The following is a 57,671-nucleotide window of genomic DNA, read 5'->3' as shown; positions in this document are numbered from 1 at the left end:
AGCGGTGTGCAGGGCGCGCTCGGCCTGCTCGAGCGTGAGCCGGCCGAGCGGGTCGACGGCCGAGCGCAGGGTGCCCGCGAAGACCTGGGGCGACGTGTCGCTCACGAGGATGTGGCGGCGTACGTCGTCGAGGGGCACCTGCGAGAGGTCGACCCCGTCGACGGTGACGCCCCAGGGTTGCCGGGCGCGCTCCTCGTCACGGCGGGCCTGCTCCTCGCGGGCGACGGCGCGGGCAGAACGCTCGCGTCGGGCGGCACGGCCCTTGAGCTCCTCGGGGATCTCGTCGCTGACGAGCGCTCCCTCGTCGCTCGGCAGGTAGCGGCCGAGCCGGTCGGCGAGCGCCGCGGAGTCGTCGGGCACGGCCGACACGACCATCGTCAGGATGCCCGGCCGGATCACCGCGCCGGACGCCTCGTCGACGATGTCGCCGCCAGTGCGCAGGGCTTCCGGCTCGTCGGGGTGCACCCACGGGGGCCGCTGGCCCAGCACGGCGATCGCCTTGCGCGCCGAGACCACCGAGCGCGTCCACTTCTGGGCGAACTCGACGAAGGTGCGCATCGGCTGGATGAGGAAGAGGCCGTAGCCGAGGAAGCTGACGAGCTCGCCGACGGTGAGCCGGCCCTGGGCGACCTCGCGGGTGCCGAGCCACATGAGCGCGACCACGAACCCACCCGAGAGCAGCACTCCGACGGACTCGACCGCGGCCAGCCAGCGGCCGGCGGAGACCCCCGACTGACGCACGCGCTGGGACTGGCCGGCGTAGTTGCCGCCGAAGGTGTCCTCGCCGCCGATGCCACGCAGGATGCGCAGGCCGCCCACGATGTCGGTCGACATCGAGGTCAGCTCGGAGTTGCGCGAGCGCTCGACGCCCTGCCAGCGCTGCATCGGACGCAGCAGCGGCATGCCGAGGAGGACGAGCAGCGGCGCGGAGACGAGCACGAGGACGCCCATGCGTACGGACGTGGTGAGCACGATGCCGGCGACGACGAGATAGGCGACGAGCTGCGAGATGGCTCGCGTCGTGATCTCCATGAGCGCGCCGAACTGGTCGCCGTCGCTGCCGCTCACCGACAGCACCTCACCCGTCGGGGTGCGCCGCGTCAGCACGTGACCGAGCTGGAGAGCCTTGCGAGTGACGAGCTTCGTCGTGCCGTAGAGGGCGATGAGCCACTCGCGCACGATGACGGTGTGGAACGCGATGCCGCTGCACGCGCCGAAGAGGGTGACGGCCGCGAGCGCGAGCACCCAGCGCGTCGTCACCGCGGTGTCGCCGGCGACGATGCCGGTGTCGATGGCCCGACCCACCATCCACGGCCCGACCGTCTGCGGCACCATCCAGATGAGCGCGACGACGAGACCGGCGACGAAGAGCCCGCCGTTCTGGCGGACCAGCCACCACAGGAAGGCCCGCGGCGTGCGGGTGTCGGGCGCCTCGGCGCCGCGGTCGGTGTAGGCCCGGGTCTGGGGCGGGAAGTCTCGCATGGCCCGTCCACCCTAGGCCGGGCCACCGACACCGACCCACCGGTTTTTCGGCCGGCGGGTCGGCGTCGGTCGTGAGCACTCAGGCGTCGGTCACGTATGCCGTGGCGTATGCCGTGGCGTATGCCGTGATGGATGCCGTGGCGTGCGCTGTCACGGGGTGGGGTCGGCCAGGGCCGCCGAACGGATGTCGCTGTTGCCGAAGCGGGCCGACGTGCCGGTGCACTGCGTCGCGACGGCGGGCCGGGTGGCGGCCGGGTTCGTGTAGAGCGCTGCCCGGTACGCGTCGACCGCCGGGCAGTGGTCGGCGTCCCGGACGTCGTTCCAGACGGCCACGACACCGGTGCGGGAGGCGGCGGCATACACGTAGTCGCCGAGGAACTCGTCGGTCAGGGCGTTCGCGGATGAACCGCGTGGGTCCCCGACCTGCCCACGGGACAGCTCCCCGAAGCCGGTCAGCGCACCGCCGTCCACGTCACTGTGCAGCACCGAGCCAACGAGGCCGCGTGGCGTGGTGGTGTCGTTGCGGTACTGCGTCGTGAAGGCGTTGTACACGATGTACGCATCGGTGCCGTTCGGTGAGATGGCCGGTGCCGCGAAGACGGGACGGTCGCCCTCGGCGAGAGGCACGCTGTGCGGACCGTCGCGGAGGGTGCCACCGTTGCGCAGGGTCTCGACCATGAGCTGCTCGTTGTTCAGCCCCGCTGCCCCGTCCACCCAGGTCATGACGATCTCGTCCGTCGCATCGACGCCCGTCGGGGCACCGTTGGCGATGTCGACGCTCGGTGCCGACGCGAGGTCCACCCGGGCGCCGCCGAGACCGTCCATGACCGGCCGCCCCTGGACCGGGTCGAACACGCCGGGCCTCGTGACCTTCGCGATGAGCGTCGGGCCGGTGAAGTGCGTGCCGGCGTCGGTCGAGCGGTACATCGCCTCGTAGCTGGTCCCGTTCCTCGTGGCGATGCCGAACACGTACACGTTGCCGTGGCTGTCGGTGCGGACGGTGCAGCCGTCGGGCTGGGAGTTGACGCCGTTGTTCGTCGCCGGGCTCACCTGCCGGCTCGTCCACGTGGCGCCGCCGTCGCGCGAGACCGACACGATGAGCGGGGTCGGGAGGGCGTTGCCGCGGCTGTTGCTGCGGAAGGTCGCCCAGCACACGTAGGTCGTGCCGAAGAAGGGGCTGCTCGACGCGTTGTCCGACCAGATCTGCTCCTTGTCGGAGAAGGTCGTCGACGACTGCTTGGAGATGACCACGGGTGCCGACCACGTCGGGTTGTGCGTCGCCGACGCGCTGGCGGCGTCGTCGGTGTGCGACACGGCGATGGCCTCGAAGCCCTTGAAGGCTCCGGACCGGGGGAAGTTCGCCGCGAGGTTCGCGTAGTAGAGGCGCGAGCCGTTGTCCCAGGAGAAGTGTCCGGAGGCGTCGGGTCGCGGGCCGAAGGCCAGGGCCGGGTCGCCGTCGGAGGCGAGGCCGGCCTCGAAGTAGCCGGGGAGCGTGCCGATGGGGCCGACCACCGGCTGGCAGGCCGCAGGGCCGAGGCAGCCGCGCGCGCTCCAGCCGGTGTAGGTGGGCTGGACCCACGAAGCTCCACTGGTCGTGGAGAAGTAGATGCCGGAGACGCCGACGCCGTCGGTGAAGGGACAGGTCGTCGGATCACCGGCGGCGCATCCCTCCTCGTCGATCTCGTCGTTCGACCCGGCGGCCACGACCGTCGGCGCGTGCGCGTCGATCGCGACGGCGGGTTCGTTCTGCTTGTTCTGGGAGAAGGGCGTCACCGGGCTTCCGTTGCCGACAAGGGCGTCGGATGGCGCGGCGACTGCGACTGCGGCACCTGTGAGGGCGGTGGCCAGGGATGCCAGCGCAGCGGTGATGATTCGAGGTCGACGCATGGTGTGGTCCGATCATCGGGGGTGGTTGATGTCGGTCGTCGGCGTCGGCGCCCGCGGCGGCCACCTCCCAGAGTGCTCCCGCCCGGACGTCGACGACAAGACGTCCCCGCCCCTCCCGTCGAGTGCTCACTTCCCGACACACCCCCTCCGCTCGAGTGCCCACTTCCTGAGAGCGGCCATCCCCACCCCCAAGGCACTGGGCGCGGTTCTCCACAGACCGCGTTGCCAGCGTGGGCGCCCGGCGGCGGAGCGGGTCAGCCTCGGCGCCATGACCGTTTACCTGCCGTCCACGCCGTTCTCAGTCGTCCACGGGCGGGCGCTCGGTTTCACCGATCGTGAGCTCGCCGCCGACCACCTGGACCGTCCATTCCGAGGAGTTCGCTCCGTTGATCCGCCGACGACCCTCATCGAGCGGGCCATGGCACTTCGCTGCGTCCTGCCCGACATGACGGCGTTCTCTCACGTGACGTCAGCGCAGCTTCACGGCCTTCCGTTGTCCTACGCCCTCGAGGCCGATGACCGGCTGCACGTGTGTCGCCCCATTGACACGGCACACGTGCGCCGCAGCGGGGTGGTCGGCCACCGGGCTCTCCACCCCCGATCCGTCACCCGGGCGCACGGGCTGCCGGTCATCGCGCTGGACGACACCTGGGTCGATCTCGGTGAGCTGGTCGGGCGGGGCAAGCCGATGGGGTTGGACGATGCCATCGTTGTCGGTGACGCGTGCGCCACGGCCCTGAAGAGCGTCAGCCCGCTGAGGAAGGCGTTGGCGAGACGGGTCAGGCCTCGGGGCAAGAAGCTGCTGACGGAGGCGCTGGAGCTCATCCGCGTGAACTCCTGGTCGCCACGAGAGACACAGGCCCGGATCATGTTGGTGCGCGGGGGCCTTCCAGAGCCGACCCCCAACCAACCCGTCTACGCGTCCTGGAATCCGAAGGTGCTCCTCGGCTTCGGCGATCTGGTCTGGCAGTTCGACCTCCCAGACGGCCGCAAGGTTCGTGTCATCGGCGAGTACCAGGGCGCGGAGTTCCATTCCGCACCTGAACAACGGGCGCGCGACAAGACACGACGCCGTCGATTCACGCGCGACGGATGGACCGTCATCGAGATCTGGGCGGCCGACATGGCGGGAGCGAGCGCACGATGGGCGCTTGTTCGGCGGTTTGCCCACGAGCTGGGCGTGCCGGAGTCGGCCTTGACACTTCAGGACACCGATCCACACTTCTTCTCGCGCCATGCCATCGACGCTGCCATCGCGCGGGACGACAGGCGGCGGGCGCGCTGGGCTTGAGCGCGGACGGCGTGAGTGAGCACTCGACGGCGCACGGGCGTCGGGAAGTGAGCACTCGACGGCGCACGGGCGTCGGGAAGTGAGCACTCGAGGGGGTCGTCAGGCCCGGGCGGCCTTCGCGAGCGCCGACATCGCCTGTGTGAAGCACTGCTCGGGTGGGGTGACGAGCCCGGCCCCGACCTGTCCCGTGCCCGCGACGCGCCCGGCCATGCCGGTGTTGATCTGCGGGAGGATGCCGGTGCGCGCCACCGAGGTGACGTCGATGCCGGTCGGCGTGCCGCGGAACTCGAGGATCGGCACCTGGTAGGCCGTGTGCTCCCCCGTCGTGATCTCGTACATCGTCTGCGTGGCCCGCAGCGCGAACGGCACGTCGCCACCGACGAACTTCACGATGGCCGGGGCCGCCGCCATGGCGAACCCGCCGATGCCCGCCGTCTCGGTGATGGCCGAGTCACCGATGTCGGGGTTGGCGTCGTCGGGGCCGTAGGACCCGAGGAACAGCCCCTCCGGGGTGTTGGCCGGACCGGTGAACCACTCGTCGCCCGTGCCGGACACGCGGATGCCGAAGTCGGTGCCGTTGCGCGCCATGGTCGTCACCACGGACGAACCCGGGATGCCATGAGCGGCAAGGGTGCTCAGCTTGCAGGCGGGCATGCCGAGGTTGAGGAAGAAGTGCTCGTTGGCCCCGGAGAAGCGCACCGCCTCGGCGATGTCGCTCGACGGCGCGTCGGCGGTGATCATCGTCGGCAGCAGCTCGCGCAGCAGCATGAGCGAGCCGGCGCGGTTGCGGTTGTGGCCCTCGTCGCCCATCTGGAGCATCTGGGCGATGATCGCCTTGATGTCGATGGCGCCCTCGAGCCCGACTCGGGTGCGCACGGAATGCTGGAGGATCGGGCCGAGCACGGTGTTCATCCACCGCAGCCGGTCGATGACCTCGGGCCCGTAGGCGCCGTAGCGCAGCACCTTGCCGAGCCCCTCGTTGAGCGAGCACCACGACGTGTTGTCGTGCACCTCGTCGCGCAGCTCGTAGACCCACATCGACGGACTGATGACCCCCGCCATCGGCCCGACCGCGTCGCGGTGGTGGCACGGCTCGAGCGTGATGCCGTCGCCCTTCTCGAGCTTCGCCTCGGCCTCCTCAGCCGTGTCGGCGAGGCCCTCGAAGAGCATCGCGCCGATGAGCGCACCCTTGAGCGGCCCCGAGGCGCGGGCGAACTCGATCGGCGGACCCGCATGCAGGAAGGTGCCGCGTTCGAGTCCGAGCGCCTCCGACGCCGGTCGCACGTCGACGAGGTCGGCTCCGGCCGCGACCATCCGGCGCAGGGCCTCGGCGTTGGCCTCGTCGCGCCTCGGGTCGGCAAGCACGCGGGCGAGGTCACCGGACGTGCCGGCGATCGGCGGCTGCCACGCCGCCTCGGTGACCGCGACCGCCTGTGCCCGAAGCGCATCCGCGAAGAGGGACACGCCGACGGTCGCGACGGAGACATCCTGGGTGAGCAGTCCACCCAAGGGCTCGGGGCCTGCCGCTGCGGCCGGTTCCCCGGTTGCGTATGCCGTCTCGCCGGGTGTCGTCGGCACCGGCGCGGTCTGGTGCCCGAGCAGGTGGATGGCGTGCCGGGTCGCCAGCGCGTTGGACAGCAGCACGGTGGCGCCCGCGGCGGCAAGCGTCTCGGCGCACCGCTCCAGCCCCTGCGGGTCGCCCGTCGTGCCCGTGAGCGACACCACGACGGGCAGGTTCCGCGAGTCGGCGGCCGCCGTCTCGCGGGCGGCGTGGATGGCGTCGGCCAGCTCCGGGGCCGGGTCGGGGTGCGCGCCGTGCCCGAGCACGAGGTCGAGCAGCAGCACGCCGCAGGTGGGGTCGGCCGCCTCCGCGGCGATGCGCTCGAGGCGCAGCGACGGGTCGATCATCGGGTGGGCGCGCCCTTGGGTCATCGAGTCGTCGCCGAAGTCGATCACGACATGGCCGCTGTCGCGCAGGTCGGCACCGAGGGCGAGCTCGGGGCGCAGCGGGATGTTGGAGCGCACGTCGCCGAGGGACTCCGCGGCGATGAGCATCGCCTCGTCGGCGAGGGTGCCGCCGCAGAAGAGGCCGCGCAGCGACCCGGAGCCCACCTCGTCACTCGACGCCCCGGCCCACTCCGGCCAGTCGCGCTCGGTCGTGCCGCCCGGCCGACCGAGGGCCGACTCGACCGCAGCGGTGAGGTCGGGACGCCCGGCCCCCAGCGTCGCCCAGTGGACCGGCTTGCCCAGCCCGGCGGCATACGCCTCCAGGTCGGCGAGGACCTCGGGGGCCGGCGGCTTGGACACGATGAGGATCGACTCGGTGGCGGGGTCGGCGGCGAGCGCGGCGAGCGCCTGCCTCGTCGAGCGTGCAGCGACCGCGGACGAGAGGTCGCGACCGCCCACGCCGAGGCAGTGACTGATGCCGACTCCGGCCGCGTCGAGCAGGCACATCACCTGCTGCGCCCCGGTGCCCGACGCCGCCACCACGCCGACGGAGCCCTGCCGCACGACGTTGGCGAAGCCGAGTGCGACCCCGCCGACGACAGCGGTGCCGCAGTCGGGGCCCATGACGAGCACACCCGCGCGCGCTGCGGCGTCCTTGAGTGCCACCTCGTCCTCGGCGGGCACGTTGTCGGAGAAGACGAGCACGGAGATGCCCGCGCGGACTGCATCGAGGGCCTCGGTGACCGCGTGCTCACCCGGCACCGAGACGAGCGCGAGGTCCGCACCGGACAGCCTGATCGCACCACCGAGCGTGCGCGGCTGCGGCGCCTCCCCCAAGCCCGAACCGCCTGCGGCAGAGCGTTTCTGGGTCAACGCGCCCTCGAGAGCCGACAGCCCGGCAGCCACACCGTCCTCGTCGCCGCGGATCGCCACGACGAGGTCGTTCGGTGCCGAGCCCGGCACGTCGAAGCCCATGCCGCGGATCACCTCGAGGTTGAGCTCGGTCGCCATGGCGACCTGCGCCGCCTCGACCCCGGGCGCCGAGGCGACCGTGCGGGAGACCTGCATCAGGGTCACCGAGTCGAAGTAGGCACCGCTTCTCAGCTCGACGTGGTCAGCCACGGCAGGCTCCTTCCTGGGGGGTGGTCTCGAGGGAGGCGTCTAGGGCACGCAGGGTGCCGGTGACGCCGGACAGCAGGTCACGGCCGGACGAGTGCCCGATCGCGAGCACCCGGTCGACGAGCTCGGGTGCAGCGACGCCGGACACGAGGCCGGTGACGAGGCGCACGACGTCGGGGACGGCATACCCGGCGCCGGCCGCCACGAGGAGGGCGGCGGACAGGCTCGTCGTCGCGGTGAGTCGGGCGCGCACCTCGGCGAGGACGGCCGCGTGCGCCCGGCGCGCGCGGGGAGCGTCGACGGCGCCCAGGGCGAGCAGAAGTCCGCAGATCGCGTCGTCACCGCTGGGTGTCAGCCCGCGACCGGCGCCGAGGAGGCCGCGCACCCCGGCGTCGACGGAGCGCCCGGCGAGCGCCGCGGTGGCGAGCTCGTGGGCCAGGTCGCCGAGCACGCCCGGCTCGCGCAGGCCGGTCGGGGGCCCGGGGCGGCGCTGCGCAGGCCGCACGCGCGGTGGGTGCTGCAACCGCGCGGCGACGACGTCAGCCCGCGGAAGGCGTACGCGGCCCTGCCCGACGACGACGTGCGCGCCGGCCTCGAGACCCCAGTCGACCTCGGCCGCCGGCAGCGCGAGGCGCAGCCCGATCGGCAGCGCCAGAGCGTCGGAGGCGAGCAGCGCGAGCACCCGCTCGTGGGCGCCGAGCTCGACGTAGAGGCAGGTCGGGAACGCGGCCACGACGCGGCGCCGGCGCGGGGCACCGGCGACCTCGGCCGCCAGGAGGGGCGACATCGAGGCCGGCAGCAACGTCACGTCGAGCCCGTCGTCCATGGGGGCGTGCACCTCCCGCCGTTCCCGCGCGTATGCCGCACGAGTGCCCACGTACGGCACGGTCCGCCCGGCGCGGTCCGCTGACGTGACGCTATCCACGCGGCGTAGGGTGCGCTCATGGTGAAAGTTGCCAACGATCGGGCCCGTGCAGATGGGGACTTGCCAGAGGCAGGTCCCGGAGACGACGTGGTCGGGGGCGACAATGCGTTCGGCGACGGGGCGCCCGCCGCCGCGGGCCTCGACACACACGCGGTCGGCGGCGACGCGGAGGCCGAGGTGTCGGGCATCTCCCTGCGGCTGATCGCGGGGCTCGCGGCGACGGCCCACGGGTCGGTGCGCTCCGAGCCGAGCCGGCTCGACGTCACGGTCGACAGCACGGCGCCGCTGCGCACCGCCCTGCGCGACGCCTCGGCCGGAACCCGGCTGACCCACCGGCTGGTCCTGGCCGACGCCGCAGCCCTCGCCGAGCACGGCCGCGGCCTCCACGACGTCCTCACCGAGCTCGAGGGCGCCTCGGCCGCGGGGATCGTCGTCTCGGGGCTCACCGGCCGCACCGCGGCAGCCGTGGCCAAGGCCGCCGAGGCGACGGGCCTCCCGCTCATCGACGTGCCGCTCGACCACATGGCGACGTTCACCACCGAGGTGCTCACCGCGATCCTCGAGCACCAGACCGCCGTGCTGCGCCGTCTGGAGGACGCCGACCGGGCGCTCGTGCAGATCGTGCTCGCGGGCGGCTCGCTCGACGACCTCTGCGAGCAGGTCGTCGGCTTCCTCGACGGGGCCGTCATGGTGACCACCACCGACGGCCGGGTCATCGCCCGAGCCGGCTCGGCCCGCGAGCTCGAGCACGCCACGGGCCTCGAGTGCTTCGACCGGACCGGCCGCCTGCTCACCGAGAACGAGCCGATGGGGCCGCGACCCGACGGCCCGACCGCGAACCGGGCCGCCGTGCGCATCGTCGCCGGCCACCTCGACCACGGCGTGCTCATCGCCTTCTGCGCCCACCGGCGCCTGACCGTCGACGACGTGCGCCTCCTCGAGCGCGCCGCCACCGTGGCCGCGCTCGCCATCACCAAGGACCAGGCCGTCTCGGCGGTCGAGAGCAAGTACCGCGCCGAGTTCCTGCGCGACGCGCTCGCCGGCCGCGCGGGGTCTCCCGCCGAGGCCGTCGCGCACGCCAGCTCGCTCGGCTGGGACATCAACCGGCCGATGGTCGTCGTCGTCGCCGAGACCGACGAGGACGACGACCGCTCGACCCGCGACGCCGACGAGGTGCGCTTCCTCCAGCAGCGGTTCGCCCGCGCTTGGACGCACGCCGTCACGGTGCGCGACGCCCGCTCCCCCGTCATGGGCTTCAGCCGCGAGGTCGTCGCGCTCATCGGCGTGCCCCCGCGGGCCGACACCGACCAGGTCATGCGCGTCGTCGGCGAGTACGTCCGGGTCGTCCGCGGCGACGGTGGCGGCGGCCGGCGCAGCTTCTCGGCCGGCGTCTCGCGGCCGTTCGTGTCCGTCGCGTCCCTGCCCCAGGCGTACGACGAGGCGCTCTCGGCCGTCACGGTCGGGCGCCAGATGCACGGCGACGGCGCCCTCACCCACGTCGACGGCCTCGGCATCTACCGGCTGCTCGCGCTCATCCCCGACGGCGCCGACCTACGGCGGTTCGTCGCCGAGTCGCTGCGAGAGCTGGCCACCGACGAGTCGCCGGAGTACGCCGGGCTGCGCGAGACCCTCGGCGTGCTGCTCGACACCAACCTCAACGTCGCCGAGACGGCGCGGCTGCTCTTCTTCCACTACAACACGCTGCGCTACCGCATCGGCAAGCTCGAGAAGATCCTCGGCCCCTTCACGACCGACCCCGACCTGCGCCTGACCCTCGCCCTCGCGCTCAAGATCCACCAGATGCGCGGCATCTGAGAATCGAAAGAGCGCGCCACACCCCCACATCGAAAAAGCAATCCGTCCCGGTTCACGCGGTGAGCCGCCTCCCAGCGCTGAGGGGCGGATTGCTTTCTCGATGTCAGCCGGGCGGCAGGACGCCTCCGTGCGACATCGGACCCCGGTGAGGGGGTGCGAACCTCCACGGACCGCACGCGACCCCGACAAGTCGGGCAGACGGCATACGTCAGGTAGTGCCAGAGGCACTCCGTCGGCGTGTATCAACGTTTGACGAACGCAATCCCCTGATGTGGGAGTAGTTTTCGCCCATCCCGGAGTGGGACGTGACCCGCATCACCCGATGCGGCAACCATAGGAGTCGGAATGGCTTTGGGCTGGAAACTTCACGGGGACGGCAGGACCATGGGCCCCGACGACGTCGTCGCCCCTGACGAGCGGCTGTCGTGGGGCAAGACCGTGGGCCTCGGCGCCCAGCACGTCGTAGCGATGTTCGGTGCGACGTTCGTCTTCCCCCTCGTCATGGGGCTCAACCCGCAGCTCGCGATCATGATGAGCGGCATCGCGACGATCTGCTTCCTGCTGATCGTCAACGGCAAGGTGCCGAGCTACCTCGGCACGTCGGCGAGCTTCGTCGGCGGCGTCGCGGCCATCCGCGCGCAGGGCGGCACCTCGCAGGAGGTCACCGGCGCGATCCTCGTGGCAGGCCTCGTGCTCGCGCTCGTGGGCATCGCGATCCACTTCCTCGGGTCCTCGATCCTGCACAAGGTGCTGCCGCCGGTCGTCACCGGCGCGGTCGTCATGCTGATCGGCTTCAACCTCGCGCCCGTCGTGGCCAACATCTACTGGCCCCAGGACCAGTGGGTGGCGCTGCTCGTCATGGCGTTCACGATCATCTGCGCCGTCGCCTTCAAGGGCTTCATCTCGCGCATCGCGGTCTTCCTCGCCCTCATCTTCGGCTACATCATCTCGTGGATCTTCGACAAGGCCTTCGGCCAGATCACGAGCTTCGACGCCGGTGCCGGCAAGATCACGACGCACTTCCGCACCAACTTCGACAACCTCGCGAGCCAGCCGTGGTTCGGCCTGCCGCCGAGCACCGGCACGCTGGGCGCCGACGGAAAGCCGCTCGTCGGCATCCACGCCCCGTCGTTCTCGGTCGCGGCGATCCTCCTCGTGCTGCCGGCGGTCATCGCGCTCATCGCCGAGAACACGGGCCACGTCAAGGCCGTCGCCGAGATGACGAAGGCCGACCTCGACCCGTACATGGGTCGCGCCATCGCCGCAGACGGCGTGGGCACGGTGATCGCGTCGTCCGTGGGCGGCTCGCCGACGACGACGTACGCGGAGAACATCGGCGTCATGGCCGCGACCCGCGTCTACTCGACCGCGGCGTACTACGTCGCCGCGATCGTGGCCATCGTCTTCGGCCTCTCGCCGAAGTTCGGAGCGCTCGTGTCGTCGGTTCCCGGTGGTGTGCTCGGCGGCATCACCGTCGTGCTCTACGGCATGATCGGCCTGCTCGGCGCGAAGATCTGGAAGGAGAACGGGGTCGACTTCGGCAACCCGATCAACCTCGTCCCGGTCGCGGCCGGCATCGTCATCGGCATCGGTGACGTGAAGCTCGTCTTCACCGACAGCTTCACGCTGAGCGGCATCGCGCTCGGCACCATCATCGCCGTCGGGGCGTTCCACGTCGCCCGCGCCGTGGCACCGGCCGACCTGCGAGAACGCGCCGACGCGGCCGGAGGGACGATGATCTCGCTCGGCCAGCGCGAGGGTGACTACGGCGACGCCGACGGCATCGACGACCTCTACCAGGACGCGCCCGGCGGCCCGGACCGGCGCCGCTGACGCCGTCCGGACGCGACGCATCGCACGTCGCCGTGGGCCCTCGACGTCGAGTCGGGGGCCCACGGCCGTTCAGGGCAAGAGTTGCCAAAAGCGCACGGTCAGCGATGCACAACCATCACTAGTACGAAGCCGGATCGGAAGGCAGGATCAGTTCGGTGAAGCCCGCCCCCTTCGAGCACCACGCTCCCCTCAGCGTCGAGGAAGCCGTCGCCGTCCTCACCGAGGTCGGCCACGACGGCAAGGTCCTCGCGGGCGGGCAGAGCCTGATCCCGATCCTCAACATGCGCCTGGCCTCACCGGCCCACCTCGTCGACATCAACCGCGTCGCGGGTCTCGACGCCGTCGAGGTCACCCCCGGGGCCGTACGCGTCGGCGCCCTCGTGCGCCACGCCGGCCTCGAGCGGTCCGAGGAGGCGTATGCCGCCCTCCCGCTCCTGCGCCAGGCGCTCGTCAACGTCGCGCACCCGGCGATCCGCAACCGCGGCACCACGGTCGGCTCCATCGCGCACGCCGACGCCGCCGGCGAGATGCCGGCGATCCTCGCCCTCACCGAAGGCGTCGTCGAGGCCGCAGGGCCCTCCGGCCCGCGTGAGATCCCTTGGCGCGACTTCTTCCTCGGCGCGCTCGAGACCTCGCTCGAGGCCGAGGAGCTCGCCGTGGCGGTGCGCTTCCGCCGGTTCGCCGCCGGCACCGGCACCGCGTTCGTCGAGGCCGCCCGCCGGCACGGCGACTACGCGATGGCCGGGGTGGGCGTGGCCGTGACGGTCACCGACGGCGTCGTGTCCGGGGCCCGGGCCTCGTTCGTGTCGGTCACCGACGTGCCCTCGGTGCTCGACCTCGGGCCGGCGCTCGTCGGCGTCGAGCCCGGTGGCGACGCGTGGGCGGCCGCCGTGGACGCAGCTGCCGAGGCCGTGCACGAGCACGTCGACCCCGAGGGCGACATCCACGCCACGGCCGAGTACCGCCGCATGCTCGTCACCGAGCTGACCCGCCGGGTCCTCCCCCGCGCCGTGCACGAAAGTGAGCACTCGACGGGAGAGAGCCCCACCCCTTCGTCGAGTGCCCAGTTCCCGACGCACGAAAGTGAGCACCCGACGGATTCAGGAGTCCAGTCATGACCGACACCACGCAGATGGCCGGCGAGACGATCCACGACGTGACAGTCAGGGTCAACGGCATACGCCGGTCGGCCCGGGTGCCGGCGCGCCGCCTCCTGTCCGACTTCCTCCGCCACGACCTCGAGCTCACCGGCACGCACGTCGGGTGCGAGCACGGCGTCTGCGGCGCGTGCACCGTGCTCGTCGACGGCGCCCCGATGCGCTCGTGCCTGATGTTCGCGGTCACGGCCCAGGACCACGCGATCACGACGGTGGAGGGCCTCTGCTCGGCGCCCGACGCGCGCGTCGCCCCGACCGGCGAGTCGATGAACCCCGTCCAGCAGGCGTTCGCCGAGTGCCACGGCCTGCAGTGCGGCTTCTGCACGCCGGGCTTCCTCACGACCGTCACCGCCTACCTGGACGAGAATCCGTCGCCGACGAGCGAGCAGGCGCGAGAGGCGATCTCGGGCAACCTGTGCCGCTGCACCGGCTACCAGAACATCGTCAAGAGCGTGCTGCGCGCCGCCGAGATCAAGGCGGAGCGGGCCGACGAGCGGGCCGATGAGCAGGCCGGTGAGGAGAGCTCATGACGACGCAGATGTTCGGCGCGCCGATCAGGCGCAAGGAGGACCCTCGGCTCGTCACCGGCGGCGGCCGCTACCTCGACGACCTCGGCCACGACGCCCTGGCCGCCGCCTTCGTGCGCAGCCCGCACGCCCACGCCCGCATCGTCGACATCGACGCGTCCGACGCGATCGACGTCGAGGGTGTCGTCGGCATCTACGTGCACGAGGACCTCCCCGGCCGTGTCGGCGAGCCCCTCCCGCTGCTCATCCCGCACCCGACCCTGACCCACGGCCGCACCGGCTACGCCCTCGCCCGTGACGAGGTCAACCACGTCGGCGAGCCCGTGGCGATGGTCGTGGCGACCGACCGCTACGTCGCCGAGGACGCCTGCCAGCGCATCCGCGTCACCTACGAGCAGCTGCCCGTCGTCGTCGGCATCGAGTCGGCGCGCGACGGCGAGCGCCTCGTCCACGACGACGTGCCCGGCAACGTCGCTGCGCACATGCTGCAGGAGGTCGGCGACGTCGACACGGCGCTAACGACGGCGCCGCACACCCTCACGCTCGAGCTCGACATCGAGCGCAGCGCCTGCATGCCCATGGAGGGCAAGGGCGTCTACGCCCGCTGGGACCGCGAGCGCGGCGAGCTGCGGATGTACTCCTCCACCCAGACGTCGACGGGGGTGCGCGCCGCCGTCGCCGCGAAGCTCGACCTGCCGCTGGCAAAGGTCGAGTGCATCGCGCCCGACGTCGGCGGCGGCTTCGGCGTCAAGATCATGCACCCGTGGCCCGAGGAGGTGCTCGTCCCTTGGGCCGCAAGGCTGCTCGACCGCCCGGTCAAGTGGGCCGAGGACCGCCGCGAGCACTTCATCAGCTCGGCGCACGAGCGCGGCCAGCTCCAGCAGGTCACCGTCGGCTTCGACGACGAGGGCCGCGTGCTCGGCCTCGACGTGAAGTTCTGGCACGACAACGGCGCCTACACCCCCTACGGCATCATCGTCCCGATCATCACCTCGACCCAGCTGCTGGGGCCTTACAAGCCCGGCGCCTACCGCTGCGAGTTCTGGTCGCTCTACACGAACACCGTTCTCGTGACGCCCTACCGGGGCGCCGGCCGACCGCAGGGCTGCTTCGCGATGGAGCGCACGATGGACGCCATCGCCGACGCCCTCGGCCTCGACCGGGCGGAGGTGCGCTCGCGCAACTTCATCCTGCCGAGCGAGATGCCCTACGACCACGGCCTGCTCTTCCAGGACGGCCGCCCGCTCAGGTACGACTCGGGCGACTTCCCGGCCAGCCTGGCCAAGCTCAAGCAGCTCGTGGGCTGGGACGACTTCGCCGACTACCGGCGTTCGGCCGAGGCGGAGGGACGCAAGGTCGGGCTCGGGATCGGTTGCTACGTCGAGGGAACCGGTGTCGGGCCCTACGAGGGCGGCCACATCCAGGTCGAGACGAGCGGCCGCGTCAACGTGTCCACCGGCCTGACGTCGCAGGGCCAGGGCCACGAGACCGTCTTCGCCCAGATCGTCGCCGAGGAGCTCGGCGTACGCCTCGAGGACGTCCACGTGACCACCGGCGACACCCGCAAGATGCCGTATGCCGTGGGCACGTTCGCGTCGCGCGCCGCCGTCATGAGCGGGAGCGCCATCGCGATCGCGACCCGCAAGGTGCGCGAGAAGGCCCTGCGCATCGCGGCCGACGCCCTCGAGGTGTCTCCCGACGACCTCGAGATCGTCGAGGGAACCGTGCGCGTCAAGGGCGCCCCGGCGACGTCGATGAGCCTCGGCACCGTCTCGGTGCTGTCCAACCCGCTTAGGTACGCGTTCGACGAGGCCGCCCGCGCCGCAACGCAGTTCGCCGGAACCTTCGACCCCGACAAGCCGCCGGTCGCCGAGGGCGAGGAGCCCGGGCTCGAGGGCAAGGGCTTCTACTCCCCCACGCAGGCCACCTTCGCCAACGGCATGCACGCCGCGATCGTCGAGACCGACCCGGTCACGGCCGAGATCAAGATCCTGCGCTACTGCGTCATCCACGACTGCGGCACGATGATCAACCCGATGATCGTCGAGGGTCAGGTGCACGGCGGCGTCGCGCAGGGGGTCGGCGGCGCGCTCTACGAGCGGATGGCCTACGACGAGTCGGGGCAGCTGCTCAACGCGAGCTTCATGGACTTCCTCATGCCCTACGCCTCCGAGGTGCCGACGGTGGAGGCCGACCACCTCGAGACACCGTCACCGCTGAACCCGTTGGGCATCAAGGGTGCCGGCGAGGCCGGGTGCATCCCTGTGTCGGCCGTCATCGCCTCCGCCATCGAGGACGCCGAGGGCTTCCCCATCGCCCGCATGCCGATCTCGCCCAACGACCTGTGGGAGCTGCGCCGCCGGCACGCCGCCGGCGAGGTCCCCTCCCTGCACCGTCAGGCCAGCACTCCACGCTCGTCCAGCTCGTCCAGCACGTCACCGAAGGAGCCGACGTCATGAAGATCTCCGGATCCGCGACCCTCGCGTCCGATCCCCAGCAGGTCTGGGACGCCTTCCACGACCCGGGCGTGCTCGCCCGCTGCCTCCCCGGCTGCGAGCGCCTCACCGAGCTCGGCCCCGACCACTACGCGATGACCGTCACGGCGGGCGTGGCCGCGATCAGGGGCACCTACGACGGCGAGGTCTCGCTGCGCGACCCGCAGCACCCCGACTCCTTCACGATGAAGGCCTCCGGCGCAGGCGCTCCCGGCACCGTCGACGCCGACGTCGTCGTGCGGCTCGCGCCCAGCGCGGCCGGCGGCACCGACCTCACCTACGACGCCGATGCAGCGGTCGGTGGCGTCATCGGCGGCGTCGGGCAGCGCATGCTCGCCGGCGTGACGAAGAAGATGGCCGGACAGTTCTTCTCGGCGGTCGACGCCGACATCGCCGGCGTCCGCCCGGGCGCAGCAGCCCCGAGCGGGATCGCGCCCGCGGCACCCGCGGCAGCAGGCGGCATACCTGCTGGGTCTGCCGTCACGCAGCCGAGCGGCACGGGCACCGTGTATGCCGGCCGGCCCGCCCCCGCTGAGGGGTCCAGAGTTCGCGACTACGCCCTCGGGGTCGTCACCGGGGGCGTGGTCGCGATCGTCGGCGTCGTCGTCGGCTGGGCGATCGGGAGGGGCTGACGATGCGCGCCTTCACCGCTGCCGCCGTGCAGGTGGCCCCCGTCCCCGAGAAGCTGTCGCCCGACACGATCCGCGCCAACATCGACGCGTGCATCGACATGACGCGCACGTGTGTCGAGGCCACCGGGGCCGAGCTCGTCGTGCTCCCCGAGACCGCGACGACCGGCTTCACGCCCGGCTGCTCCAAGGAGGAGCTCTGGGACCTCGTCACCGAGCTGCCCGGCGCGATGACCGAGCCGTTCCAGGCGGCGGCGCGCGAGCTCGGCGTGCACCTGTGCGTCGGCACCTACGAGCGCGGCCCCGAGCGCGGCGTCGTCTACAACTCGTCGGTGCTCATCGACCCCGCCGGCGAGGTGCTCGGCGTCTACCGCAAGACGCACCCGTTCTGCTCCGAGATCGTCACCGGCGGCGGCTGGGTCACGCCCGGCGACACCGTGACCGTGTGCGACACCGACCTCGGCCGCATCGGCATGATCATCTGCTTCGACGGCGACTACCCCGAGCTCTCGCGCATCCAGGCCGTGCAGGGCGCCGAGGTCATCTGCCGGCCGTCGGCGCTGCTGCGCTCGGCCGACATCTGGGACCTCACCTCTCGGGCCCGCGCCTACGACAACCACGTCTACGTCATCGGCGCGAACGCGGTCGGGCAGGACCCCGCCGGCGTGCTCTACTTCGGCAACTCGCACATCGTCACCCCGGTGGGGCACATCGTGGCCAAGGCTGCGACGCACCCGGGCTGGGTCACCGCCCGCCTCGACCCGGCGGAGGCGCTGGCCTCGCTGACGCCGGGCTCGAACGTCGGCCAGGCGTTCGACCACCTGCGCGACCGCAACCTCGACCTCATCCGCAACCACCGGGCCGAGCTCGAGGGCGCCGCCGAGACGCCGTTCCCGCACGCCCCCATCCACCGCGGTGAGGCCGGCTGACCCCCGCTTCGTCGCGTGGGAAGGTGAGCACTCGACGGGTGAGGGCGTGCGTCAGGGAGTGGGCGGTTCGCTGCTCTCGAACCGGCGGAGCAGCTCGCGGATCGCGGCCATCTCCTCGGCGAGGGCGTGCCGGCCGGCGCGGGTGATGGTGACCCACGTGCGGGGGCGCCTGCCGGCATACCCCTTCTCGACGTGCACGAGCCCGCTGCCGGCGAGCACCTCGATGTGCCGGCCGAGGTTGCCGTCGGTGAGGTCGAGCATCGACTTGAGGTAGGTGAAGTCGGCCCGCTCGGTCTCGGCGAGCACGGCGAGGATGCCGAGCCGCGCCTTCTGGTGCACGACGTCGTTGAGCCCGCTGGTCGGGTGCGGCGCCTCGTCCAGCGGGCCGTCGGCGAACGTTGCACCAGGCACGGTCTCCCGAGGAGTCACGGCTGCACCGGCCATGGGACTGGTTGCCGAGCACGTGTGGAACGCCGGCTGCGCATCGCGACCACCATCAGCACCAGCCCGAGTGCAGCCATGACCACGACGTCGGCCTGGACGATCGCGTGCACCGACACCGCATCGGACAGCCCGACCAGACCGAGCAGGTCGCCGAACCGGTTGGTGAAGAACCCGAGGTGCGCCAGCGTCACGACGACGCCGAAGACGACGACCCAGAGCGCGAGCCGGTGATCGTGTCGCCGTGCGGCGATGAGCAGCAGGGCGATGCCGATGAAGGCTGTGGGTGCCATGAACCCGACGATGCCGACCACGCTGACGAAGGCAAGAGGCGAGAACGGAAGCCCGAACGTCGCCAGGACGAAGAGGCCGAAACCTGCCGCGATCCACGCACCGGACCCGGCGCCGGCGCCGACGCGACGACGGCTCCAGGCGAAGAGGACACCGATGAGCATCAGCCCTGCTGCCCCGACGGTGCCCCAGTAGCGGTCGACGAGGTCGCCGAATGCCATCTCCTCGGGAGTCGCCGCGCGGGACTCTCCGGGGCCGAGGTCGGAGGCGATGACGTTCAGCTGGACGTACGAGAGGGCGGCGTAGCCGAGAGTCAGGACGCCGAGGACGAGGAGCGGGATCGCGAGGCCCCTGGCGTCCGCGCGGGCCGCCCGGCGCACGCCCTCGGTGCGCTCCAGGAGGCGGCGTGCCTCATCGGGGTCGAGTTCGGCGGACGAGGCTGGTGATGCGGCGTTGCCCGAGGTGTCCATGCGCGCCTCCTGAGGTGGGGCGTCCCTGTGCGCCCGGTGCGCTTACTCTGCATCGCAGAGTAGTCACCCGTCAAGAGCACTCTCCGACGACGATCAACGGACGGATTGCTTTCTCGATGGGGTGGGGCGGGCGTTCTCGCGCGCGAAAAGGCTGATCGTCGGCGTGGGGACCCGGGCGCTGGGAGACTGGGTGGTGTGCTCTCCGGAGCCCCGGGGGGCCGCCCGTGCACCGGGGGTTCACCATGCAAGGTCGGACACGTCGCGCTTCCCTGCTGGTCTGCGGTCTCGCCCTCGCGGCCGCCGCCCTGACCGCCTGCTCATCCGCTTCGGGCCAGCCACCGCCGACGACGGCGACCGCCTCCACGCCGACGGCCCTGCCGACGCTCGAGCCCGAGAAGCAGGTCGTCGTCAAGGGCAAGACCCTCGTCACGCGGTGTGCGGGCCGCGGCCCGTCGGTCATCCTCGTGAGCGGCTACGCCTCACCCATGGAGTCGTGGGACCCGGTCCAGGCCCGCATCGCCGCAGGTGCACGGACCTGCACCTACGACCGACTCGGCATCGGCCTCAGTGACCCGCCACCGGACATCCAGGACTTCGACGACCTGGCCGTCCAGCTCGACGGCGTCATCACGGGGCTGAAACTGCCCCGCCCCGTCGTCGTGGTCGCCCACTCCATGGGCGGACCCCTCGCCTACACGTGGGCGGCCGCCCACCCCCAGGACGCTCATGCCATGGTCCTGCTCGACCCGTCCACCCCCACGTACGACGCCTGGTTCGTCACCCACCTGCCCAAGCCCGATGTCGGCAACCCGGACATCAGCAACCTGCTCCGCGCCGTCGCCTTCGACCGGGACCCGAAGACGAACCGCGAGAGCCTCGACCCGAAGGCGCTGGATCGCGTCGCACGCCTGCCCGTCGTGAACGTGCCGATGCGCATCATCGAGGCCGGGCGCGACGACGGTGGACCCCTTCCGGGCATGGACTCCACGGCCCTGCGCGAGGCCTGGCGGGCGGGCCACCGATGGCTCGCAGGACGGTCGTCGGACGGCAGCGTCATCGTGTCGCAGCGATCAACGCACTACGTGCAGGGCGATGACCCCGACCTCGTCGTGAAGACGGTGAACGAGATGCTGCGGTGACGTCGACCGCGTCATCGGCCCGCGCAGGTCCGGGACGGTTCCTCATGGTCGCCATCGACGCCGGCGGCACCCTGCCACCCATGATGGGCGTGGCCGCAGAGCTCGTGAGGCGTGGGCACGAGGTGCTGGTCCTCGCGGACCCCACGGCGGCGGACGTGGTGCGGGCGGCCGGCTGCCGCTACCTGAGCTGGCAGACCGCACCACAGATCGGTTCCGTCGCCGAGCAGACCGCGATGATCACCGAGTTCGAGACCGGCAGCCCCCTCAGGAGGCTCCGTCGCGTCCGGGAACGGGTGCTCGTCGGACCGGCGGGCTTCTTCGCCCGCGACGTCATCGACGCCGCGACCCGTCATGCGGCGGACGCGGTGCTCGTCGAGGGAACGGTGCCCGGCATGGTCATCGGCGCGGAAGCGACAGGGCGTCCGTTCGCGGCCCTCATGGCCAACATCTACGCCCGCCCGACGCGCGGCCTCCCACCCTTCGGCACCGGCTGGCCGCAGGCGCGCGGGCCCGTGGGCCGTGCCCGAGACGCCGCCGCGCTCTTCGCCGTTCAGGGCGCATCGAGCGGAATGACCAAGCAGCTAAACGCTGTTCGCGCGGCATACGGCCTCGGCCCCGTGGGCGAGCTGCTCGGCATGCTCGACCACGCGAACGCGGTGCTGGTGCTCACCAGCCCGTCCTTCGACTTCGCGACGCGGCACCTGCCCGGCAACGTCCGCTACGTCGGGCCACAGCTCGACGACCCCGGCTGGGCCGGGCGCTGGGAGGACGACACGGACGACCCCCGCCCCCTCGTGCTCGTCGGGCTGAGCTCGGTCCACCAGGCCCAGACCGAGACGCTCGACCGCATCTGTGCGGCGCTCGGCCGGCTCCCGGTACGCGGTCTCGTCACCACCGGCCGTGCCGTCGCCCCGGAGGCCGTGTCAGCGCCGGACAACGTCGAGGTGCTCAGGGCCGCACCCCACAGCCAGGTGCTGCGTCGGGCGACCGCCGTGGTGACCCACGCCGGACACGGCACGGTGATGCGCTCGCTCGCCGCCGGTGTCCCGCTCGTCTGCCTGCCGATGGGTCGCGACCAGAAGGACGACACCGTACGCGTGCTGCGACTGGGCGCTGGCGTGCGGGTGCGCTCCTCCGCCCCGCCGGAGCAGATCGCGGCCGCCGTGAGTCGCGTGCTCGAGGACGAGCGGTATGCCGTCGCCGCCCGGACGTTCGCGACCGTGCTCGCCGAGGAGGCCCGGACCCGCCCGTCCGCCGCCGACGAGGCCGAAGCCCTGCTCCGAGTCCGCACGACCCGGTGACGGAGCGTTCTCTCGAACGCGATGCCGGCCATCCAGACAGCGATGCCCGCCATCCAGAAGGCGATGCCGACCATCGAGAAAGCGATGCGGACCATCGAGCAAGCGAGCCGTCGGCTCAGGACCTCGTCGACCGGCGGAGGGCAGCCGCGCGAGTGGCGAGGTGGCGCCGCTCAGCCTCGTTCGTCGCCGTCGCGGCAGCGCGCTCGAGGTCGGCCGCCGCGCGCACCCGCTCGCCGGCCATCTCGAGCAGCTGGCCGCGGACGGCCAGCCAGCGGTGCGTGCCGCCGAGCCGGCCCTCGACCTCGTCGACGACTTCGAGACCAGCCCGCGGCCCGTCGGCCATGGCCACCGCCACGGCCCGGTTCAGCGTCACCACGGGGTTGCCGGTGACCTGCTCGAGCAGCCCGTAGAGCGTGCAGATCTCGACCCAGTCGGTGTCGGCGGCGGTGGGCGCCCGGTCGTGGACCGCCGCGATCGCCGCCTGCAGCTGGTACTGCCCCACCGCCTCGAGCGTCATGGCCCGGCCGAGCAGAGCGAGCCCCTCGGCCACCAGCGCGCGGTCCCACCGCGACCGGTCCTGCTCGGGCAGCGGGACGATGGCCCCGGCCTCGTCCGTGCGGGCCGGACTGCGTGCCTCGAGGAGCAGCATGAGCGCGAGCAGGCCCATGGCTTCCGCGTGGTCGGGCAGGCCGTCGACCAGCAGGCGCGTCAAGCGGATCGCCTCGCGCGACAGGTCTATCCGCTGCACCGTCGTGCCGTGCGTGCTGGCGTAACCCTCGTTGTAGACGAGGTAGAGGACGTGGAGCACCGACCGCACGCGATCCGCGCGGTCCTCGCCGGACGGCATACGGAAGCGGGCGCCGGAGGCGCGCACCGTCGCCTTGGCGCGACTGATGCGCTGCGCCATCGTCGGCTCGGGGACGAGGAAGGCCCTCGCGATCTCGGCCGTCGTCAGGCCACCGACCGCGCGGAGCGTCAGCGCGATCGCGGACGCGGGCGTCAGGGACGGGTGGCAGCAGAGCAGGAGCAGCGTCAGGCTGTCGTCGTGGTCGACCGGGTCGTATGCCGGCACCTCCCACGCGATGACGCGCGCCTCGCGCTCGCGCCGGGCGGCGTCGCTGCGCCACACGTCGACGAGCCGCCGGGAGGCCGTCGTGACGAGCCAGGCACGCGGCTCGTCGGGCACCCCGTCGACCGGCCAGCGTCGAGCCGCGGCGAGGAGCGCCTCCTGCACCGCGTCCTCGGCCGAGTCGAAGTCGCCGAAGCGGCGGCTGACGATGCCGACGACCCGCGGCGCCAGGGTGCGCAGCAGGTCGTCGACGCCGGGTCCGGTGGTCAGCGCGTGCCGCCGGCCGTGCGCAGGAAGTCGTCCATCTCGTCGGTGTTCGACGGCGCATGCTCCATGACCTGGCGCACGTGGATCGGCTGTCGCGTGGGCGCGCCACCACGGCCGGGCACCGCCGACATCAGGGACGCGATCTCGAGCGCCCGCTCCTCGGTGTTGACCTCGACGACCTGGAAGCCTGCGAGCCACTCCTTGAACTCCTGGAATGGTCCGTCCGTCACGACGGGTGCCACGCCGTCGGACCGCACGATCTTGGCGAGGTCGGGACCGGTGAGGATCGTCGACGAGACGAGCTCGCCGTTCGCCTCCAGCTCGCCGACGAGACGCTCGTAGTAGTCGAGGTGGGCCTGGACCTCTTCCGGCGTCCAGTCGGACATCGGGGCCTCGTCGTCGCCGGCCTGGAAGTCCACGCCGATCAGGTACTGCGCCATGGTGCTCTCTCCTTCGTCACGTCGTGCCAGCGTGGCACGCTCACCCCCTGGACGGAGCGGAGGGCGCGCGCTCGACATCACCCGCGTGTGCCACGCCAGGACTGTCGAGGATTGGGCCGAACGAGGGTCGGTGTTGGCACGATGTGCCAACGCCCCGACGGGCGCGCCACCGGTTGAATCCTGACCATGACAGCAGGCACCTCCGCAGCACGCCGGATCCGGATCGGCATCGACACCGGCGGCACGTTCACCGACGTCGTCGCGCTCGACGAGGACTCCGGCGAGCTCGTCACCACGAAGACGCCGTCGACGCCGAGCAACCCGGCCGACGGCTTCCTCGCCGGGGTGCGCAAGGTGCTCGACCTCATGGGCGCCACGGGCGACGACATCTCGGCCGTGTCGCACGGCACGACGGTCGCGACGAACAAGCTGCTCGAGGGCAAGGTCGAGGCGCTCGGCTTCATCACGACCGAGGGCTACGAGTTCATCCTCGAGATCGCGCGGCAGGCCGTGCCCGACGGCTACGGCAACTCCTACTTCTGGGTCAAGCCGCCGCGCATCGTCCCGGCCGACTACGTCAAGACCGTCGGCGGCCGGATGGACTTCGAGGGCAACGAGATCCGACCGTTCGACGAGGAGGGCGCCGTCGCGGTCGCCCGGTGGTTCAAGGACCGTGGCATCACCACCATCGGCGTGTGCCTGCTCCACTCGTACGCCGACGACAGCCACGAGCTCGCGATGCGCGACGTGCTGCGGCGCGAGCACCCCGACGCGGTCGTGTCGATCAGCTCCGAGGTGCTCCGCGAGTACCGCGAGTACGAGCGCTCCATGACGACCCTCGTCGACGCCGCGGTCAAGCCCAACGTCAGCCGCTACGTCGCGAACATCCACCAGCGGCTCGACGACTTCGTCAGCAGCAGCGAGAAGCTGCCGTTCTACATCATGAAGTCCAACGGTGGCGTGCTCTCGGCCGACGAGGTCGTGCACCAGCCGATCACGACGGTCCTCTCGGGCCCCGCCGCCGGTGCGCTCGGCGCCGGTCTCATCGCCGGCCGCGCGGGCTTCGACAAGGTGCTCACGTGCGACGGCGGCGGCACCTCGACCGACGTCTCCGTGGTCCTCGCCGGCGAGCCGACCCTGACGACCGAGGGCAGCGTCGGCGCCTACCCGAGCAAGATCCCGATGATCGACGTCGTCACGGTCGGGGCAGGCGGCGGCTCCATCGCCTGGGTCTCCCCGGAGGGCTCCCTCAAGGTCGGCCCGCAGTCCGCGGGCGCCGACCCCGGCCCGCTCTGCTACGGCAAGGGCGGCGCCGAGCCGACGATCACCGACGCGCACGTGACGCTCGGCCGCATCCCCCCGCACCTGCTCGGCGGCGAGATCCCGCTCGACGTCGACGCCGCCCGTGCCGGCATCGAGGCCCTCGCCGACCGTCTCGGCCTCGACTTCGAGCGCTGCGCGACAGGCATCCTCGAGATCTCGGCGTGGAACCAGGCGAACGCGCTGCGCCAGGTCAGCGTCAAGCGTGGCCTCGACGTGCGTGACTTCATGCTCGCGACGTTCGGCGGCTCCGGTTCACTGCTCGCCTGCCGCCTCGTCGACATCCTCGGCCTCGCCGGGGTCGTCGTACCGCAGAACCCCGGGAACGTCTCTGCCTTCGGCCTGCTTACCGTCGACGTCAAGAACGACTACGTGCAGACGGCCGTCTCGCGCCACTCGTCGCTCGACCACGCCGCAGTCCAGAAGACCTTCGACGACCTCACGGCCAAGGCCGCCGCGGCCCTCGACGCGGAGGGCTTCCCGACCGAGCAGCACCGCTACTCACGCACCGTCGACCTGCGCTACTTCGGCCAGGCCTACGAGGTGCGGGTCGCCGCACCCGAGGGCGACGTCGACGAGGCGTATGCCGCCGACGTCGCCTCGCGCTTCCACGACGAGCACCGCGCGCTCTACGGCTACGACTTCCGCAGCGACCCGACCCAGCAGGTCGAGTGGGTCAACCTCCGGGTCACCGGTGTCGGCCCCATCACGCGCCCCGAGCTGCGCGACCTCGCGAGCGCCGAAACGGCAGGCGCCGGTGTGCACGAGCGCGCCCACCGCAGCGTGCGGCCCGTGTGCTTCGACGCCGACTCCGGCTACGTCGACACCGACGTCTGGTGGCGCCCCGACCTGCTCGCCGGCGACACGGTCCACGGGCCCGCCATCGTCGAGGAGTTCGGCTCGACCGTCCCCGTCCACCCCGGCTTCGTCGTCCGCGTCGACACGCTCGGCAACCTCGTCATCACCAAGGAGGCCTGAGATGTGCTTCTCCTGCCAGACCGCAGCCACCCGGCTCGCGCCGGTCGACGCCGCCATCGGCTCGCACGCGTCGACCGACCCGCACCACGACGGCGCCCCGGTGAACCCGGCAGGGCTCCCCACGGCATACGAGCACGGCAACCGCCTGACGCCCGAGGGCACGACCGTCGACCCGATCCTCGTCGAGATCGTCGAGGGCACGCTCGCGAGCGTCGAGATGGAGGTCGAGACGGCCATCGCCCGCACCAGCCGCTCGCCCATGATCCGCGACGCACACGACTTCCGCGCCGGCATCCACGACCGGCAGCTGCGCAAGCTCACCGGCCGCTCCTACAGCGCGCTCGTGCACCCCATCGCCCGCGACTTCCCGCTCGCCGAGATGAGCGAGGGCGACGTCTTCTTCCACAACGACGTCTACGAGTCCGAGGGCGGCATCGGCCACCTGCCCGACCTCTGCGTCACGGTGCCCGTCTTCTCCGGCGGCGAGGTCGTCGCGTTCGTCCAGGCGTTCGGTCACCACGACGACATCGGTGGCGCCGTGCCCGGCTCGATGCCGAGCAACGCGCAGACGGTCTTCGAGGAGGGACTGTCTGTCCCGCCGATCAAGCTGTGGGACAGGGGAGTTCCCAACCAGGCGGCGCTGCGCATCATGACGCGCAACAGCCGCATGCCCGACAGCCTCGCCGCCGACCTCGACGCCGAGTGCTCGGCCTGCCTCATGGGCGCCCGCCGCCTCGGTGAGCTCTTCGAGCGCTACGGCCGCGACACCATCGAGGCCGCCTTCGACGCGATCCTCGACAAGACGACCGAGACCTACCGCCGAGAGATCCTCAGCAAGATCCCCGACGGCACGTACGTCTGGGAGGACTACGCCGAGCACGACGGCGTCGACGAGCCGAAGCTGCACACCCAGCGCATCACGCTGACGAAGCAGTCGACCGGCGGGCCCGGCCGCTCGGACCAGTACCCGGACGGCGGTCCCAAGCTCGTCATCGACTTCACCGGCACCGCGCCGCAGGCGAAGGGACCGATCAACCACTGCGGCGACTACGTCGGCGGCAACTTCCTCAAGAAGTGGCTCGCGCCGATCCTGCGCAACCTCGCCGACACCCCCGAGCGGATGGCCGAGCTCGACGTCAACGAGGGCATCGTGCCGCTCATCGAGATGAAGTTCCCCGAGAAGGGCACGCTGCTGACGCCGATCTACCCGGCGCCGACGAACGCGCGCACCTTCGTCATCCTGCGCCTGCTCGGCGTGCTCGCCGGCGTCGTCGCCAAGGCCGTCGACGGCAAGATGCCGGCCGACCAGGAGACGATCCGCTACACCGGCGTCTACGGCAAGGACCGCGACGGCAACGACTACCTCATGCGCGAGGTGCTCGGCGGCGGCTCGGGCGGGCGCTACTACGCGGACGGCGAGGACACCATCCACGTCGTGCCCGACAGCCGCAACCTGCCGACCGAGTTCACCGAGAGCCGCTTCCCCTTCATCGTCGAGCGGCTCGGCCTCGCCGTCGACTCCGGCGGTGCCGGCCGGCACCGCGGCGGTCTCGGCTACGAGAAGCACATCCGCATGCTCAAGGACGCGCACTTCATGTCGATCGCCGACCGGTCGATCCTCGCCTGCTGGGGCGTCAAGGGAGGCAAGGCCGGCCGGCCGTTCGAGGTGACGGTCGACGTGGGTGGTCCCGACGAGCGCAGCGTCGACGCCCTCGCCGACGCCGAGGTGGTCAAGGCCGGCCAGGTCATCCGCATCCGCACCACCGGCGGCGGCGGCTGGGGCGACCCGCTCGAGCGTCCCTACGACGAGGTCGAGCGCGACCTGCGCTGGGGCAAGGTGTCGTTCGAGGGGGCGCGCCGCGACTACGGCGTCGTCGCGTCCGGCACCCAGGACGAGCCGGTCGTCGACACCGCGTCGTCCGACGCGCTGCGCGACGGGCTGCGGGCCGAGCGCGCGGCCGAGCAGCCCTTCTTCGACCGCGGCCCGGGCTACGCCACGCTCGCCGCCGGTCAGCACGCGGCGGACGTCGACTGGGTGTGAGCGATGAGAGTCCTCGTGATCGGCGCGACCGGCAAGACCGGCCGCGCCGTCACGCGTGCGCTGGCCTCGCGCGGCATCGCCGTCCGCGCTGCCGTGCGATCCGTCGACCGACAGAACATGGCGTATGCCGCTGGGGCCCGGTCGATCTCGGTCGTTGACCTCGTGAGCGGGGCTGGGTTGGCCGCGGCCGTCGCGGGGGTCGACGCCGTCTACCACCTCGCACCCAACGTCCACCCGGACGAGGTCAGGATGGCCGAACGGGTCGCTGCCGCGGCGGCCGCTGAGGGCGGGCCCCGCTTCGTCTTCCACTCCGTGCTGCACCCCGACGACGCGTCGATGCCGCACCACCTGCGCAAGGCCGAGGCCGAGCACGTGGTGCGGGGCACGGTGCCCGGCGCGACGGTGCTGCGCCCCGCGGCCTACCACCAGAACCTCCTCGAGGCCGCCCGCTCGGGCCGTCTCGCCGTGCCCTACTCGCTCGACTCCCCCTTCAGCAACGTCGACCTCGACGACGTCGCCGAGGCTGCTGCGGTGGTGCTCACCCGGCACGGCCACGAGGGCCTCACCTACGAGCTCGCCGGCCCCGAGGTGCTCAGCGTGCGCGAGCAGGCCGCGGTGGCGTCCGAGGTGCTCGGACACCACGTGGGCGCCGAGCACGTCTCGCCCGACGCCTGGTCCGCGGGCCCGGGCGCCGGCCTGCCCGAGCAGGCCCGCGCCGACCTGCTCGCGATGTTCACGGCATACGACCGGGAGGGGCTGGTCGGCGAGGCCGACACGCTGCGCCGGCTCCTCGGCCGCGAGCCACGCACCTGGGCCGACGTGCTGCGGGCCGCCGGGCCCGTCGACGGGGCGGCCACGAACCGGTGAGCGACGGCTGGACGTTCGTCGACCCCGGCCTGCGCACCACGAGGACACAGGCCGGCCCCACGTACCGCTGGAAGCCACCAGCCCACCCCGGGCGCTGCGCCGCGCTCGCGGCGTCAGTCGATGTCGCGTTCCTCGATGGTCTGGCGCACCGTGTTCGTCACGCCGTTGGGACCCTCCTCGCGCGTGATGATGCGCTTGCGGCGGTGGCCCTTGCTGCCGTGCCAGATGAGCAGACCTCCGGCGATCATGAGGATGACCCCCGCGATGGGCAGGTTGATGACCGTGGTGTTGGCCCGGACCGCGAAGGTCAGGATCGCACCCACGACCGCGAGCAGCACTCCGACACCCAACGTCCCACCCCCTCCTGGCTGGACCTGCGACGCGACGACCTCGTCCTTCTTCATTATCGTCCCCTACCCGCCCACAGCCCCCGAAGGACGCGACACTCGCCGACCGGACGGCATACATCTGCCAATCCGGCTGACGTGGTTGGGCAGGAGGTGACAACGCGGCCGCTCGCACACGCTCCCTAGGCTCACGCCATGACGACCGCCTCGACGAGCAAGGACGCACCGTGAGGGTGCTCGTGGCGCTGGGTGGCAATGCCATGACCGGGCCCGACGGGAGCGCGACGCCCCAGGCCCAGCGCGCGGCCATCACCGTCGCCAGCGAGCACCTCGCCGACCTCGTCGCGGCCGGCCACGAGGTGGTCGTGACGCACGGCAACGGCCCGCAGGTGGGCAACCTCCTCGTCAAGAACGAGCTCGCCGCGCACGTCGTGCCGCCGGTCCCGCTCGACTGGTGCGGCGCGCAGACGCAGGGCACCATCGGCTTCACCCTGCTCGACACCCTCGAGGCGTCCCTCGCCGCGCGCGGTGCCGTGCGTCCCGTCGCAGCGCTCGTCACGCGTACGCTCGTGGCCGCCGACGACCCCGGCTTCGCCCGCCCCACCAAGCCGATCGGGCGCTTCCTCCCGCGCGAGCAGGCCCAGGCGCTCATCGACCACGGCGAGCGGTGGGAGGACCGCGGCGAGAAGGGCTGGCGACGAGTGGTCGCCTCGCCCGAGCCCATCGAGGTCCTCGAGACGCACGCGTTGCTCACCCTGCTCGACGCCGGCTACGTCGTCGTCGCGGCCGGCGGAGGCGGCATCCCCGTCGTGCGCAGCGAGAGCGGTGCGGTGCACGGTGTCGAGGCCGTCATCGACAAGGACCTCACCGCAGCGCTGCTCGCCAGGGCGGTCGCCGCCGACGTGCTCGTCATCGCCACCGACGTCGCCCACGCCGTCGCCGGCTGGGGCACGCCCGACGCGCACGACATCGGCCGCGTCACCCTCGCCGAGATGGAGGCGTACGCCGCCGCCGGCCACTTCGCGTCGGGATCCATGGGCCCCAAGGTCGACGCCGCGATGCGCTTCGTCCGCGCCGGGGGCCGACGCTCCATCGTGACCGCGCTCGACCAGCTCGCCACCGCCATCGACGGCCACATCGGGACCGTCATCGAAAACCCCGAAAGAGAAAGGTGATTCACGTGCCCGAAGCCATTGAGGTGCGCAAGGTCCCCATCCACTCGGTCGCCGACGCGTCCGAGCTCGCGAAGCTCATCGACGACGGCGTGATGGAGGCCGGCCGGGTCGTCGCCATCATCGGGAAGACCGAGGGCAACGGCGGCGTCAACGACTACACGCGCATCATCGCCGACCGCGCCTTCCGTGAGGTGCTCGTCGAGAAGGGCGCACCGGCCGAGCAGGTCAAGCAGGTCCCGATCGTGTGGTCCGGCGGCACCGACGGCGTCATCAGCCCGCACGCCACGATCTTCGCGACGGTCCCGGCCGACAAGGCCGAGCCGTCCGACGACCTGCGGCTGACGGTGGGCTTCGCGATGAGCGAGCCGATCAAGCCCGAGGAGATCGGCTACGTCGCCATGGTGGAGAAGGTCGCCGACGCCGTGAAGGTCGCCATGGAGCGGGCCGGCATCACCGACCCGGCCGACGTGCACTACGTCCAGACCAAGACGCCGCTGCTGACGATCCACACGATCCGCGACGCCAAGTCCCGCGGCCACGAGGTCTGGACCGAGCACACGCACGAGTCGATGGACCTCTCCAACGGCACCACGGGCCTCGGCATCGCAGTCGCGCTCGGCGAGATCGAGATGCCGACCGACGCCGACATCATGCACAACCGCTCGCTCTTCTCCTCGGTCGCCTCGTGCAGCTCGGGTGTCGAGCTCGACCAGGCGCAGGTCGTCGTGGTCGGCAACGCCCGCGGCGTCGGTGGTCGCTACCGCATCGGCCACTCGGTCATGAACGACGCCCTCGACGCCGACGGCATCTGGGAGGCGATCAAGGACGCCGGCCTCGACCTGCCCGAGCGCGCCCACCCGAGCGACATCGCCGGCCGCCTCGTCAACGTCTTCCTCAAGTGCGAGGTGAGCCAGGACGGCCAGGTGCACGGTCGCCGCAACGCGATGCTCGACGACTCCGACGTGCACTGGCACCGCCAGATCAAGTCGTGCGTCGGTGGCGTCACGGCGTCGGTGACGGGTGACCCGGCGGTGTTCGTGTCGGTGTCGGCCGCCCACCAGGGCCCCGACGGCGGTGGTCCGGTCGCGGCCATCGTCGACCTCGGCGAGGGTGAGCCCACCGGCTACCGCTGGACCCGCTGAACGGCATACCCCCACCTGCCGCGCAACACACCCGGTAACAGTCAGCTCCTCACGGCTGCAACCGTGAGGAGCTGACCGTTACCGGGTGTGTTGCTGGGACCTGACGGTCAGTGGGCGAAGTGGCGGGTCCCGGTGAAGTACATCGTGACGCCCGCCGCCCTGGCGGCCTCGATGACCTCGTCGTCACGGATCGAGCCGCCGGGTGCCACGACCGCGCGCACGCCGGCGTCGAGCAGGATCTGCAGCCCGTCGGCGAACGGGAAGAACGCGTCGGACGCCGCGACCGAGCCCCGCGCGCGCTCCTCGCCGGCGCGACGCACGGCCAGGTAGCAGGAGTCGACGCGGTTGACCTGGCCCATGCCGACACCGACCGCGGCCCCGTCGCGAGCCAGCAGGATCGCGTTGGACTTCACGGCGCGGATCGCGCGCCACGCGAACTGGAGGTCGGCGAGCGTCGCGTCGTCGGCGGCCTCACCGGCGACGAGCCGCCAGTTCGCGGCGTCGTCGCCACCGGTCACCGCGTCGCCGTCACCGTGCACGACGGCGTCGACGCGGTCGACGGACTGCACGAGCAGCCCACCGCTGATCGGGCGCGTCTCGATGGGGTCGGCCGCCTCGGCCGTGCCGGCTGGCAGGCGCAGCACCCGGAGGTTCTTCTTCGCGGTGAGGATCTCGAGCGCCTCGGGCTCGAAGTCGGGCGCGATGATGACCTCGGTGAAGACCGGCTTCGCGGCCGTCGCCATCGCCGCCGTGACGGTGCGGTTGGCGGCGATGATGCCGCCGTAGGCGCTCACCGGGTCGGTCGCGTGGGCGCGCTCGTACGCCTCTTCGATCGTCGCTCCGACGGCGATGCCGCACGGGTTGGCGTGCTTGATGATCGCGACGGTCGGCTGGTCACCGTGGTCGTGCGCCGCACGCACCGCGGCGTCGGTGTCGACGTAGTTGTTGTACGACATCTCCTTGCCGTGCAGCTGCTCGGCGGAGGCGACGCCCGGGCGCCAGTGGCGGTAGAGCGCCGCCTGCTGGTGCGGGTTCTCGCCGTAGCGCAGCGCGGCCGCGCGGTCGAAGGTCGCGCCGGTCCAGGCGGGGAAGCCCGTGCCGTCACGCTGGCTGTCCGGGTCGGCGTCCGGCTGCGCGAAGCGCTGCATCCAGCTCGCGACCGCGACGTCGTAGGAGGCGGTGTGCACGAACGCCTCCGCGGCCAGGCGCTGGCGCTGGGCCAGCGTGAAGCCGCCCTCACCCAGGGCCGTGACGACCTCGCCGTATGCCGCCGGGCTCGTCACGATGGCGACGCTCGGGTGGTTCTTGGCCGCGGCCCGCACCATCGAGGGGCCGCCGATGTCGATCTGCTCGATGCACTCGTCGGGCGTCGCGCCCGAGGCGACGGTCTCGCGGAAGGGGTAGAGGTTGACCACGACGAGCTCGAACGGCTCGACCTCGAGGTCGGCCAGCTGCTGCACGTGGTCGGGCTTGCGGGTGTCGGCGAGGATGCCCGCGTGGACCTTCGGGTGGAGCGTCTTGACGCGGCCCTCGAGGCACTCGGGGAAGCCGGTCAGCTGCTCGACGGGCGTCACGTCGATGCCGAGCGCCGCGATCGTCTTCGCGGTCGAGCCGGTCGAGACGATGCCGACGCCCGCGGCGTCCAGCGCCCGGGCGAGGTCCTCGAGGCCGGTCTTGTCGTAGACGGAGATGAGGGCGCGCTTGATCGGACGGCGTCCGTCGGACATCAGAACTCCTGGCGTGGGTAGACGGTGTCGATGACTCCGGAACACCCAGGCGGGCGATGCTCCGACCGTTTCACTCCCTGGTGGTTCCCCACCTGCGCCAGTCGTGTGCGGCCAGACTACCGGTCACGGCCGTGCCCGACGAAACGCTCTCTCGATCGAGGAGCGTCGCGACGGAGCGTTCTCTCGATCGCGTGGGGTCAGCCGAGGCGGACACGGCGCCCGTCCACCGAGAAGCCCTCGCGCGCCATGCGGCCGACGATCTCGACGAGCAGGTCGCGCTCCTGCACCTTGATCCGCTCGTGGAGGCTCTCCTCGGTGTCGTCCTCCTGGACGGCCACGACCCGCTGCTCGATGATCGGGCCGGTGTCGACGCCGGCGTCGACGAGGTGGCACGTCGTGCCGGTCACCTTGACCCCGTAGGCCAGCGCATCGCGTACGCCGTGGGCACCGGGGAAGCTCGGCAGCAGCGCCGGGTGCGTGTTGACGACCGGCTGCGCACCGAGCGTGGCCGGCCCGAGGATGCGCATGAACCCGGCGGTGACGACGAAGCGCGGCGCCGCCGCGGCGACCCGCTCAGCGAGGGCGACGTCCCACGCCGCCCGATCGGCGAAGTCGGCCACCGTGCACACGAACGTCGGGATGCCGGCCTGCTCGGCCCGCTCGAGACCCGTGCACGCGCGGTCGGCTCCGACCGCAGCGACGCGCACGCCGTATGCCGGGTCGGCAGCCGCGTCGATGAGCGACTGCAGGAGCGTGCCGGAGCCCGAGACGAGCACGACGACCGGGACGGGTCCCTCGGTCACTCCGGCAGGGCTGGCGGCGGCGTCGGTCGTCACGCGCCGGAGTGTAGCGTCGGCGGCCCGGCGCGGCCCGCGTCGATCCACGTCCGCCGCATGGGTAAGGATGGGCGCATGACCGAGCCGCAGCTGGAGCAGGAGATCGCGTTCGCGCGCGAGAAGGCCAAGCGCACCCTGCCCCTCGCCCTGCTGGTGCTGCTCGGGCTCATCGCCATGTACCTGCCGCTGCCCAAGCGGTTCATCGCGTTCGCGCCGCTGCTCATCGCCGTGGTGCTGACGATCCGCCTGCTGCGCTTCCTCTCGACGCGCGGCGGGCGCGAGAAGATCTGGCCGGCCTTCACCCTCGTCATCGTCGGCATGCTGCTGTCGACCCTCGCCCTGCAGCTCGCCTTCTACGACTCGTGGAGCGCCTACGAGGACTGCATCGCCGGCGCCCAGACCCAGCAGGCCACCGCCGACTGCGTGCAGCTCAAGGACACCGGGATGCTGGGCCTCGTCGTGCGCTGACTGGCCGTGGTTCTCCCGTCGGGCCGGCGGACCTGACCTCTCGTCAGACCGCGGTCGACGCCTCGGCGTCGTCATGGGCCCCGTCACCGGCCACGGACGCCGCACCACCACGCCCGCGGCGAGCCGCCAGGCGCTCACGCAGCAGCAGCACGCCGAGCCAGAGCAGTGCACCACCGACGACCTCGCCCAGCAGGGCCGCGGCGAAGGTCCACAGGGGCGGTCCCACGGCGGCGAGGCGGTCGACACCGACGGCGCCGTTGCCGAGCGCCGTCAGGGCGACGACCACCAGCACCGCGAGGACGGCAGCCGTCACCGTGGCCGCGAGCCGCGAGCGCGTGTTGCCGAAGAACTCGAGGGCCGAGTCGACCCGACCACCCAGCCAGGCGCCCAGCGCCACGGGAGCCAGCAGGACGGCATACATGGTCGGGGGGAAGTCGGTGGCGCCGGGCAGCGCGCCGAAGAGCGGCACGAGCGGCAGCAGCCCGGGCTGCGCAGCAGCCGGCGAGACCGTCGAGCCGAGCGCGATCTGGAAGCCCGGACCGGCGAAAAACGAGAGCGCCCACGTGGCCGCGTTGCCGAGCAGCGCGACCTGCGCGAGCACGATGACGGCGAGCGCGCCCACGTTCGCGGCGTACTGGTCCTGGATGTCGGCCACCTCGGACCACGACAGCACCACCCGCACCACCACGAGCGCGAGACCGAGCCCGAGCAGCAGACCCGCGCCGCGCCAGCCGATGCGCCACACCGACGGCAGCCACGTCGGGCCGCGCCGGAACCACGCGCGCACGAACGCCGGCGACGAGTCCTCGTCGGGTCGCACCATGACGAAGCCGAGCGCCATGAGCGGCACGAGCAGCGACCCGAGCACCGCTGCCACGCCGGGTGTGGCCGGACCACCGAGCGTGAAGAGCGCGAAGACGGCCGCCACGACGCCGTAGCCGACGAGGAAGCCGGGGACGACGCCCCACCGGGCGACGCGGCTCCAGTCCTCGGCACCGACCCGCAGTCGCTCCGTCTCGGACAGGCGCCGCGCCCACCGGAACGTGATGTAGGCGAAGACGGCGAGCAGCAGCAGCGGCGTCATCGAGATCGCCACTCCCCCGGCACCGACCGACTGACCGTGGCCCACGAACCAGACGGCGCTGGCCAGCGACACCGCCGAGAACCAGCCCACCGTGCTCTCGGGCGCGGCGACCCAGCCGACCAGCGCGGGCAGCACCACGACCGTCCACGTGCCGACCGCCGCCAGCGCACCTGCGCGCAGGGCCGGCGGGAAGGCGCTCGAGGGGCTCGTGGCTGCTGTCTCGCGGGCCAGTGGTCTCACTCCTGCTGCTGTCGGTGCTCGTGGTGCCGGCCCCGGGATGTGTGCCGTGACCTCCTCGCCCATGGTCGCCCGGACCCGGCGCAGGGGCGAGCACCCACGCCGAGGCGGGCTGTTCTTCGCACCACAAACGGCGTCCGGCGCCACGCCGGCGACCCAGACTGGAAGTGGGAGAGGTCCCGGACCGTCCCGGGACCCCGGGGACCGAGGGGGTCCCGACATGAAGAAGATCCGCCACCAGGTACTGACCGCTCTGACCGTGCTGCTCACCATCGTGACGGCTGGACTCCTGGGGGTGGGACCGCCCGGCACGGACGGCCGTGCAGCCCCGCCGACGGCGACGCCGGCCGACCTCGCGCTGACCCAACCGGTGGCCTACGCCGGCACCGTCTACCTCACGTTCGACGACGGGCCCAGCCTCACGTGGACGCCGAGGGTGCTGTCCGTGCTGCGCAAGTACGGGGTGAAGGCCGTGTTCTTCGAAGTCGGCCAGAACGTGTCGTGGTACCCGAGCATCACCCGCAGTCTGCGCACCTACGGCAACAAGATCGGCAACCACACGTGGAGCCACCCGAACCTGACGCTGCTCTCGACCGCGTCGGTGACGTGGCAGCTGAACCGCATGGAGTCGTCACTCGGCTACCGGCCACGCTGCGTCCGCCCGCCCGGCGGCGCGACGAACGCGCGCATCCAGGCCATCATCGCGGCCCGCGGACAGCGGCACATCCTCTGGACCGTGGACCCTCGTGACTGGTCACGCCCCGGGACGTGGACCATCGTCAACCGGGTGCTGGCCGGCGTCCGGGACGGCTCGCGGATCCTGCTGCACGACGGCGGGGGTGACCGGTCCCAGACCGTCGCCGCGCTCGACCTGCTGATCCCGCGGCTGCGCGCCCGCGGCTTCGTCATCGGCCTCATGGCCTGCTGACGCGGGGCCGCCCAGACGACGTATGCCGCCGAGCCGGGCTGGGTGCCCGCGTGGGCACCCAGCCGACTCAGCGGCATACGGAATCGATTGCGGCAGAGGCTACTTCGCGAGGCCCTGCATGATCTCGCGCATGAGCTCGGCAGTCTCGGACGGCGTCTTGCCGACCTTGACACCGGCGGCCTCGAGGGCCTCCTTCTTGGCCTGGGCGGTGCCCGACGACCCCGACACGATGGCGCCGGCGTGGCCCATCGTCTTGCCCTCGGGAGCCGTGAAGCCCGCGACGTAGCCGACGACCGGCTTCGTGACGTTCTCCTTGATGTACGCCGCGGCCCGCTCCTCGGCGTCGCCGCCGATCTCGCCGATCATGACGATCGCGTCGGTGTCGGGGTCGTTCTGGAACGCCTCGAGGCAGTCGATGTGCGTCGTGCCGATGATCGGGTCGCCGCCGATGCCGACAGCCGAGCTGAAGCCGAAGTCACGCAGCTCGTACATCATCTGGTAGGTCAGCGTGCCCGACTTCGAGACCAGGCCGATGCGGCCGGAGCCGGAGATGTCGGCCGGGATGATGCCCGCGTTGGAGACGCCGGGCGTGATGAGGCCGGGGCAGTTCGGGCCGACGATGCGCGTCGTGCCCTTGTCCTTGGCGTAGTTGTAGAACTCGGCGGTGTCCTTGACCGCGACGCCCTCGGTGATGACGACGGCGAGCGGGATCTCGGCGTCGATCGCCTCGACGGCGGCGGCCTTGGTGAACTGGGCCGGCACGAAGATGACCGACACGTTGGCGCCGGTGGCGTCGATGGCCTCCTTGACCGAGCCGAAGACGGGCACGGAGACGCCACCCTCGAAGTCGACGGTCGTGCCGGCCTTGCGCGGGTTGACGCCGCCGACGATCTCGGTGCCGGACTTGAGCATGCGCTGCGTGTGCTTCATGCCCTCGGAGCCGGTCATGCCCTGGACGATGACCTTGGAGTCAGCGTTGAGGAAGATTGCCATGGTTGATCGTTCTCTCTCTCGGACTCTCGGGTTCAGGCCTGCGAAGCCAGCTCGGCGGCGCGGCGCGCGGCGCCGTCCATCGTCGGCTCGACCGTCACGAGCGGGTGGTTGCGCTCCTGCAGGATGCGGCGGCCCTCCTCGACGTTGTTGCCGTCGAGGCGCACGACCAGCGGACGGTTCTCCTCGTCACCGAGCGCGTCGAGCGCGCCGACGATGCCGTTGGCGACCGCGTCGCAGGCGGTGATGCCGCCGAAGACGTTGACGAAGACGCTCTTGACCTGCGGGTCGGACAGGATGATGTGCAGGCCGTTGGCCATCACCTCGGCGCTCGCGCCACCACCGATGTCGAGGAAGTTCGCCGGCTTCTGGCCGCCGAACTCCTCGCCGGCGTACGCGACGACGTCGAGGGTGCTCATGACGAGCCCGGCGCCGTTGCCGATGATGCCGACGGAGCCGTCGAGCTTGACGTAGTTGAGGTCCTTCTCCTTGGCGGCGGCCTCGAGCGGATCGGCCTCGGCCTTGTCCTCGAGGGCGGCGTGGTCCTCGTGGCGGAAGTCGGCGTTGGCGTCGAGGGTGACCTTGCCGTCGAGCGCGACGATGGCGCCGTCCTCGGTCTTGACCAGCGGGTTCACCTCGACGAGGGTCGCGTCCTCGTCGCTGTAGACGGTCCACAGCTTCTGGATGACGTCGGCGATCGCGGCCTTGTCGGCCTCGTCGAAGCCGGCGGCGTCGACGATCTCCTTCGCCTTCGCCTCGTCGATGCCCGTGTTGGGGTCGACGGCGATGCGGGCGAGGGCGTCGGGGCGCTCGACGGCGAGCTGCTCGATCTCCATGCCGCCCTCCTTCGAGCACATGGCGAGGTACGTGCGGTTCGCACGGTCGAGCAGGATCGAGAAGTAGTACTCCTCGGCGATGCGGGCGCCCTGGGCGATCATCACGGTGCCGACGGTGTGGCCCTTGATGTCCATGCCGAGAATCGCCTCAGCGGCGGCCTGCGCCTCGTCGGGGCTCTTGGTGACCTTGACGCCGCCGGCCTTGCCGCGGCCGCCGGTCTTCACCTGCGCCTTGACGACGGTGACACCGCCCGACTTCGGCCCGATCTGCTCGGCGGCCGCGCGGGCCTCCTCAGGGGTGGTGGCGATGGCGCCGGCCAGCACGGGCACCCCGTGCTTCTCGAACATGTCGCGGGCTTGGTACTCGAAGAGATCCACGGGTGGGGTCCGTCCTCGTCGTCGATTCGTATCGTCGTCGACTGCGCCGCTGCGGCGTTCCCGGGCTCGCGATGCTCACGCTGACGCGCGGAGCGGGGCCCTGCGCCGAGGCGCAACCGAATCAGGCTGTCCCTCGGACTCTAGTGGCTCAGACGTGCAGGGCCGCCAGCGGGTGGTGGCGGACCGGACGAAGATCACACCGCCGTCTCACGTACCGCCCGGTAGCCAGCGCCGTGCGGGACGCCGGCTGCCGTGCGCGCTCGCAGTCGGCACAGGTCGGTGCACGGGCCGCCGCGGACCACGAGCGCGCACGCTGGATCCCAGGCCCGTCAGGCGGCTGCGGCCCGGAGGGCGTCGCGGAGCCGGCGCCGGACCACCTCCGGCCGCGCGAGCTCGGACCAGACCAGTCGGACCACGACCCAGCCGGCGCGGCGTAGGGCGTCCTCGCGCCTCTTCTCCTCGAAGAGGGCTGCCCGGTCGGCGTACTTGACCTGCCCGTCGAACTCGACGAGAACCCGTGTGCCGCGGATGCGGAAGTCCGCGCGGTAGCGGCGCCCCTCGGCCGACACCTCGACCTGCGGGTCGAACTCGAGGCCGAGCGCATGCAGCAGGTATGCCGTCCGGCTCTCCCCCGGCGACTCGTGACGTCCGTCCGCCTGTGCGAGGGCGGCGCGGACGGGCCCGATGCCGCGACGACCCGACAGAGCGCTGACCGCGGCCGACAGCACCTCGCGGGTGACGAGGCCTCGCGCGAGCGCGGCGTCCGCGGGGACCAGTGCCGCCTCGGGTCCCGCGAGCAGACCGGCCTGGGCGATCGCGAGACCGAGCGGGACGGCATCGGGCGGTGCTGTCGCCGGTCCGGTCACCGACGAGCCAGGAGCCGTGAGCCCACGCACCGGACGGTGGATGACGAGTCCACCGCGGCGAGACGCGATGCCGCCGTCGGCCTCGGTCGCCGGGCGAATCGACGTCAGGTGGACGGTGAGGAGATCGGCGCGCCAGGTCGGCAGACCGCGCAGGAGCAGCAACGAGTGGTGGCTGACGGCGGCTCGCCGGCGAACTCACGACCTAACGCGATCGTCGCGCGGGTGTGGCGGCGCTCCTGACCGAGCGGCTGCCGCGGGTCGTCGCGGACGGCATACCAGCCGCGGGTGACCCGCTCGCAGCGTCCGTCGCGCACCAGCCGTTCCAGGGCGTGCGAGTCGAGCCCGTGACGCGCGGCGTCTGCGGCGCGGAAGACGCCGTCGGCTCCGAGGAGGTGAAGATCCATCGCCCGACCATGACGGTTGGTCGCGTGGGCAGGGAGGCATGCCCCCGCCCCTGTGGACGGCCGCGCAGCGACGCCGAGGGGTGTGGACGCAGCACCTGTGCGCGCTCACGGCGCGGCGGTGCCGGCATACGGGCGCTCACCAACTGCGAGCGCGCGCGGTCACTGTGAGGTCAGGCGGGGTGGACGTGCTCGCGCACCCAGCCGACGATCTCCATCGTCGTGGCACCCGGCGTGAAGACCTTCGCGACGCCCAGGCGCTCGAGCTCGGGGATGTCGTCGTCGGGGATGATGCCGCCGCCGAAGACGACGATGTCGCTCGCGTCGCGCTCGGCCAGCAGCTCGACGACGCGCGCGAAGAGGGTCAGGTGCGCTCCGGAGAGCACGGAGAGACCGACGACGTCGGCGTCCTCCTGGATCGCGGCCTCGACGATCTGCTCGGGAGTCTGGTGCAGACCGGTGTAGATGACCTCCATGCCGGCGTCGCGCAACGCCCGGGCCACCACCTTCGCGCCACGGTCGTGACCGTCGAGCCCCGGCTTGGCCACGACGACGCGGATGACGTCGCCGGACCCGTCGTCGGACTGTGCGTCGGTCACGGAAACGGCCTCGGCGCCGGGGGTCTCGCTCATGCCGGGCACTCTAGCCAGCCTCGCGAGACGCGGCGCGCAATAGTGATGCAACGCCCACCCAACGGGGTACGGTCGGCTCGTGGCAGTGGCAGCACGCGCGGCAACGACGCCCCGCCAGACCAGCATCCCGAAGCAGTGCACGAGCGGCCCCAAGGGGTTCCTCGCGGCCGTCGGGGAGGTGGCCGGTGCCCTCCTGACGCCCACCGGACTCGCCGGCGCGGCGCTGGAGGCGACCTGGATGGGGCTGCACCTCGGGCTCTACCCGCTCGGCCTGCTGGGGTCGCGGGCCAGCGACCGGCGCCAGGGCTACCGGCTCGGGCACCTGCCCCCGAGCCAGCGCGGCCTCGCCATCCAGAACGTCGAGGCGGCCGAGACGCCGATCCTGCTCGTGCACGGCATGGTCGACAACCGCTCGATCTTCACCGTGCTGCGGCGCGGCCTCGTGCGGCGGGGCTTCGGTCGCATCGAGACCATCAACTACTCCGTCTTCACGGGCGACATCCGGGCGGCGGCGGCCGCGCTCGGGGCCGAGGTCGAGCGCATCGTCGAGGAGACCGGCTACGAGCGCATCCACGTCATCGGACACTCGATGGGCGGGCTCATCGCGCGCTACTACGTCACCCGCCTCGGTGGTGACGCGCACGTGCACACGCTCGTCACCCTCGGCACCCCCCACCAGGGCAGCTACCTCGCCTTCACCTGGAACAACGGGCTCACGCGGCAGCTGCGTCCCGGGAGCGCGCTCATGAAGGAGCTCGCCGGGCCGGTCAAGGAGTGCCAGACGCGCTTCCTCGTCTACTGGTCCGACCTCGACCAGGTCGTCGTCCCGCAGCGCAACGCGGCCCTGCACCACGACGACCTCAACGTCCACAACGTCGGCCTGCACGGCGTCGGCCACATGAGCCTGCCCATCACGAGCAGCGTGGTGCACGGCATCTCGACCGCCCTCGCGCACCTCGACACGACGGGTGCCACGGTCACCCCCGGCGTGAGCTCCCTGCAGAGCCGGCGCAGTAGCACGGGCGCCGCTGCCGGTGGCAGTCATTCGTCACGTGTCGCCAAGCCCCGGTGATTCTTTCGCCGTTCGCGCCGCCGCCGGGCAAATTGGGGCAGATCGGTCTGTGCAAAACCTTTTGACACCGAGACAAATGCCCTAGTGTCGAGCCCAGTCGCGACCCTCCACCGCGGCGCGAGACGTCCCCTGTGACGCGGCTCGATTTCGCATAACGAAACGGTCACGTTAGTCTGGCGGCTCGCAATCTGTGATCGATAGGTAAGTTTTTCGTGCCCAAAACCAGTTACGTAGGCCGCCATCGTCCGGCCGCCAAGCCATCACGGGGTCGACAGTTCGTCGTCCCCGTCGCTCTGCTCAGCTCCACCGTCACCGCGGGCTTCATTATCCGCGACGCCGGCGCCAGCCAGCTCAGCCCCGAGGCCGCGGCCATGAAGAACGTCTCCAACTCGGTTGCGGGACTCGGGCTGACCGCAGACCCCGATGCCCTCGCAGCGGCCACGGCCAACCGAGCCGGAGCTCGCTCGTCCCGCGACATGGCCCGCGACGCGAAGGACCTCATCGTCGACGCGACCGCCTCCGCCTCCAAGGCGGCGAGCAGCGCCCAGGCTGCGGCCGAGAAGACCGCCGCGGCAAAGGCTGCGGCTGCCAAGGCGAAGGCCGAGGCCGCCGCGAAGGCCAAGCGCGAGGCCGCCGAGCGCGCCCTCGCCCGCGCACACCGCTGGGTGTCCCCGCTCTCCGGCTACACGCTGACCTCCGGGTTCGGCTGGCGCTGGGGCAAGATGCACCCCGCCCAGGACCTCGCCTGCCCCGTCGGCACCCCCGTGCACGCTCTGTCGAGCGGAACGGTCATCTTCGCCGGCTGGTCCAACGAGGGCTACGGCAACTTCGTCAAGATCCGCTACTGGGACGGCACCGTGTCCTGGATGGCCCACAACAGCCGGCTGCTCGTCTCCGTCGGCGAAGAGGTGTCCCCCGGCCAGAAGGTCGCCTACAGCGGCAGCACCGGCAACTCGACCGGGCCGCACGTGCACCTCGAGATCCACCCCGACGACGGCGCCGCCGTCGCCCCCCGCACCTGGCTCGCCAACCACGGCGTCAACCTCTGACGCACGGCACCGAGCGCGACGAGGCCCGTCCCCTTCCCGGGGGGGCGGGCCTCGTCGCATCTCGGCGGCGTCGAGCGCGTCGGGAAATGAGCACTCGACGACAACCGCGGCTCGAGGGCTTAGTTTCCGACCGGCCCGAGCGCGTCGGGAAATGAGCACTCGACGGGCGAGCGTCAGAGCTTGACGAGCGGGGCGTAACGCAGGAGCAGGCGCTTGGTGCCCGTGTCGGCGCCGAAGTCGACGTGCGCCATCGACTTGTCGCCGTCGCCCTCGACGCGCACGACCGTGCCGAGACCGAACGCGTCGTGACTGACGCGGTCGCCGGACTGCAGGGCGATGACCGGGCGCTTGCCCGCGCTGCGCACGCCCGGGCGTGCCGCGAGCGTGGCGACGGCCGGCTGCCCGGCGCCTCGCGCCCCGCTGAACGACGGCCCCAGCCGCTGCCAGTCGAGCAGGTCGCCGGGGATCTCGTCGAGGAAGCGCGACGGAGGGTTGTACTGCGGCGCGCCCCACGCCGAACGCACCGCGGCGCGAGAGAGGTAGAGCCGCTCGCGGGCGCGGGTGATGCCGACGTACGCGAGGCGGCGCTCCTCCTCGAGCTCCTTCGGGTCACCGAGCGCGCGCATGTGCGGGAACGTGCCGTCCTCCATGCCGGTGAGGAAGACCACCGGGAACTCGAGGCCCTTGGCCGTGTGAAGCGTCATGAGGGTGACGACGCCCTGTGCCTTGGCCTCGGGCTCGTCGGGGATCTCGTCGGCGTCGGCGACGAGCGAGACCTGCTCGAGGAACTCCTCGAGGTCGGTCGCGGGACCGACGTCCTCGGGCTCCTGGCTCGCGGGCACGACACCGGCCTCGATGTCGGACATCTCCTGGGCCTTGCGGTCGTCGAACTCCTGGGCGACCGCGACGAGCTCGGCGAGGTTCTCGACCCGCGTCTCATCCTGTGGGTCGTGGCTCGCGCGCAGCTCGGCGAGGTAGCCGCTCTGCTCGAGCACCGCCTCGAGCAGGATGGCGATGCCGCCGCCGCCCTCACGGACGACGCGCAGCGCCTCGAGCATCTCGGTGAAGCCCTTGATCGCCGCCACCGACCGCGTCGCGATGCCGGGGGCGTCCTCGGCCCGGCCGAGCGCCGCGACGAACGGGATGCGCTCACGCTCCGCCAGGGCCGCCACGCACGCCTCGGCCCGGTCGCCGATGCCGCGCTTGGGCACGTTGAGGATGCGGCGCAGGTTGACGGTGTCGGTCGGGTTGGAGATGACGCGGAGGTACGCGAGGGCGTCCTTGATCTCGCGCCGCTCGTAGAAGCGCGTGCCACCGACCACCTTGTAGGGCAGGCCGACCCGCACGAGCACCTCCTCGATCGCACGGCTCTGCGCGTTCGTGCGGTAGAAGACCGCGACATCGCCCGGCTTCACGTCGCCCTCGGCAGCGAGGTCGTCGATCTGCTTCGCGACGAACGCCGCCTCGTCGTGCTCGTTGTCGGCGACGTAGCCGACGATCATCGCGCCGTCGCCGGAGTCGGTCCAGAGGTTCTTGGCCCGGCGCCCCTCGTTGCGGGCGATGACGGAGTTGGCGGCGCGCAGGATGCGCTGCGTCGAGCGGTAGTTCTGCTCGAGCAGGATCGTGCGGGCGTCGGGGTAGTCCTGCTCGAACTCGAGGATGTTGCGGATCGTCGCGCCGCGGAAGGCGTAGATCGACTGGTCGGAGTCGCCGACGACGCACAGCTCGGCCGGCGGCACGGCATAGGCCCCCTCGGGCCCCTTGACCTCGCCGACGAGCTCCTTGATGAGCTGGTACTGCGCCTGGTTGGTGTCCTGGTACTCGTCGACGAGCACGTGGCGGAACCGGCGGCGGTAGTACTCGGCGACGTCGGGGAAGGCCTGCAGGATGTTGACGGTCATCATGATGATGTCGTCGAAGTCGAGGGCGTTGGCCTGACGCAGACGACGCTGGTACTGCGTGTAGGCGTCGGAGACGGTGCGCTCGTAGTGGTTGCCCTCGGTGACCTGGCTCGCGTAGGTCTCCTCGTCGATGAGCTCGTTCTTGAGGTTGCTGACCTGCGCCGAGAAGCCGCGCGGCGGGTAGCGCTTGGGGTCCAGGTCGAGGTCGCGCAGCACGAGGCTCATGAGCCGCTGGCTGTCGGCGGCGTCGTAGATGGAGAAGGTCGACTTCATGCCGACCTTGGCGGCCTCGCGGCGAAGGATGCGCACGCACGCCGAGTGGAACGTCATGACCCACATGGCGCGGGCGCGCGGCCCGACGAGCGCCTCGACGCGCTCGCGCATCTCGGCCGCGGCCTTGTTGGTGAAGGTGATCGCGAGGATCTGGCCCGGCTGGGCGTGCCGCTCGCCGAGCAGCCACGCGATGCGGTGGGTCAGCACGCGGGTCTTGCCCGAGCCGGCACCGGCGACGATGAGCAGCGGCGTGCCCTCGTGGACGACGGCCTCGCGCTGCTGCGGGTTGAGACCCTCGAGCAGCACCGCCGGGTCGAGCTCGCCCGGTGCCTCGGGCGCCACCTCGACGCCACCGCGCGCCGCGGCCTCGGCCCAGGTGGGCACACCCTGCTCGGTGACGTCACCACCGCGTCGGGACTGCGCCGAACCGCCGGTGGGCGCGCCCTGTCCGTGCTCGAATCCGGGGATGGGGAGGTCGTCGAAGAGCGTGCTCATGATGGTCCAAGCCTACGTCGGACCACCCACACCGCCCGACCACGGCACGATGGTTGCATGACGCCCGAGCCGACCCGCGAGACGACCGACCAGCCGATCCCGGAGCGCCCCGCCTTCCTCGTCCGCCCCGCGGATGTCCACGACGTGCCCGACCTGCTCCGCCTCGTGCGCGCGCTCGCGGAGTACGAGAAGGAACCCCGGGCGGCGACGGCGACCCCGGCCCAGTTCGAGGCCGCACTGTTCCCGGCGGTCGGCGACCCGACGGCATACGCCCTCGTCGCGCAGAACGACGACGGCATCGTCGGCATGGCGCTGTGGTTCCGCAGCTTCTCCACGTGGACCGGCGAGGCCGGCATCTGGCTCGAGGACCTCTTCGTGCAGCCCGACCAGCGCGGCAGCGGCATCGGGCAGGCGCTGCTCGGGACCCTCGCCGAGCTGTGCGTGGACAACGGCTGGACGCGTCTCGAGTGGGCGGTGCTCGACTGGAACACGCCGTCCATCGAGTTCTACCGCGCCCGCGGCGCCCGTCCCCTCGACGACTGGACGACGTTCCGGGTCGACGGCGAGGCGCTCGCCCGGCTGGCGGGCGCGTAGGTGCCCCGCGCGCCCCGCCGGATGGGCTCCGCCGACGTCCTCTGGCTGACCATGGACCGCCCGAACAACCTCATGGTGGTCGTGTCGGTGGTGCTGCTCGGCTCGGTGCCCGACTGGGACCGCGTGCGCCGGCTGCTGCTCACGCGCCTCGTCGACCCCTACCCCGTCTTCAGCCAGCGGCCGAAGCGGTCCGGGCGCGTGCTGTGCCGCTACCGGTGGGAGGACGACCCCGACTTCGACTTCGAGCGGCACGTCCGTCGGGCCACCCTCTCGGGCCGCGGCACCCCCGCGCAGGCGGACACCGAGCTGCAGGCGTACATCGAGGAGCAGCTCTCCCGCCCGTTCGACCGGACCCGTCCCCTCTGGGAGGCGCACCTCGTGGACGGGCACGGGTCGGGCGCCGCGCTCGTCTTCCGCAGCCACCACGCGCTCGCTGACGGCATCGCTCTGACGCGGGTGCTGCTCGGGCTGACCGAGGACGACGGTGGTGTGCCGGGAGACCTCGAGGGTCCTGCCGCGGATACCGACCTCTCGACGTTGCCGCTCGGTGTGCCTGCCACAACAGGGCCCGTCAGCTCCGCGCTGAGGCTCGCACGCGCGACCACCCGCGCAGCGTGGGCTCGGCTGCGCGACAAGGGATCTCGCGCGGTCGTCAGGGACGCGGCGAGCCTCGCGCTCCGCACCGGGCAGGTCGTTTCCGACCTGCTGCTCACCACGAGCCCGCCGAGCGCGGTCGGCGGAGTGCCGGGTCGGGCCAAGCGCGTGGTCTGGACCCAGCCCGTCCCCCTTGCCGGCCTGAAGGGGGTGGGCCGGCTGGTGGGTGCGACGCTCAACGACGTGCTCGTCGGCGCGGTCGCCGGCGCCCTGCACGACTACCAGCACGAGCACGGCCAGCCGCCCGCCGACCTCGTGACGATGGTGCCCGTCAACGTCCGCCCCCTCGACGAGCCGCTGCCGGCCGAGCTCGGCAACCGCTTCGCTCTCGTGTTCCTCCGGCTGCCGAGCGGCGACGCGACCCCGCTCGGGCGCCTCGCGCTGGCGAAGTCGCGGATGGACTGGCTCAAGGCCTCACCAGAGGCCGCGCTGACCTTCGCCCTCATCTCCGTCATCGGGCGCTTCCCGGCCACGATCCAGCGCCGGGTCGTCGACTTCTTCGCCGACAAGGCGATCGGTGTCACGACCAACGTCGCCGGCCCCCGCCGGGTCCGCCATCTCGCCGGCGTGCCGGTCACGGGCGTGCTCGGCTGGGTGCCCGGCTCCGGGCGTCACACGCTCGGTTTCTGCATCGTCACCTACGACGACGCCGTGCGCATCGGGATCATGGGCGACGAGGCGGTGGTGCCGGACCCCGAGGCCCTGCTGGCCGCCCTGGAGGACGGACTCTCCACGCTCGACCGCATCGGGACCGACTCCCGAACCGCCCCCAGGCGCCGGCGGCCACGGTCGTAGGGTGGCGAGCATGACCCAAGCGACCAGCGTCTTCGTCTCCGAGCCCGGCGACCGCAGCGTCCTGCAGGTGCGCACCCACGACGTTCCCGACCCCGGTCCCGGCGAGGTGCAGGTCGAGGTCGCCGCCGCAGGCGTCAACTTCATCGACGTCTACAAGCGGCAGGGCGTCTACCCCGTGCCGACCCCGTTCGTGCTCGGCGAGGAGGGGGCCGGCACCGTGACCGCCGTCGGCCCCGAGGTCGGCGATCTCGCCGTCGGCGACCGGGTCGCCTGGTGCCAGTCGCTCGGCAGCGAGTCGACGGTCGTCAACAAGCCCGCCCACCTGGTCGTCACGGTGCCCGACGGCGTCGAGCTCGAGGTCGCCTGCGCGGCCATGCTCCAGGGCCTGACGGCCCACTACCTCGTCACGAGCACGTATGCCGTCAAGGAGGGCGACGTCGCCCTCGTGCACGCCGCGGCGGGCGGGGTCGGGCAGCTCCTCGTGCAGATGATCACGTCCCGTGGAGCCACCGTCGTCGCAACGGCCGGCTCTGAGGAGAAGCTCGAGATCGCAAGGTCGCTCGGCGCCCAGCACCTCATCGACTACTCGACGTTCGACTCACCGGACGCGCTGTCCGCCGCCGTCCGCGAGGCCGCCGGACGCGGTGTCGACGTCGCCTACGACGGGGTCGGCAAGGCGACGTTCGACGCCTCGCTGGCGTCACTGCGCCCGCGGGGCATGATGGTGCTCTTCGGTGGCGCGAGCGGACAGGTGCCGCCGTTCGACATCCAGCGGCTCAACGCGAGCGGGTCGCTGTTCCTCACCCGCCCCAAGCTGGGCGACTACGTGGCCGAGCGGTCCGAGTACGAGTGGCGCGCGGCCGAGGTGCTCGGTGCCGTGGCCGACGGCTCGCTGAAGGTCGACATCGGTGGTCGCTACCCGCTCGCCGAGGCTGCCGCCGCCTACGAGGCGCTCGAAGGCCGGCAGACGACCGGCAAGCTCGTCCTGGTGCCCGGGGCATGAGCCGCACGCTCTTCCGGCACGACCGCATCTGGACCGGGAGCCGCGAATCCCCTTGGACCGACGCGCTGCTCGTCGAGGACGGGCGCATCGTGGCGATCGGTGCCGACGCCCGTGACGCCGCGGGCGGCTCGGGTGGCTCGAGTGGCTCGGGTGGCTCGGGTGGCTCGACGACCGTCGACCTGCCCGGCGCGGTGGTGATGCCGGGACTGCACGACGCACACATCCACACGGAATGGCTCTCACGCGACCTGTCGTCCGTCGACCTGCGCGAGGCACGCTCGCTCGACGAGACCCTCGAGCTGATCCGGGCGCACGCGGCCGGCCTGCCCGACGGTGTGTGGCTGCACAGCGGGCGGTGGAACCACAACCGGTGGACGACCCCGGTGCAGCCCGACCGTCACGCGCTCGACACCGTGACGGGCGGCCGGGTCGCGGCACTTGCGAGCGTCGACGGTCACACGATCTGGGCGAACTCCCTTGCGCTGCAACGCGCCGGCATCACCCGCGACACCCCCGACCCGGTCGGCGGCGAGATCGTGCGGGACTCGTCGGGCGAGCCGACGGGCATCCTGCGCGAGAAGGCCCAGGAGCTGCTCGACGCGATCCCCCGCGAGGAGACGCCTCTGCGCCCGTGGCTCGAGCGCTGCCAGGAGTGGCTGCTGTCGGTCGGCCTCACGAGCATCACCGACATCGACGGAGAGGACGCCCGCGCGGCCTACGCCGACCTCCACGCCGACGGTGCGCTGCGGCTGCGCGTCACCAAGTGCACGCGCGACCCCGACCTCGAGCTCGCGATCTCCGAGGGCCGGCGGTCCGGTCAGGGCGACGACGTCTTCCGCGTCGGGCCGGTCAAGTTCTTCAGCGACGGGGCCCTCGGCTCGCACACCGCGCACATGACCGAGCCCTTCATCGGGCACGAGGGATGCGGCATCGCGGCGATGCCCTACGAGGTGCTCCTGGAGCGCACGCTGCTCGCCGCCCGGTCGGGCCTCGACGTCATCACGCACGCCATCGGCGACGAGGCCAACCGGCTGGTGCTCGACTCCTTCGAGGCCGTCCGCGCCGAAGGGCTCGAGCGGCTGCTGCGCATCGAGCACGCCCAGCACGTGCTGCCGGTCGACATCCCGCGCTTCCGGGCCCTCGACGTCGTGGCGTCGATGCAGCCGAGCCACTGCACGGCCGACCTCGAGCTCGCCGACGAGATCATCGGCCCGCGCCGACTCGCGTCGTACGCCTGGCGCAGCTTCCTCGATGCCGGGGTGCGGCTGGCCTTCGGCTCCGACGCCCCTGTCGAGGACCCCAACCCGTTCTACGGGCTGCACGCCGCTGTCACTCGGCAGCGGGCCGACGGCCACCCGGCGGGAGGATGGCGCCCCGACGAGCGCATCACGCTGGCCGAGGCCGTCCACGCCCACACCGTCGTGGCGCACGAGTCGGTGGGGCGCTCCGACGTGGGTCGGCTCGTGCCGGGCCAGCTCGCCGACCTCATCGCCGTCGACCGCGACGTGTGGGCTCTCGAGGAGTCCGCTCCCGCCCGGATCCGCGACACCGAGGTGCTGCAGACCTGGGTCGGCGGCGCGCTCGCCCACGACCGCAGCTGAGACCTGCGCCCGGTCGAGGTATGCCGTCGCGCCGGGTCGCGACCACCCACCTCGACCCGCTGTGGAGCGGGTGCGGCCCATCGAGGGCTGTCGCCGGCATCGCGATGCGTCCATCCTTGAAGCAGGAGGAGGGCGCATGCGCGAGATCGACGCCGACTTCGCCGCCTGGGCGCGGGCCCGGCAGCTGCGGCTGCTCCGCGCCGCCTGGCTCGTCGGCGGCGACGCCACTCGCGCCGAGCGGCAGGTCCTCTCCGTCCTGACCCGTCTCGCCGCGCACTGGCGCCACCTCCGCGAGCGCGAGCCCGACGCGTACGTGCGGGTCCGCCTGCACCAGTCCGCGCTGACCGCGGCCGAGGGCGACGCCCACGCGGGGACCGTCCCGCGCGAGCTGCCCCTGCAGCTGCGTGCGCTCGCCCCGCGCCGGCGTGCGGTGCTCGTGCTGCGCTGGTATGCCGGACGGTCGGTCAGCGACACGGCCGAGCTCGTCGGCATCTCGTCCGAAACGGCGCGCCGCGACGAGCGCCTGGCGCGGGCAAGCCTGTCGTCGGCGGCAGCCCGCCCGTTGACCGACGAGGAGATCACGGCCACCCTCGAGGCGACCGTCGCCCGCATCCGCGAGGTCGACCTCGCGGAACGCGCCTGGCACGACGCCCTGCTGCACCGGTCGGCGACGCGGCGCCGGGCCTCTGCGGCCGTCGCCGCGGCCGGGCTCGTCGTGGGCGGCGCGGCCCTTGCGGGACGCGAACCCGTCGTGGCGAGCGCCGCGGCACCGTCTCCCGTCCCGGCACCGGCACCGGCGCCGGTCAGCCTCACGCAGGTGCCACTGCTCGCTGAGGCGTCGTGGCACACGACGCGCGACGGGTTGAGGTACGTCGTCGCACCCCCCGCGGGCACCGAGGCCGACCAGCCGGTGCTCTCCGTCGGCCTGCCCCCGGTCATCGACCCCGGTCGCAGGGCCCGGCCGGCGAGCGTGCAGTCCACGGACGGTCCGGGCGCCTTCGGTGACGCCGTCTACCTCGAGCGGCGCGGGCCGGGACGTTGGGTCCCCGTGCTCCTCTACGGCGACGGCGAGGTGCTCGCGCTCGACACGGTCGAGCTGACCGACCTCCGCACCGCCTCGGGCGCCTCCCGACCGCCCCTCGGCATCTGGGCCTTCTCCGGCGACAAGACGTCGCTCGCGTTCGCCCAGCCGGGCAGGGTGGTCGTCTTCGACATGGAGACCCTCCGGGTCAGCACCGTCGCGATCCCGTCGCGCACCCTGGAGTGGGCAGCCTGGCGTGGCAACCACGTCCAGGCCGGCTCGGCGGACGGGCTGTGGTCCCCCGACCTGTCGTCCCGGTGGCCCGCGCCGGAGCCTCCGCGACGACCGGGCGCACGCGAGTTCCGGGTGGAGGCCGGACGCACGGTGCTCGACGAGCGGGCGCCTGACCCGGCCGCACGCCCCGCCGCCGTCTCGTGGCCGCGGACGAGACCGGTGGGCGACACGGTGTCGAACGCTCGGCAGTTCGCCTCGGTCTTCCGGCTCGCCCCCGGCGAGGCCCGAGACCTCGAGGCGACGGCACCGCGTCACGTCATCGTCGCCACCAACAGCCTGGGCCGCGACCGCATGCTCGTCTTCGGCGAGGAGCAGCCGCGATCAGCCGACTGCTGCTCGGTGCTCGGGTGGACCGTCCGCGGCGAGCTCGTCTACCTCTCGGCCTCACCGAGAGGGACGTGGGTCATGGCGTGGGACCTCGACACCGGCGTCGTCCACCGGGTCTCGCAGTTCCTCACGTCGGGCACGGTCCCGCCCCTCATCGCCTTGGGCGCGCGCTTCACCGTGGGCTAGCAGGCGGGGACACCACCTCGGGCGGGTCCGCCGTCAGGCTCCGCCCGGCACGACCGACAGCAGCAGGGTGGCGAACCACGTGAGGCCACCCACGGCGAGCAGGAACCAGCCGATGACTGCGACGTTTCCCGCACCCTCGGCCCGCGACGACCGTGACCGCCGGCGGCCGACGACGACCAGGGCCAGGCCGATGACCAGCCACACCAGACCGATGAGCAGCCCCGCGAGCACGCCTGCGTTCCAGCGCATCTCAGCCACCCTCGCCGCGTCGGGGGCGCGTCACCAGAGGGCGGCGACGAGCACGTTGGCGACCGCTGCACCGCCGGCGACGTCGAGCAGCGGACCGGTGTCGCGGCCCTTGCGCGCCCGGGCGGCACCGATCTCGGCCGCCGCGACCACGCCGAGGGCGATGACGAGCTTGACCGCGATCTTCGTGTTGTTGACCTCGTGGCTGTCGTCCTTGATCGCCGACGCGATGCCGACGAGCACCAGACCGGTGACGATCTGGGCGCGGGCTCCCCACACGATCGGCGCCGTGACCGTGCGACCCGAGCGCACCGCGATCCAGCCACCGACGACGGCGGCCATGCCGAGCAGGTGCAGGGCGACGAGGAGGTTGTAGACGAAGTCCATGGCCGACATCCTACGGAGCGTCGTACTCGTCGGCCGCCCGGGTCCTGCGCAGGTCGGCGAGCGCAGCGAGACGGCGCCACGACGAGCTGAGCGGGTAGCCCTCCAGCTCGTCGACGGGCACCCAGCGGGCGTCGGACGTCGTGCCGCCGACGTCGTGGATGACGATGTCGGTGGGCTGCGGGCACGTCGCGGCGTAGACGATCCGGACGGCGTGGAAGTCCTCAAGACCTCCCCTGGGCGACCGCCCGACCCAGTGGTCGGACTGCACGGCGAGCAGGTCGCCGAGCTCGACCCGCTGGCCCGTCTCCTCCCACACCTCCCGGTGCACGCCGTCGACGGGAGGCTCTCCCTCGTCGAGGCCGCCGCCGGGCAGGCCCCAGCGCCCCGCGACGTGGGTCTGGGAGTTGAACTGGGTGAGCAGCACCCCTCGGGCGCTCGTCACGAGGGCGTAGGCGGCCACCCGCTGGTACGGCTCCCCCACCTCGTCGGCGCCCACGTCGGCGTCGCGCGGGGGTGCCGCAGAGCGCGGGCGTATGCCGTCGAGCGGGCTCACGCGGAAGGCGAGCTCGAGGGCCCCGTCCTCGCGAACGGCTGCCGACGCGGGGGCGCCGAGGGCCCAGCCGAGGGCTCCCAGGACCACTTCGGGGTGCTCGCCGTGACCGAGCCGCGCCTCGCCGAGCCTCGTGTCGTCGGCGTCGACCGCGACGACGCGGATGCCTCCCGGCTGGTTGGTCCTCATCGACGGACCAGGCCGACGGCCCGCTCGTACTCGGTCACCGCCAGTGCGGCGACCTGCGACCAGTCCTGCGTCGGAGGGTTCGCGAGGTTCCACGATCGCATCCGTGCGACCTCGTGGGGGTCCTTGGCCAGACGGGCGATCGCCGATGCCATCAGCGAGTCACTCGACACCACAAGACCGTTGACACCATCAGTGACGAACTCACCTACGCCGGAGCCGGATCGGCCGATCACCGGCAGTCCCAACGTGCGTGCCTCCAGCGCCGCGATCCCGAACGACTCGAGACGGGCCGGCGACAGGTAGACGTCGGAGGCGGCATACCTCTGGCGCAGCTCCTCGCGGGTGACCCGCCCCGGCAGCGAGACCCAGTCCAGGCCACGCCGGCGCACGAGCGCCTCGACCTTGCGACGGTCGGGCCCCTCCCCCAGGACGGTCAGCGACACCGAGCCGGAGCCGGCGAGGCGCTCGGCCTCGGCGACGAGCTCGACGAGGGCAGCCGGTCGCTTGCGCGCCGCGAGCCGCATCGCGGTGACGAGGCGCAGCGGCCCCGGCTCCCGCGGGCCGGGGGCACCTGCCCATCGCGCGACGTCGATGCCGTTGGGCAGGACGCCGACCGACCGGCCGGGCCCGACGAGCCGCCGCAGCGGCTGCGCGGCCACGTCGGACACCGCCGACATGGCGACGCCGCGCGCAGCCCACCGGCGCACGAAGTGCAGCGTCTCGAAGAGGGGCGCCACACCGGCGAGCATGCAGTGCCACGTCATCGCCGTGGGCAGCCCGAGCCCGACGGTGACCCGGGTGCAGTCCCACGCGAAGGGCGAGACCACCCCGGTCTGGACGTGGGCCACGTCGAAGCCGCCGTCGACCAGGCGGCGGCGCAGCTCGGGCGGCGCCCACGGGTTGACCGGGAGCTCCCACGGGAGTCGGGCTGCGAGGCGGTGCACGGGCACGCCGTCCACGACGGTCACGGCGCCGTGCATCTCGCCGCCCGCGCCACGGGTCGCCGTGAAGACCTCGACCTCGTGCCCGGCGGCCTGCAGGTGCCGGGCGAGGTCGTGCGTCTGCACCTCGATCCCGCCCAGCCGGGGCAGGTAGCAGTCGGACAGGAGGGCCACCTTCACGGGGAACACTGTGTCATGCGTCAGGATGGGTGACTGTGCCCCACACCCTGCTCGCCTTCCACGCGCACCCCGACGACGAGGCGCTGCTGACGTCGGGCACGATGGCGCGCGCCTCGGCCGAGGGTCACCGGGTCGTCGTCGTGGTGGCCACCGACGGCGAGCTCGGCCTCGCCGCCAGCGAGTTCACCGGCGACGGCGCGCTCGCGGCGACCCGCATGGACGAGCTCCGCGCGAGCGCGCGTGCGCTGGGCGTCGCCCGCGTCGAGCACCTCGGCTACGCCGACAGCGGTCTCGGGCCAGAGGTCGCGCCCGACCCGCCCGGCGCCACGCGCTTCGTGCGGGCCGACGTCGAGGAGGCGGCCGAGCGCCTCGCCGCGATCCTGCGCGAGGAGCAGGTCGACGTGCTGCTCAGCTACGAGCCCAACGGCGGCTACGGCCATCCGGACCACCGGCAGGTGCATGTCGTCGGAGCCCGGGCCGCCGAGCTCGCGGGCACGCCGCGGGTGCTCGAGGCGACCGTGCCCCGCGACACGATCTGTCGGGCCATCGACCTCGCAGCCAAGGTCTACCGTTTCCCGCCCGAGTTCGACCGGGCGAGCTTCGACCGGGCGTTCTCGGCACGCAGCGAGATCACCCACCGCATCGGGGTGCGGCGCCACATCGCCGCCAAGCGGGCCTCGATGCGGGCGCACACGTCGCAGGCCAGCGCCGACGGAGGCGCCGACCGCACCCTGGCCGCCTTCCTGCGCATCCCGCGCCCGCTCTACGACGTGGTCTTCGGCCGCGAGTGGTTCGTCGACCGGTCGCTGCCGCCGGGGTCGGCGATCCGTCGCGACGTCTTCGCCGACCTCCCCTGACGTCGGGGACTGAGCACTCGACGCCCCTTTCGGGTCGAGTGCTCGGTTCCTCACGTCGGGAACTGAGCACTCGACGCCCCCTTTGGGTCGAGTGCTCGGTTCCTCACGTCGGGAACTGACCACTCGAGGGTCTGTTGGCGCTTCGGGGGCGGATGCCGGGAGGCGGGGGCTGTGACGCCCGTCCCGAACAGCGTCCGCGCGGTCGCGAACGGCGGACGATGGACGTGTGACCTGGTGGCGTGGCCGCGCACCTGCGGTCTTCTTCGTCGCGTCGGCCGTCATGCTGGCGGGCGGCGGGATCGTCGCCGTCACGGGTCCCGCCGACGTGTCGCGTGCGCTGTGGGTCGCCGCGACCGTGCTCGGGCTCGGGCTCTCGCTGCTGTGGACCGCCCGGTCCGTCGCCGAGCGTCGCGCCACGGTCGACGTCATCGCCGTGCTCGCCCTGGCGGGGGCGCTCTGGGTCGGTGAGGAGTTCGCCGGCGCCATGGTGACGCTGATGCTCGCGAGCGGTCGCCTGCTCGAGGCCCGTGCCGCAGCACGCGCCGACCGGGAGCTGCGCCTGCTCGTCGAGCGCACTCCCCGCACCGCCCGACGACGCACCGGGGACCAGGTCGAGGCCATCCCCGTCGAGGGCGTCTCCCCCGGTGACGTGGTCGTCGTCGGCACGGGCGAGGTCGTCCCCGTCGACGGCCGGCTGCTCGCCACGGGCACCTTCGACGAGTCGGCGCTCACCGGCGAGCCGATGCCGGTGGAACGCCCGAACGGCGAGGACGTGCGCAGCGGGGTGGTCAACGCCGGCCCACCGGTCGACGTCGTCGCCACCTCGTCGGCGTCCGGGTCGACGTACGCCAACGTCGTCCGGCTCGTCGAGCAGGCCCAGGCGACGTCGGCGCCGTTCGTCCGGACGGCCGACCGCTTCGCCGTGCTCTTCGTGCCGCTGACCCTGTTGCTCGCCGGGCTCGCCTGGGCCGTCGCCGGCTCCGCTGTGCGTGCCGTCGCCGTGCTCGTCGTTGCCACCCCGTGCCCGCTGCTGCTGGCCGCGCCAGTGGCGATCATGTCCGGTCTGTCGCGGGCCTCGCGCATCGGAGTCGTGGTCAAGGGAGGGGCCGCCCTCGAGGCGCTCGCGGCCGGCGAGGTCGTGCTCTTCGACAAGACGGGGACGCTCACCCGTGGTCGCCCGGAGCTTGCCTCGGTGGTGACCGCCCCCGACGCGCCACCGGCTCTCGACGTCCTGCGCCTCGCGGCCTCCCTCGACCAGGTCTCGCCCCACCCGCTGGCCAGCGCACTCGTCGGGGCGGCCCGGGGCCGCGGGCTCGACCTCGCGCTCCCGGCGGACGTCCACGAGGTGCACGGCTACGGCCTCGAGGGTCTCGTCGGTGACGTCATGGTGCGGCTCGGCAAGGCTGGCTGGATCGTGGGTGACGACGACCCCGTCTGGCTGCGGCAGGTGCGGCGTCGGGCCGCCCTCGACGGGTGCCTCACGGTCTTCGTCGCCGTCGATGGTCGACCGGCAGGCGCCTTCCTCCTCGAGGACCCGGTCCGCCCGGACGCCCCGCGGATGCTCGCGGCCCTGCGCGAGGTCGGGATCAAGCGCACCGTCCTGCTCACCGGTGACCGGGCCGACATCGCCGAGACCGTGGGACGCATCGTCGGCGTCGACGCCGTCCTGGCCGACCGCGACCCGCGCGACAAGCTGGCCGCGATCCGGGACGAGTCGGCCGCCGCGCGCACCATCATGGTCGGCGACGGCGTCAACGACGCCCCGGCACTCGCGGCAGCGGGGGTGGGGGTCGCGCTCGCGGCTCGTGGTGCGACTGCCTCGTCCGAGGCCGCGGACGTCGTCCTCACCGTGGACCGGGTCGACGCCATCGCCGATGCCATCCTCATCGCGCGCCGGTCGCGCCGGATCGCGCTCGAGGCCGTGCTCGTCGGGATGGGCCTGTCCCTCGTCGCCATGGTCGCGGCGGCGGCGGGCCTGCTGCCGCCGGCTGCAGGCGCAGTCCTCCAGGAGGCCATCGACGTCCTCGCCATCGGCATCGCCCTGCGCGCACTGCTGCCGACGCGGTTGCACTCCGTCCCGATGTCGGCCGACGACATCGCCACGGCACGGCGCCTGCGCGAGGGGCACGAGGTGGCGATCGCGGCCGTCGAGCAGATCCGGGCCGTCGCCGACGGGCTGCGCACGCGCGACTGCCGGCTCGAACCGGTACACGCGCTCCTCGACCAGCTCGAGCGCGAGCTCGTCCCGCACGAGCGCGCCGACGAGGAGGAGCTCATGCCCCTAGTTGTACCCGGTCAGGACGTTGGTAACGGCGTGCCTGGCTGAGCAAACGAGAACCTCCGGATGGG

48 protein-coding genes and 1 riboswitch (1 of these 49 running past the window's edge) are annotated in these 57,671 nt (G+C 72.2%); of the genes, 26 read left to right on the top strand and 22 right to left on the bottom strand.

Annotated elements, in window-relative coordinates; genetic code table 11:
* On the bottom strand, window positions 1–1,482 hold the 5' portion of the coding sequence (locus ACYVNR_RS21260; protein WP_461050890.1) for an ABC transporter ATP-binding protein. 414 nt of this gene lie to the left of the window's left edge; only the first 1,482 of its 1,896 coding nucleotides appear in the window; its start codon is at window positions 1,480–1,482; the stop codon falls past the left edge of the window.
* Between the two features lie 150 nt (window positions 1,483–1,632).
* Complete coding sequence (locus tag ACYVNR_RS21255) at window positions 1,633–3,369, bottom strand: sialidase family protein (protein ID WP_461050887.1); 1,737 nt, start codon at window positions 3,367–3,369, stop codon at window positions 1,633–1,635.
* Window positions 3,370–3,637: 268 nt separating this feature from the next.
* Here ACYVNR_RS21255 and ACYVNR_RS21250 point away from each other — a divergent pair, with 268 nt between their 5' ends.
* Entirely contained in the window at window positions 3,638–4,660 is a 1,023-nt protein-coding gene (locus tag ACYVNR_RS21250) for a hypothetical protein (protein WP_461050885.1), read from the top strand.
* Window positions 4,661–4,759: 99 nt separating this feature from the next.
* Here the strand turns inward: ACYVNR_RS21250 and ACYVNR_RS21245 are convergent, their stop codons facing one another.
* Complete coding sequence (locus tag ACYVNR_RS21245; RefSeq protein WP_461050883.1) at window positions 4,760–7,729, bottom strand: bifunctional FdrA/YlbE family protein; 2,970 nt, start codon at window positions 7,727–7,729, stop codon at window positions 4,760–4,762.
* On the bottom strand, window positions 7,722–8,651 hold the full coding sequence (locus ACYVNR_RS21240; RefSeq protein WP_461050881.1) for an oxamate carbamoyltransferase subunit AllH family protein: 930 nt from the start codon (window positions 8,649–8,651) through the stop codon (window positions 7,722–7,724). The genes ACYVNR_RS21245 and ACYVNR_RS21240 overlap by 8 nt, the downstream gene beginning before the upstream one ends.
* Before the next feature lie 60 nt (window positions 8,652–8,711).
* On the opposite strand from ACYVNR_RS21240, the gene ACYVNR_RS21235 reads away from it, so the two are divergent.
* The 7 genes from ACYVNR_RS21235 (at window position 8,712) to ACYVNR_RS21205 (ending at window position 18,036) form a co-directional block, all read left to right on the top strand.
* On the top strand, window positions 8,712–10,466 hold the full coding sequence (locus tag ACYVNR_RS21235) for a helix-turn-helix domain-containing protein (RefSeq protein WP_461050879.1): 1,755 nt from the start codon (window positions 8,712–8,714) through the stop codon (window positions 10,464–10,466).
* A gap of 384 nt (window positions 10,467–10,850) precedes the next feature.
* Window positions 10,851–12,299, top strand: coding sequence for a uracil-xanthine permease family protein (locus ACYVNR_RS21230; RefSeq protein WP_045187492.1), 1,449 nt, complete (start codon window positions 10,851–10,853; stop codon window positions 12,297–12,299).
* Window positions 12,300–12,454: 155 nt separating this feature from the next.
* On the top strand, window positions 12,455–13,417 hold the full coding sequence (locus tag ACYVNR_RS21225; RefSeq protein WP_461050877.1) for an FAD binding domain-containing protein: 963 nt from the start codon (window positions 12,455–12,457) through the stop codon (window positions 13,415–13,417).
* Window positions 13,414–13,986 carry a (2Fe-2S)-binding protein gene (locus tag ACYVNR_RS21220; protein WP_458802991.1) on the top strand — a complete coding sequence of 191 codons (573 nt, stop codon included), beginning with the start codon at window positions 13,414–13,416 and terminating at the stop codon, window positions 13,984–13,986. The genes ACYVNR_RS21225 and ACYVNR_RS21220 overlap by 4 nt, the downstream gene beginning before the upstream one ends.
* A complete protein-coding gene (gene cutA / locus ACYVNR_RS21215) occupies window positions 13,983–16,442 on the top strand; it encodes an aerobic carbon-monoxide dehydrogenase large subunit (RefSeq protein WP_461050874.1) in 2,460 nt (819 codons plus the stop codon). The genes ACYVNR_RS21220 and cutA overlap by 4 nt, the downstream gene beginning before the upstream one ends.
* Entirely contained in the window at window positions 16,439–17,110 is a 672-nt protein-coding gene (locus ACYVNR_RS21210) for an SRPBCC family protein (protein WP_461050872.1), read from the top strand. Before cutA ends, ACYVNR_RS21210 begins: the two co-directional genes overlap by 4 nt.
* 2 nt (window positions 17,111–17,112) lie before the next feature.
* On the top strand, window positions 17,113–18,036 hold the full coding sequence (locus ACYVNR_RS21205) for a carbon-nitrogen hydrolase family protein (protein WP_045187497.1): 924 nt from the start codon (window positions 17,113–17,115) through the stop codon (window positions 18,034–18,036).
* 51 nt (window positions 18,037–18,087) lie between these two features.
* On the opposite strand, the gene ACYVNR_RS21200 is transcribed toward ACYVNR_RS21205, so the two are convergent.
* Window positions 18,088–18,447, bottom strand: coding sequence for a winged helix-turn-helix domain-containing protein (locus tag ACYVNR_RS21200; RefSeq protein ID WP_461050870.1), 360 nt, complete (start codon window positions 18,445–18,447; stop codon window positions 18,088–18,090).
* A gap of 14 nt (window positions 18,448–18,461) precedes the next feature.
* Complete coding sequence (locus ACYVNR_RS21195) at window positions 18,462–19,238, bottom strand: hypothetical protein (protein WP_461050868.1); 777 nt, start codon at window positions 19,236–19,238, stop codon at window positions 18,462–18,464.
* A 242-nt stretch (window positions 19,239–19,480) separates the two neighbouring features.
* On the opposite strand from ACYVNR_RS21195, the gene ACYVNR_RS21190 reads away from it, so the two are divergent.
* Both ACYVNR_RS21190 and ACYVNR_RS21185 read left to right on the top strand, forming a co-directional pair.
* The gene (locus tag ACYVNR_RS21190; RefSeq protein ID WP_461050866.1) at window positions 19,481–20,377 is read left to right on the top strand and encodes an alpha/beta fold hydrolase; all 897 of its coding nucleotides are present in this window, start codon (window positions 19,481–19,483) and stop codon (window positions 20,375–20,377) included.
* The gene (locus tag ACYVNR_RS21185; protein ID WP_461050864.1) at window positions 20,374–21,678 is read left to right on the top strand and encodes a glycosyltransferase; all 1,305 of its coding nucleotides are present in this window, start codon (window positions 20,374–20,376) and stop codon (window positions 21,676–21,678) included. The genes ACYVNR_RS21190 and ACYVNR_RS21185 overlap by 4 nt, the downstream gene beginning before the upstream one ends.
* Before the next feature lie 115 nt (window positions 21,679–21,793).
* Here ACYVNR_RS21185 and ACYVNR_RS21180 read toward each other — a convergent pair whose 3' ends face one another.
* A complete protein-coding gene (locus tag ACYVNR_RS21180; RefSeq protein ID WP_461051029.1) occupies window positions 21,794–22,978 on the bottom strand; it encodes an RNA polymerase sigma factor in 1,185 nt (394 codons plus the stop codon).
* A gap of 35 nt (window positions 22,979–23,013) precedes the next feature.
* Window positions 23,014–23,454: a YciI family protein gene (locus ACYVNR_RS21175; RefSeq protein ID WP_461050862.1), complete on the bottom strand. Its 441-nt coding sequence runs from the start codon at window positions 23,452–23,454 to the stop codon at window positions 23,014–23,016.
* A 186-nt stretch (window positions 23,455–23,640) separates the two neighbouring features.
* Here ACYVNR_RS21175 and ACYVNR_RS21170 point away from each other — a divergent pair, with 186 nt between their 5' ends.
* From ACYVNR_RS21170 to ACYVNR_RS21160, 3 genes are read left to right on the top strand one after another with little or no spacing between them, the layout of a single operon-like run.
* The gene (locus ACYVNR_RS21170) at window positions 23,641–25,752 is read left to right on the top strand and encodes a hydantoinase/oxoprolinase family protein (RefSeq protein ID WP_461050860.1); all 2,112 of its coding nucleotides are present in this window, start codon (window positions 23,641–23,643) and stop codon (window positions 25,750–25,752) included.
* Between the two features lies 1 nt (window position 25,753).
* Complete coding sequence (locus tag ACYVNR_RS21165; RefSeq protein ID WP_461050858.1) at window positions 25,754–27,793, top strand: hydantoinase B/oxoprolinase family protein; 2,040 nt, start codon at window positions 25,754–25,756, stop codon at window positions 27,791–27,793.
* Between the two features lie 3 nt (window positions 27,794–27,796).
* Window positions 27,797–28,660, top strand: a complete 864-nt coding sequence (locus ACYVNR_RS21160) for an NmrA family NAD(P)-binding protein (RefSeq protein WP_461050856.1) — start codon at window positions 27,797–27,799, stop codon at window positions 28,658–28,660.
* 113 nt (window positions 28,661–28,773) lie between these two features.
* On the opposite strand, the gene ACYVNR_RS21155 is transcribed toward ACYVNR_RS21160, so the two are convergent.
* The gene (locus ACYVNR_RS21155; protein ID WP_458803012.1) at window positions 28,774–29,064 is read right to left on the bottom strand and encodes a hypothetical protein; all 291 of its coding nucleotides are present in this window, start codon (window positions 29,062–29,064) and stop codon (window positions 28,774–28,776) included.
* A gap of 170 nt (window positions 29,065–29,234) precedes the next feature.
* On the opposite strand from ACYVNR_RS21155, the gene ACYVNR_RS21150 reads away from it, so the two are divergent.
* Window positions 29,235–30,182, top strand: a complete 948-nt coding sequence (locus tag ACYVNR_RS21150; protein ID WP_461050854.1) for a carbamate kinase — start codon at window positions 29,235–29,237, stop codon at window positions 30,180–30,182.
* A 5-nt stretch (window positions 30,183–30,187) separates the two neighbouring features.
* A complete protein-coding gene (bar, locus tag ACYVNR_RS21145) occupies window positions 30,188–31,324 on the top strand; it encodes a barbiturase (RefSeq protein ID WP_461050852.1) in 1,137 nt (378 codons plus the stop codon).
* A 107-nt stretch (window positions 31,325–31,431) separates the two neighbouring features.
* On the opposite strand, the gene purH is transcribed toward bar, so the two are convergent.
* Both purH and purN read right to left on the bottom strand, forming a co-directional pair.
* Window positions 31,432–33,051, bottom strand: a complete 1,620-nt coding sequence (purH, locus tag ACYVNR_RS21140) for a bifunctional phosphoribosylaminoimidazolecarboxamide formyltransferase/IMP cyclohydrolase (protein WP_461050850.1) — start codon at window positions 33,049–33,051, stop codon at window positions 31,432–31,434.
* A 36-nt stretch (window positions 33,052–33,087) separates the two neighbouring features.
* A riboswitch (ZMP/ZTP riboswitch) is annotated at window positions 33,088–33,165 on the bottom strand.
* Window positions 33,166–33,248: 83 nt separating this feature from the next.
* Complete coding sequence (purN, locus tag ACYVNR_RS21135) at window positions 33,249–33,887, bottom strand: phosphoribosylglycinamide formyltransferase (RefSeq protein ID WP_461050848.1); 639 nt, start codon at window positions 33,885–33,887, stop codon at window positions 33,249–33,251.
* Window positions 33,888–33,962: 75 nt separating this feature from the next.
* On the opposite strand from purN, the gene ACYVNR_RS21130 reads away from it, so the two are divergent.
* Entirely contained in the window at window positions 33,963–34,355 is a 393-nt protein-coding gene (locus tag ACYVNR_RS21130; RefSeq protein WP_045187519.1) for a hypothetical protein, read from the top strand.
* A gap of 43 nt (window positions 34,356–34,398) precedes the next feature.
* On the opposite strand, the gene ACYVNR_RS21125 is transcribed toward ACYVNR_RS21130, so the two are convergent.
* Window positions 34,399–35,679: a cell division protein PerM gene (locus tag ACYVNR_RS21125; protein ID WP_461050846.1), complete on the bottom strand. Its 1,281-nt coding sequence runs from the start codon at window positions 35,677–35,679 to the stop codon at window positions 34,399–34,401.
* 217 nt (window positions 35,680–35,896) lie between these two features.
* Between ACYVNR_RS21125 and ACYVNR_RS21120 the strand changes: the two genes are divergently transcribed.
* Window positions 35,897–36,604: a polysaccharide deacetylase family protein gene (locus ACYVNR_RS21120; RefSeq protein ID WP_461050844.1), complete on the top strand. Its 708-nt coding sequence runs from the start codon at window positions 35,897–35,899 to the stop codon at window positions 36,602–36,604.
* 99 nt (window positions 36,605–36,703) lie between these two features.
* Here ACYVNR_RS21120 and sucD read toward each other — a convergent pair whose 3' ends face one another.
* The 5 genes from sucD to ACYVNR_RS21095 all read right to left on the bottom strand — a co-directional run bounded on the left by sucD (window position 36,704) and on the right by ACYVNR_RS21095 (window position 40,707).
* Entirely contained in the window at window positions 36,704–37,597 is an 894-nt protein-coding gene (gene sucD / locus ACYVNR_RS21115; protein ID WP_045187523.1) for a succinate--CoA ligase subunit alpha, read from the bottom strand.
* Between the two features lie 32 nt (window positions 37,598–37,629).
* The gene (sucC, locus tag ACYVNR_RS21110; RefSeq protein WP_461050842.1) at window positions 37,630–38,808 is read right to left on the bottom strand and encodes an ADP-forming succinate--CoA ligase subunit beta; all 1,179 of its coding nucleotides are present in this window, start codon (window positions 38,806–38,808) and stop codon (window positions 37,630–37,632) included.
* Between the two features lie 329 nt (window positions 38,809–39,137).
* Window positions 39,138–39,836: a DUF559 domain-containing protein gene (locus ACYVNR_RS21105; protein ID WP_461050840.1), complete on the bottom strand. Its 699-nt coding sequence runs from the start codon at window positions 39,834–39,836 to the stop codon at window positions 39,138–39,140.
* Window positions 39,779–40,078 (bottom strand): type IV toxin-antitoxin system AbiEi family antitoxin domain-containing protein, encoded by a 300-nt coding sequence (locus tag ACYVNR_RS21100; protein ID WP_461050838.1) that lies wholly within the window; start codon window positions 40,076–40,078, stop codon window positions 39,779–39,781. Before ACYVNR_RS21100 ends, ACYVNR_RS21105 begins: the two co-directional genes overlap by 58 nt.
* A 170-nt stretch (window positions 40,079–40,248) precedes the next feature.
* The gene (locus ACYVNR_RS21095) at window positions 40,249–40,707 is read right to left on the bottom strand and encodes a cobalamin B12-binding domain-containing protein (RefSeq protein WP_082080683.1); all 459 of its coding nucleotides are present in this window, start codon (window positions 40,705–40,707) and stop codon (window positions 40,249–40,251) included.
* 79 nt (window positions 40,708–40,786) lie between these two features.
* Between ACYVNR_RS21095 and ACYVNR_RS21090 the strand changes: the two genes are divergently transcribed.
* Both ACYVNR_RS21090 and ACYVNR_RS21085 read left to right on the top strand, forming a co-directional pair.
* A complete protein-coding gene (locus ACYVNR_RS21090; RefSeq protein WP_458803025.1) occupies window positions 40,787–41,779 on the top strand; it encodes an esterase/lipase family protein in 993 nt (330 codons plus the stop codon).
* A gap of 212 nt (window positions 41,780–41,991) precedes the next feature.
* The gene (locus ACYVNR_RS21085) at window positions 41,992–42,828 is read left to right on the top strand and encodes a M23 family metallopeptidase (RefSeq protein ID WP_045187527.1); all 837 of its coding nucleotides are present in this window, start codon (window positions 41,992–41,994) and stop codon (window positions 42,826–42,828) included.
* Between the two features lie 173 nt (window positions 42,829–43,001).
* On the opposite strand, the gene pcrA is transcribed toward ACYVNR_RS21085, so the two are convergent.
* On the bottom strand, window positions 43,002–45,497 hold the full coding sequence (gene pcrA, locus ACYVNR_RS21080; protein ID WP_045187529.1) for a DNA helicase PcrA: 2,496 nt from the start codon (window positions 45,495–45,497) through the stop codon (window positions 43,002–43,004).
* Between the two features lie 57 nt (window positions 45,498–45,554).
* Between pcrA and ACYVNR_RS21075 the strand changes: the two genes are divergently transcribed.
* From ACYVNR_RS21075 to ACYVNR_RS21055, 5 genes are all read left to right on the top strand, one after another.
* Complete coding sequence (locus ACYVNR_RS21075; RefSeq protein WP_461050834.1) at window positions 45,555–46,091, top strand: GNAT family N-acetyltransferase; 537 nt, start codon at window positions 45,555–45,557, stop codon at window positions 46,089–46,091.
* Window positions 46,092–47,540 (top strand): wax ester/triacylglycerol synthase family O-acyltransferase, encoded by a 1,449-nt coding sequence (locus ACYVNR_RS21070; RefSeq protein ID WP_461050832.1) that lies wholly within the window; start codon window positions 46,092–46,094, stop codon window positions 47,538–47,540. It abuts the gene before it with no gap.
* A 10-nt stretch (window positions 47,541–47,550) separates the two neighbouring features.
* A complete protein-coding gene (locus tag ACYVNR_RS21065; RefSeq protein ID WP_461050830.1) occupies window positions 47,551–48,543 on the top strand; it encodes a quinone oxidoreductase family protein in 993 nt (330 codons plus the stop codon).
* Window positions 48,540–50,144: an amidohydrolase gene (locus ACYVNR_RS21060; RefSeq protein WP_461050828.1), complete on the top strand. Its 1,605-nt coding sequence runs from the start codon at window positions 48,540–48,542 to the stop codon at window positions 50,142–50,144. The genes ACYVNR_RS21065 and ACYVNR_RS21060 overlap by 4 nt, the downstream gene beginning before the upstream one ends.
* A 136-nt stretch (window positions 50,145–50,280) precedes the next feature.
* Window positions 50,281–51,972, top strand: a complete 1,692-nt coding sequence (locus ACYVNR_RS21055) for a sigma factor-like helix-turn-helix DNA-binding protein (RefSeq protein WP_461050826.1) — start codon at window positions 50,281–50,283, stop codon at window positions 51,970–51,972.
* A gap of 33 nt (window positions 51,973–52,005) precedes the next feature.
* Here the strand turns inward: ACYVNR_RS21055 and ACYVNR_RS21050 are convergent, their stop codons facing one another.
* The 4 genes from ACYVNR_RS21050 to ACYVNR_RS21035 are packed head-to-tail and all read right to left on the bottom strand — an operon-like array spanning window position 52,006 to window position 54,465.
* Window positions 52,006–52,221, bottom strand: coding sequence for a hypothetical protein (locus ACYVNR_RS21050; protein WP_045187538.1), 216 nt, complete (start codon window positions 52,219–52,221; stop codon window positions 52,006–52,008).
* 30 nt (window positions 52,222–52,251) lie between these two features.
* Entirely contained in the window at window positions 52,252–52,605 is a 354-nt protein-coding gene (locus tag ACYVNR_RS21045; RefSeq protein WP_045187783.1) for a hypothetical protein, read from the bottom strand.
* Window positions 52,606–52,615: 10 nt separating this feature from the next.
* Entirely contained in the window at window positions 52,616–53,344 is a 729-nt protein-coding gene (locus tag ACYVNR_RS21040) for an NUDIX hydrolase (RefSeq protein ID WP_045187539.1), read from the bottom strand.
* Window positions 53,341–54,465, bottom strand: a complete 1,125-nt coding sequence (locus tag ACYVNR_RS21035; protein WP_461050823.1) for a glycosyltransferase family 4 protein — start codon at window positions 54,463–54,465, stop codon at window positions 53,341–53,343. Before ACYVNR_RS21035 ends, ACYVNR_RS21040 begins: the two co-directional genes overlap by 4 nt.
* Window positions 54,466–54,500: 35 nt before the next feature.
* Here ACYVNR_RS21035 and ACYVNR_RS21030 point away from each other — a divergent pair, with 35 nt between their 5' ends.
* Together ACYVNR_RS21030 and ACYVNR_RS21025 are read left to right on the top strand one after the other, a co-directional pair.
* Window positions 54,501–55,322, top strand: coding sequence for a PIG-L deacetylase family protein (locus ACYVNR_RS21030; protein ID WP_461050821.1), 822 nt, complete (start codon window positions 54,501–54,503; stop codon window positions 55,320–55,322).
* Between the two features lie 226 nt (window positions 55,323–55,548).
* Window positions 55,549–57,648: a heavy metal translocating P-type ATPase gene (locus ACYVNR_RS21025; RefSeq protein WP_461050819.1), complete on the top strand. Its 2,100-nt coding sequence runs from the start codon at window positions 55,549–55,551 to the stop codon at window positions 57,646–57,648.
* Window positions 57,649–57,671 lie beyond the last annotated feature (23 nt).

It is taken from the genome of Terrabacter koreensis (genome assembly GCF_054783315.1).
The sequence above is the reverse complement of the archived record's forward strand: the minus strand, read 5'-3'. Positions and strand labels throughout refer to the sequence as shown.

Bases quoted from the DNA above. Each gene is read 5' to 3' on its own strand.
- cutA (WP_461050874.1), top strand. From the start codon at position 13,983: ATGACGACGCAGATGTTCGGCGCGCCGATCAGGCGCAAGGAGGACCCT.
- ACYVNR_RS21155 (WP_458803012.1), bottom strand. From the start codon at position 29,064: ATGAAGAAGGACGAGGTCGTCGCGTCGCAGGTCCAGCCAGGAGGGGGT.
- ACYVNR_RS21100 (WP_461050838.1), bottom strand. From the start codon at position 40,078: ATGGATCTTCACCTCCTCGGAGCCGACGGCGTCTTCCGCGCCGCAGAC.
- ACYVNR_RS21195 (WP_461050868.1), bottom strand. From the start codon at position 19,238: ATGGACACCTCGGGCAACGCCGCATCACCAGCCTCGTCCGCCGAACTC.
- ACYVNR_RS21045 (WP_045187783.1), bottom strand. From the start codon at position 52,605: ATGGACTTCGTCTACAACCTCCTCGTCGCCCTGCACCTGCTCGGCATG.
- purH (WP_461050850.1), bottom strand. From the start codon at position 33,051: ATGTCCGACGGACGCCGTCCGATCAAGCGCGCCCTCATCTCCGTCTAC.
- ACYVNR_RS21255 (WP_461050887.1), bottom strand. From the start codon at position 3,369: ATGCGTCGACCTCGAATCATCACCGCTGCGCTGGCATCCCTGGCCACC.
- ACYVNR_RS21055 (WP_461050826.1), top strand. From the start codon at position 50,281: ATGCGCGAGATCGACGCCGACTTCGCCGCCTGGGCGCGGGCCCGGCAG.
- ACYVNR_RS21060 (WP_461050828.1), top strand. From the start codon at position 48,540: ATGAGCCGCACGCTCTTCCGGCACGACCGCATCTGGACCGGGAGCCGC.
- ACYVNR_RS21190 (WP_461050866.1), top strand. From the start codon at position 19,481: ATGCAAGGTCGGACACGTCGCGCTTCCCTGCTGGTCTGCGGTCTCGCC.
- ACYVNR_RS21220 (WP_458802991.1), top strand. From the start codon at position 13,414: ATGACCGACACCACGCAGATGGCCGGCGAGACGATCCACGACGTGACA.
- ACYVNR_RS21075 (WP_461050834.1), top strand. From the start codon at position 45,555: ATGACGCCCGAGCCGACCCGCGAGACGACCGACCAGCCGATCCCGGAG.
- sucD (WP_045187523.1), bottom strand. From the start codon at position 37,597: ATGGCAATCTTCCTCAACGCTGACTCCAAGGTCATCGTCCAGGGCATG.
- ACYVNR_RS21230 (WP_045187492.1), top strand. From the start codon at position 10,851: ATGGGCCCCGACGACGTCGTCGCCCCTGACGAGCGGCTGTCGTGGGGC.
- pcrA (WP_045187529.1), bottom strand. From the start codon at position 45,497: ATGAGCACGCTCTTCGACGACCTCCCCATCCCCGGATTCGAGCACGGA.
- ACYVNR_RS21205 (WP_045187497.1), top strand. From the start codon at position 17,113: ATGCGCGCCTTCACCGCTGCCGCCGTGCAGGTGGCCCCCGTCCCCGAG.
- ACYVNR_RS21095 (WP_082080683.1), bottom strand. From the start codon at position 40,707: ATGAGCGAGACCCCCGGCGCCGAGGCCGTTTCCGTGACCGACGCACAG.
- ACYVNR_RS21160 (WP_461050856.1), top strand. From the start codon at position 27,797: ATGAGAGTCCTCGTGATCGGCGCGACCGGCAAGACCGGCCGCGCCGTC.
- ACYVNR_RS21210 (WP_461050872.1), top strand. From the start codon at position 16,439: ATGAAGATCTCCGGATCCGCGACCCTCGCGTCCGATCCCCAGCAGGTC.
- ACYVNR_RS21050 (WP_045187538.1), bottom strand. From the start codon at position 52,221: ATGCGCTGGAACGCAGGCGTGCTCGCGGGGCTGCTCATCGGTCTGGTG.
- ACYVNR_RS21165 (WP_461050858.1), top strand. From the start codon at position 25,754: ATGTGCTTCTCCTGCCAGACCGCAGCCACCCGGCTCGCGCCGGTCGAC.
- ACYVNR_RS21175 (WP_461050862.1), bottom strand. From the start codon at position 23,454: ATGGCGCAGTACCTGATCGGCGTGGACTTCCAGGCCGGCGACGACGAG.
- ACYVNR_RS21040 (WP_045187539.1), bottom strand. From the start codon at position 53,344: ATGAGGACCAACCAGCCGGGAGGCATCCGCGTCGTCGCGGTCGACGCC.
- ACYVNR_RS21250 (WP_461050885.1), top strand. From the start codon at position 3,638: ATGACCGTTTACCTGCCGTCCACGCCGTTCTCAGTCGTCCACGGGCGG.
- ACYVNR_RS21130 (WP_045187519.1), top strand. From the start codon at position 33,963: ATGACCGAGCCGCAGCTGGAGCAGGAGATCGCGTTCGCGCGCGAGAAG.
- ACYVNR_RS21065 (WP_461050830.1), top strand. From the start codon at position 47,551: ATGACCCAAGCGACCAGCGTCTTCGTCTCCGAGCCCGGCGACCGCAGC.
- ACYVNR_RS21120 (WP_461050844.1), top strand. From the start codon at position 35,897: ATGAAGAAGATCCGCCACCAGGTACTGACCGCTCTGACCGTGCTGCTC.
- ACYVNR_RS21170 (WP_461050860.1), top strand. From the start codon at position 23,641: ATGACAGCAGGCACCTCCGCAGCACGCCGGATCCGGATCGGCATCGAC.